The sequence below is a fragment of the Pandoraea sp. PE-S2R-1 genome (assembly GCF_002179865.1).
Taxonomy (GTDB): domain Bacteria; phylum Pseudomonadota; class Gammaproteobacteria; order Burkholderiales; family Burkholderiaceae; genus Pandoraea.
Window position 1 is genome coordinate 1 of the sequence record NZ_NGUR01000015.1, and the last position, 57,671, is coordinate 57,671.

Consider the following 57,671-nt stretch of genomic DNA (forward strand, 5'->3'; position numbering starts at 1 on the left):
AAGCAGACGCACTTTTCATCGAGTGCCCACACTTATCGGTTGTTCAATTTTTAAAGATCAATCGCTTCGAACTTCGCTTCGTCGCATCATTACCGCGCCGTCGCTTCGTTTTCTGCGTCGCTGCATCAGCAGCAGAGAAGTGAGATTGTGTCGCAGCTTCTCGTCGTCGTCAACAGTTTTTTTCGCTTCTTTTCGCTCGTCGCCGTAGCGACTCACAAGCTCCAAAACCACTAACCACCGGGCTTTCCAGCCCGTCGCACCTTCTTGCTTCGCCGCTTTCGCTGCATCGCTGTCGTTGCGAGAGACGAGATATTAGTCACGTTCCGCGAACTGCGCAAGCACTTTGTGAAACTATTTTGAAAAGGCGCCAAATCTCGCCGTCGCGCTATATATAGCGAGTGACGCGCGATCAACGTCTGATCCACCGGGCACCATCAATGAGAAACGCCGCAGGTGCCAAGCAACGGCCCCTGCGGCGTTTTCCTTTCCCTCACCCTTGCGCGTCGACGATCAACGCATCAGGTTCCTGCGCTCCGTGGGCGTGAGCGCCTGCAACTGCGCTTCACTCAGGTTCATCTGCCCGAGGACCTGCACGGGCGACGCCGGATCGTAGCGGAACATCCGGCCGTTATCGGCACGCGGCTTGCCCGCCGCGTCGCCAGACGTCCCGGCATCGATCATGCGCACCGAGAAGATCGACGACTGATTCTGGCGCGACGACGCCCGGTCACGCGCTACGGCATCCTGCGCCGCAGCCGCCGCCTGCGCTGCCGTGGCGCTGGCATTCGTCAGCGCCCCCACGTTCACGGCGGCAATGGTCGGAATGCCGACGGACTTGCCCTGCACCTGAATGTTCTCGGCGTTCATGACCCGCAGCGCCGCGATATTCACGTTACCGGACACCCGAATCCCCGCCTCACCCGCGTCGACCGTGCCAAGCGGTGCGATCAGATCGATGTCGCCCGGCGGAATCTCCGGGATCGGGTTCAGCGTAGCGATGCCGGCACCGGTGTTCGGCGTGGTCGGCGACAACGACACCAACCCGAGTTCGTCATACACACGACGTTGCGGCGTGTAGACCACCGTCGACTTCGACCCACGCCCCGCGTTGATATCCCCCTGCGCCGACCAGGCCAGAATATTGCCGCCGAACGTGGTGAACACACGGCTCTGACCGAGCAGGATGCTGTCACGCGCATAAAGATCGACATTGCCGCGTCCCTGCGTGAGCACCCCCGAGCCTTCACCCGGCACGAAGCCGCCGTCCACCCCCACCAGCGTGCGCCCGCCCGGCGTGAGAATGCTCACCCCGCCGCCGAAGTCGGTATGAATGCCGGCGTCCTGCACTTCGTAGTGAGGCACGAAGTACGCCGGACTGCCCCGCGCCGCCCACTGCTCTTGCGTCAGATACGCCACGCCGGGCTTCGGGCGCGTCGTCGAAATTCGCCCGATGTTTTCAAGGTAATAGAGCGCGCTGCTGTACATCGTGAGGCTGCCGTCGTACTCGATCGCAGCGCCAGACGCATCCTTCGCGGGGAACAGCGTGGCAATCGCTTCGCGCCCCCGCAGATAGCTCCCTGCACGCTGGCCGCTGGCGTCGTTGTACTCACGCCCCGAGGCGCGCAACTCCGCGAAGTACACGTCACGCAGATAAGCGCGCTGCTGCTCGGCCGGGAGCGCATCGAAGAACTGACGCGCATCCATCGACGCCGCATCGAATTGACGGCCAAGGCTATTGCGGCCGCCAAAACGCGTAGCAAGCCAGTTCACCAGATAAAGCTGGCTTTGCTGCCCGAACTCGTTGCGCAGATCACGCTTCGCCACGCCGCCACCGCTGCCAGCCGCCTTACCTGCCGCGTCGAGCTCCGCCTGTTTCTGGACGAGGAACGCATCGGCCCCGGCGGCAGTGCCGTCGTAGCCAAACTCCTGACGCAGCCAACCCGGGAGCGTGAGTTCTCCGCCATACACGACCACCGCCTTACCCGGCTGATCCGCAAACGGCCGCGAGCCGTCTGCCTGATTCGCCGCATCGAGATACCGGGCGGCGAACGCCTTGAAGTTGATACCGTCGAGCCCCTTCGGCCCCACACCGGCGGCCACCGCAATCGCCGCCCCATTGCTCCGGTCGCCCGCCTTGACGTTGGCGAGCGCGCCGAGACTGCGCAATTCGGCCTTGTCGCCCATGAACACGTTGCGTCCCGCGGTGATTTCCAGCACCCCCGGACCCGCCACGTAGAACGTGCTGTAAAGAATATCCCGGCCCGCCGACACCACGGAGACATCGTCTGCCGAGTTCTGCACGATCAGATTGCCGCGCATCGTCGTGCTCGCCACCGTCATCGGCCGCCCCGGGTTGTTCACCGGGTCCCGGAAGTCCGGCGTCGTGGTCCAGCCGGCGAACAGGCTGTCGGTGTCCAGATAGGTGCCCAGCGGCGTTCCCGAGCTGACAATGTCCCGTCCGGCCCGGATGGCCACTGCGCCGTTGCCCTCGTACCAAGTCGGCTGGGTACCCTGTTTGGGCTGAATGCTGCCGCGATAGTCGATCCCGCCGGTGTGCAGGCCCACGATATCGCCCGTGAGTGCGTAGAAGCGTGCCGGGGAAATACCGGTGAAGTCGTAACCGGACACAGTCGCCGGGGTCAGGCTGAACATCGGGAATATCGTTGCCGAGTCCCATCCGGGGGTGGGGATGAGCTCCGGTGCCAGCGCGTCCTGTCTGACATTGGTGAGAAAGACACGGCCAAACCATGCCGTTTGCACACCGCCGGCAAACGCCGGATGCTGCGGCGTAGGCAGGGCCGTCGGATCTGCCGCCGAGCGGCTGATCGGGTAACCCGACCCATACACCGAACGCCCCGCAATCATCTCGAGCGCCCCGCCATCGGTAGCGACCTTGAACAATGAACTGACGGGCTCGGGCGCCAGCAACGCAGGGGTATCGCCGATGGTGACGGCCGAGGCCCTGTCGGTAATCGCTGTCGCCGAAAAGCCGTTGTAAATATTGCCGCTCGCGGCCACGGCACGAAGCGTTGCCGGCAGCACGAAGCGACCGTCGGTTGGGGCATAGTTCGACCCTTTGCGATTGTCGGCCATCGCGGTGAGCGGCGAGAGATTCCCCCCCACACTGAACAAGTCGATGGCAGTCGAGGGCGTCCACAGCGTGAACCAACTGAAACCTTCGCCGCTGTAGTCGACACCGCCCGCCGAGAACGGCGTGCCATTGGTTCGCTGCTGCAAGCGTGTCGCGTCACCATAGCCACCGATCACCAGATCGCCGCGCGTGTCGATGCGCGCCGCCGAGTCGCCGAGCACCAGCGTCGGGCCACCGGTTGCGAGCGCCGTTTGCGCCGTAAATACATCGCGCGCCCGGGCTTCGCGCAAGTCGGGTGCCCCGAAGCGGGTATCGACACCGCCAAGCGCTCCCGCTTCGATGCGCGTCGCCCCGCGCAGATTTGTGAACGTGCCGTTCAACGCCAGATTCCCGTTGCGCCAGTCCGATGCATCGTTCACAGCGGCGCCGATCGATACCACAGCGCGCGCTTCGCGCACCGGGTTCAGCCCGCCGCCGATACGCACGTCGAGATCGCCGCCCCCCGTCAACTGGATCTCAGAGCCGTCTGCCGACACGCGCCCGGTGCTGCCGACCGACACGTTCAGGCCTTCGCTACGCGCCGTCGCACGCGTACCGTCGGCACTTCCCGGCCCGATGCGCGACTCCAGCATGCCGGCATTGCCACCGGCTTCGAGCACGACATTGCCGCCGCCGAGCGTGCCAAGTCCGGTGAAGCCGATCAGGAACGGCGCCGTTTCATACACCGAGTAGCCGGATTGCTTGCCGACGGCGTAAGTCCCGAAATTGATCCACCAGGCAGCGGGCACGCCACCTTGTGCGATCGCGGAACCCGATCCCTGTCGCCACAACCAATTGCCGACGTTGCCGGAATCCGGCACCGCTCGCGGCACGCCGAAGCTTGTGGCGCGCGAATACCCGTCGCGCTGGCCAACGGTATCGCCACGAATATCGCCCTGAGCGCGCACGAACAGATTGCCGCCGTGCTCCGGATACCACGCGCTGTAGAGACTCTGTGTACCGCTGACGTACTTCTCGAAGGATGTGCCGTCTGCGCCAAGCACGGAAGTGTTATTGACCTTGGCGCGGGCGAGGTTATAGGCGCTCGTCACATCGCGCGCCTGCGTACCCGCCGTGTAGACCCCGAACGGCGAGTTCATCGTGAAGTTACCCGCCGCGAGCATGTCGAGATCGCCCGTGCCGGTGCGCACCACGCTGAAGACCGGCTCACGCGCGGGCTGCGTCTTCTTGTCGTACTCGGCGGGGACCCCCGGCGTCACGACATGAAACGCGTCGTAGTACCCGTTCCACATCTCGATGTCTGCGGGCGTCGAGACGCCCCAGTTCGCCCAGTCGTCATCCGTGACGATCTCGCCCTCGACACCGCCCATTTGCCAGGCATCCGGCCCCCAACGCCAGACCCCGAGGGTGCCGGTTCCCGGCCGGAGCACATCGAGTTGGCCCATGCCGTAATGGGTATCCGAGAGAATCAGATGACCGTCGGCGCCCAGCGGCTGCAACGCACGCGGATCGGCCGCCGACGTGTCGGCGCCCGCGACGAGCCGCAACGACCACGACGCCGAGCCCGCCTGAAGCATCGGTGAAAGCGCGTGGATCAGCCCCTGATTGCCGTCGGCATCTGCCGGACGAACGTTGACGAACAGCACGCCCCCCGGCAGCTTGACATCGGTCTCGGAGGGAATGATCGCGCCCTTGCGCAACTGCATATCGACAGCAAGCTTCAGGCTCACCGGCATCACGGCGCCCGCAGGCCAGCGCATGGCCCCTACCGACGCCTCGGTGGGCAGCACCAACCCGGCATCGAGTTGCATACCGGAGCGCAAGGTAAGCGCCGACGTCAGGGCCGTACCGGCCGGATACACCACGTTGCCCGCCGCATCGCGCACGGCGGCCCCGAGCACGGTGCCGGCAGGCAGCGTGAGATCGGCGGCAAGCGTGGCGAGCGCCGGCAGACGCGTGCCAGCGGGCAGCTTCGCCGCCGCCACTTGCACGTCGTAATTGAGCTTGCGTTCCGCCGGGAAGGCGGTGCCAGCGGCGAGCGTTACCAGTCCGCCCACCGGCACCACGGCATCACCGCCCCAACCGGCCTTTCCGCTGGTCAGCACCCACCCCTGACTGTCGACGTTAGGCGTGAGCTTGCTGGTGTCGAACCCGTCGCTCAAGCTGCCGAATACATTCAGATTGCCGCCAGCGCGGATCGTCAGCGCACCGGCTTCGCCGCTGCCATACACACCGGTCTTCTGCGTGTTCGGATTCAGGCTCGCGTAGCGATAGCGCGACAGGTCGATGTCGCCGTCGAGGTGAATATCGCCATTGGGCGTCGCACTGACGATTTCGACACCCGGGCGCAAATGGAAAGCGTCGGTGTAGCGGCGCAATCCGGCCAGACGCGCCAGCAACGCGCCATTGGCCAGCGCGTTCGACATGAACGTCTCGTTCTGCGCATGCAGCGCATCCAGATACGCCTGATTGACGACCTGATACGGACGGCCGTCGACCGTCACGTCCGTGCCTGCCGGTGCTTTCGTGTCGCGGAACATCCCATTGACGGTAATCGAGCGCGCACCGTCGATCACGACGTTGCCGCCCGCGTCGATGGCAATGTCGTTGCCCAGCGCCTCGTTCGCGCCGCCGAGCCGCTTGGCGCTGATCTCGACCGTGCCTGCCGAGAGCGGCGCGCCATGCTTGTCGTTCGTGCCGGCGCGCACATCGAGCCGTGCGCCATCGGCCAGCACCACGCGCCCCTGCGCACCGTTGATCTCGATGACCGCACGGTTGGACGCCTCGATGGGCTGACCATAGCTGTCCAGACGCAGTGTCGTGCTGTGCGCGTCGAGCACGGCGTTGCCGCCAACCGTCACACCATCGCGCGCCGACAGACGAATCGTGCCCACCTGTGCGCCGCTCGCGTCGACACGTCCGAGTACATCGAGCCGCCCGCCGTCGATCGACAGCGTGATCTCACGCGCCTTGAGCTCGTCGCCGACGACGAGATCGCCTTGCTTGATCTGGAAACTGCGGCTGCCGAAGACACCGCCTTCGGTCAAACGCGCGTTCAGCGCCGCGAAGTCGTCGATGCGCTGTGCCCGAATATCCACACCGCCCGCCGAGAACGGCACGAACGTACCACCCGCGTCGTAGCGCCCGCTGGCACTGCCGAGCAGCTTGCCCGCCAGCGACACGAAACCGCCCGCCGGTGACAACGCAGAAACGCTGAGCTTGCCGGCCCGGTTCTCCACCGCCGACAAATCGATGCGTGAACCCGCCGTCTGGCGCACGTTACCGTTCGCGCTCGACACCACCACATCGCCACCCCAGCTGTATTTGCTGGTGTCGAAGAAATCGAGCTTGCGTCCGGCGAGGTCGAGCTGCGCACCGTCACCCAGCGTCACATCGCCCTGAGCGGCCACCGTCAGTCGGCCGCTCGGCAGCACGACATTCGTGTCGATGGTGGCAGCACCGCCCGCCGTCAGTCCGACCTCCGCGCCCAGCGCTGCGACCAGTGCGCCGTTGTCGACCACGGGTTTCGCGCGCGCACTGGCGTTGGATACCGACACATTGCCACCGGCGATGAACCGGTTCACCGATCCCGCCGCGCCGGTGAGCAGCGGCGTATCGATAACGATGTCGCCCCCGCTGTAGTCAAAGTTCTGCTTCTGATCGTTCCACCCATTCTGCGAACGATAGACAGACAGGGTGCCCTTCTGGTTGGCGCTCACGCGCTCGCTGGCGTTTAGCGCCACCGTCGAGAAGCCGACGGCCATCCGGTTCATGTCGTGATTGACGTCGTACTGCGTGGCCGGCCCGAAGCCGAACTCGATCTCGCGCGCATCGATGGACAACCGCCCGCTGCCGGTGCCCGCCCCGCCCGCGACAATGGCACCCGCCGGCGATTTCGATCCGGTCCACACAAGCCGGTCGGTCCGAATGCGGGCGATCGCATCGCTCGTCCCGTATCCGAAGATGGCGGGCGTACCCAACACGAGCGTATCGATGGTCGATTTACCCGTCGCTGCGTCGATGGTCGAGAGTTCGACGGAATCGTAGAAGTTGATCGATTCGCGCGCGATGAGCGAGAGGCTTTCCAGCGCAGGCGCGCCGTAAGTCCTGTCGCCACGCATCAGCCGCGAGAGCACCGCTTGGTTGAGCGTAAGACCGGCGGCCAGACGTCCGTCCGCCGCGAGGGCGTCGAGCGACGCCTGATCGCCGACATTGACCCGGCCGACGGCGAGCGACAACTGACGCGTGCCGTAGCGCACGGCATCGGAGATCGTGAACCGCTTGTCGGTCGCCACCGCAATTGACCCTTCGGAGAGCAGCAGCGATTCGCCCGAACATGCCGCACCCGCCGCGCAAACGCCGAGGTCGATATAACCCGCCCCGAACGAATCGCCAATCGTGGACGCCACCGGTGCGAGCATGGAGAGCCGTCCATTGGAGACCGCGAGCACCCCCGCCGCGCCCGGCGCGTAGGTATACCCCAACGTCGAATCCCACATCGACACGCCGTAGCCGAGTGTATTGATGCCACTGCCCTGCTCGATGGTGATGCCCCTGGTCGGCGAGCTCGTCACGATGAAGACTTCGCTGCCGCGAAGCACCGCGCCGCCGCGCAGCACCACGTTATTCGCGCGGCCGGAGAACCCCGCCGTGGTGGCATTGAGAATCGACCCCGAGTTGTCCTGAGACACAACCGGCAACGCACCGATCCCGACGCGTGCTGCGCCGATGGCGTTCAGATCGTCGGCCTTGAGTGAGATCAACGATTTGTCGCCCTGCCGGGGCGTCGCGCCTGCCCCAATAATCTCGATGTTGTCGGCATTCACCAGCAGGCTCGCGCCGTAGCCGCCCTTGGCCGGTGCGACATTGACCGTACCCTCGAAGCGCAACGCGGGCGTGTCGCCAACCTTGCCCCAATAAATGTCCGGCAAGAACATGAGATCAAGGCGCTTGGCGTCTGCCTCGAGCAGCGAACGCGGCGCACCCACGCGATCACTCGTGGCACGCGCGAAGTCCGCATAGCTCATTTCGTTGTACTGCGAGTAGGTCCGCAGGACATCCGCCGACGTGAGCACGACCTGCGTCGGGGTGGCATTGCGAATGGCGGTATTGTTCACACTCAATTGCGCCGGGAGCGTCAGCGACCCATTACGCATGGCGACCGGCGCCAACCCCGCCTGAGAGACGGCCTGCGTCTGCAACTCCACGCGATACGCGCCGGGCAGCAGCGCGAACGTCGACGGCAGCAGCGTGTAAGTGCCCGCCGGCAGTCCCGGCACGCCAGCGCCGATGGTGATCTGCTGGCCGGCGAGCGGAGCACCGGCCCCGGTCTCGCCCACGACAGGGGCATAAGCCGGTTGCGCGCCGGGCACGATCGCGTACACCGGATTGGACGAGAGCGACGGCAGACGGAAACTTCCCTTCGTGCCGGTCTGCACCACTTGCATGAGCGGCGCGAGACGCGCATCGGTAGAGCCGCCACGCCCGGTCAGGAACGCCGCGCCGCGAATTTCACCGCCGCCCGACAAGTCGATGACAGCGCCCGGGTCCGCAGCGACCGAATGGCTATACACGATCACCGACGGCCCACCGCCCGCCAGCCCGTACACCGCGTCTGCGGCAGCATTGAGATAACTCAATCCGTCGAGCGTGCCGCCATAGGGCATCACCAGTCCGTTGGCACTCACGGACGTGACGCTGCCCGGCAACAAGTGAAGAACGCCGTTGGCTTCCGTGTCGAGCGATGAACCGAAGACGATGCCCCCCATCGGGGCGCGCAACACGCCGCCCTGACGAATCTGCCCTGCCAGAAGGGTCATACGGCCGAACAGCGAGTACGGTTGCGGCACCAGACTGTCGCCAACGCGCTCGACGGTCAGCACACGATCCGGGTCAAGCCTCGTCGTACGCACGCAGCAATCGCTCGGATAGCTGCGCTGCCCCACGACAATCTTTGCGGTGGCATTCTGGCCCGGATAGATCTGCACTGCGGCCAACGTCATGTCGCCGGGCGAATAGACTTCGGTCTTGTCGAGCAGACGAAGGTCGCCGGTACTGCGCAACGCGACGTTACCGAAGGCATTGCGCAAGACACTGACAGGCGTCCCTGCGTTGGTCTCGATGGTCCCTGCCGTGCCGAACTGCATCCGGCCCGCTACGTCGATGAGCGCGCCGTCGATTTCGAACTTTGTCTTCTCGGCCAACAACGGCGCGCCAAGTGTTCCAGACCCCTGCCCCGAGTTCTTCGACCCGCTCACCGGATTGGGAATGATGTAGTTGTCGATTTGTTGGCGCGTCGGGCCGGCGAGTTGCACATAGGGCGCGGCGAGTCGAACCTGTGTGTCCGGTGCGGCGGTCGTCGCCAGACCAAACGAACTCGCCGTCAGGCGAAGGCTCTGACCAAGCGCCAGATTGACGTTGCCGTCGAAACTCATCATCCCGTTCGCGAACAACGCCAGGTTGTCGAACCCGCCTGCCGTCACACGGTCCACACCGATGCGCGCGCTACCCATCGTCAGCCCGCCGCCGAGTGAACCCGGGGCCAACGTGTCCGAGAGCCGGCTGTTGCCCTGCGTTTGCGCCACGGTCAACTCGTGCGCGACACGGACGGAATCATCCACCATGGGGCCGCGCAACGTGACGCGATCGACCATGCCATAGGTGAGCGTCTCCAGCACGACGTTCAGCGTGCCACCCGCGGCACCTGCACCACCGGCTGCCGCCTTCATGTCGCCGTCGAGATAGAGGCCGCGGCCCGATGCCAGCGAGATAACCCCGCCATTACTGACCACATGCGTGCGGCCCTGCCCCGGCACATCGATGTCTGCCGCCGAGCCCGACGCATCGAGCTGCGCCCCCGGGCGCACGATCACGAACGCGTCGGACGCATCGACTTGCGTGGCTCCCGCCACATACTTCGCGCCGATCTGGATGGTGCCGCCTGCGGCGACTTTGCCGGAAATCGCACCCGACGCCCCCTGCGCCACGACTGCCCGCGAGGCGACATCGATCACGGAATTCCCGCCCAGCCAGATCGATGTCGGGGTGAACATCCCCTCGGGGCCGTCATACCCGTCGGTCGCGCTGAACAAGCCGGGCAACAGGCTGACCGTGCCCGAGACTGCCCGGAGGGCGCCAAGCACCGTCATCTGCCCGTTACCCGTCAGCGTAATGCTGCGGCCCGGGTCGACTTCAATCCGCGCGCCTTCGCCGACGCTCAACTGCCCGCGCTTGCGCATCGCACCGGCGGACAGCGCGATGTCGGCCCCGCCACGTTGCGTGAGGGTGCCCTTCGCGGCGTCGCTTTGCCAGACGGGTGCCAGCAAGACCGACAGTACGCCGGACGGGTCGCTGCCACTGAAAGCGCCACCTGCCGCTTGTTTATCGATGTTCAGCACCGGCATGACGACATCGAGGCGCGTGTTGTCGGCCACCGTCACATTGCGCTGGCCGGTCACGTCGTAACGCGAGAAGCCGGTCGAGAAGAGCGACGTGTCCAGCCACGTATCGCGCAAGGCGACCACCGAAGCCGGGCCACCGATCACAACGCTGTTGCCCGTGTTCAAGGTCAGCGTACCGCCACCGCTCACGCCGTAGCCACGCAGTGCACCGTCAAGATGCAGTTCGCCGTTGTTTTTGCCGGCCGCGTCGTACTGACTGGCGAGCAGCGAGACGTTGCCGCCCTTGCCGCCGCGCACCGTGCCACCCGACAGCAGGGCAGCGCCCGACGACACATCGATGGTGCTGCCCTGCTGCACCCGCACGTCGCCGGTCGTCGAAAACACGACGCTGCCGCCGTTGAGATACGGCATACCGTGGATGCCTGCCTCGCCGTCGTCCGCCCGGCCCCACAGCCCGCGCACGTCGAGCGTTACACCATTCGCCACCTTGACGGACTGGCCGCCCGTCACGAGCGCCGGGTCCGTCAGGGGCGAGTCACCCCATGTACCGTTGCCAGACGTCGCCAGCATGCGCATCAGGACGTTGCCCGCCGCAATCGAGCCGCCACGCGCCGTGATGTTTGCGCCGATGTTCACACGCGTAGCATGCAGACCCACATCGCCGCCGTCCGCCACGCGAATGTCGCGCGAGAGCGTGACCTCGTCCGTTGCCAACAGCTTCACGCCGCCGAATTGCTGGCGATTGAGCCAGTCGGCGTCGATCGTGATCTTTCCTGCGCGCTGCGCATCCAGCGGGCTTCCCTGCGCAATCGTTGCCGCGAGCGCCTGAACGTCGCCGACATCGATGGTGCGTGCGATAGCCGACGGGCTGTCGCGCAGCGAGAGCGAAACGTCGTCGTAGTACGGCGTGAGCTTGCCGACAACCAGTTGACCGGCACGCGGCGCAGCAAGCTGCGATTGCAGATACCCGTCGTAAAGCCCTCGGTCTGCCGCCTGTGTCTGGCGCGGGCCCTGAAAGACCGTCGTATCGACATCGCCTTCAAGCACGACCGACGGACCTGAAACAATCAACCGCCCGGCGTCGCGCCCGACCGTGTAACCGTTCTCCAGACGCTGCCCCGGCGCGATGAACAGCGTGGCATAGCTCTCGGTGGTGCCCTTCCCCCAGCGGGCGTGTTCGAGCTCGAAGCCGCGATACACGCCGAGATAACGAAGATCGCCCGGTGCATTGTCAACGCGATACAACTGCCCGTCGGCGCCACGCAGCCAGCTTTGCCGGATCATGCCGGTCTGCACGTCGAGCGTGCCGCCTGCCAGATTGATGAGCGAACCGGCGCGCGTGACCACTTCTGCACCGCCCAGTTGCACCGTGCCGCCCTGTGCCGCCCACTCGCCAATGCCGTGCGAGGCCGTGTTCAGATACCCGCTCACCTCCAGCAGGCCGCCCTGCGTGTACCAGCGGTCGGTGGTGTACCCCTGCGTTCCGGCAGGCACGCGCACCAGATAGCGTCGATCGATGTAGACGGTCAGGTTGTTGAGCATGTGCGTGTCGCGATTGCTCGGCGCATCACGTTGCTCGTTGCCCTGCACGTTGACTTCGAGATTGTTTGCCGACATCGACATCTTCACGCCCACGGCGCCGGAGACATCGAGCTTTGCGCGCTCCATCGCCATCGCGCGGCGCGTGGCGAGCACGTTGATCTGGCCGCCCGTGGCCAGCGTGAGCGAGTCGCTGTCGAACAACACGTCGCCGGACGACACGATCTGCACGAGCGACTGATCGCGGCGATTGAAAAGCCCCAACTCTGCGACCTTGTCGGCCTGCGCCAGCAGCGTGGTGCGCTGCGCATCGAGTGCCGCATCGCTCGACGTGTCGAGCACGATCGCGTTGATGGCGCCGGGGGCAACGCGCACCAGCGCATTCGCATCGCCGTTGGCGCTCAGGTGGATCGTGCCGCGCGTATTGACCGAGGTGCTCGAAACCAGCACGCCACTTTGTTCGACCTGCCGGGCCGCGAGCGTGATGTCGCCAAGCTCGGCCAGAATCAGCCCACTGTTGCTGACGCGGCCCGCGGTCGAACCCGGCAACAGCTTCGGTTCGACCTCATTGCCGCGCGTGCTGGAATTCAGATTGCCGTCGGTGCCAACACCGCGCCGGATCACGAACGAGTCGCCACCGGCCAAGACCGTCTGCCCCGAGGGCGTGACGATGGTGCCGCGATTGTGCGCTTCGCGCCCGAGCAGCAACACGTAGCCGCCGCCCTCGGTAACCGACTGCGGACGCCGCGTATTGATGCGGGCACCCGCGTCCACCGTCACGTTGGCAGTCGCGCCCGTGTGCGACACGCTCGATCCACTTACCTGAAGGTCGTTGGCGAAGGTCGGCACCGTCGCGCCGGATACGGCCGCGCCGTAGATCCCGCGATTGAACTGATCGTTCGTCATGCCAACGGCTGCCGCCACGAGATTGCGCGTATCGACCTGCGCCGTGCCCGTGAACTGAATGCCGTTGCGGTTGACGATCATGACCGTGCCGTCAGCCTTGATCTGCCCCTGAATCTGACTCGGACGCGCCAGCGGATCGTTCACGCGGTTGAGCACGGCCCAGCCCGGCTGCTGCACGAACTCGACCGTCGTGCGGCGGCCAACGTTGAACGTCTCCCAGTTCAGAATCGCCTTCTCGCCCGTTTGCTCGATGGCCACCTTGGTGTTGCCCGCGGCGTCGCGGCTCTTCGCGATGTCTTTCTTCGCGTTGATCCAGCCCGCCGTGAGGCTATTGGTGTCGACCTTCAGGCCACCGTCGGCCAGACCGTCGGGAATCGTCTCCGGTGTCGCGGCGGCCGCCTGACGCGCGGCAGTCTGCGCGGCCTGCATCGCCGCGATGCCTTGTGCGGCAGTGGCAAGATTGGCGATCGAATTTTGCAGCGCCTGATTGGCGCGTTGCTGCTGCTCGCCCGGATTTTGCAGCGACGATACCGGCATGCCGTTCGGCAAGCGGCCCGTCTGTGCAGCGGCGGATTGCGCCGCACCGCGTGCGGCAAACCACCCGTTGCTGAAGGCTTGTTGCGCTTGCGCCGTGCCGATCATGGCGCTGGTGGCGGCGAATACGGCGACTGCCTGTGCCAGCGGCCGAATGCGCGGCAGACGTGCGCTGGCCCGCGTGCGTGTTGATAGGGAAACTACGCGCTTGTGCATGGTCATCTCAATCCCGTCTGGCGTCTCGTGCGGCCGTGGGACGTTGTCTCGCGACAACGCCAGCGACGGCCCTTGCAGGTTTTCGTTCAAGCGATGCGAACGCTTGACGCTCTCGGGATTAAGACCGTTCGGCGCGAGCCAATCGGCAAGGATTTATTTGAATCTTTCGTGACACGATCCGATCGTCACGAAGCACCACGAAGCACAACGTGCACGTTCAACCGAGCAGGACGATGCCGCCCGGCAAGGTGTGTGCGGAGAGTTGCAGCGAACGCTCGATCTGACCCAGCGCCACGTCGAGCGAGCGAATGGCAAAGCGCCCCGTCACCGGCCGTGCAGCCACCTTGTCGTTCACCAGCACGACCTTGCCCGGCCGATAGCGATTGATCTCGTCGATCACCTCACCGAGCGGGACTTCGGCGAAGCGCAGATACCCATCGCGCCACGCCGGCATGTCGTTGTCGCCAACGTTCACGAGCGACTGCAAAGCGCGCTCGTCGTAGACCAGTTGCTGACGCGCGCGCAATTGCACGCGCCCCGCCGTATGCACGACGTCGGCCACGCCCTCGATACACGTCACGCACACCTTCTGCGCCACGTTGCGCACTTCCACACGGGCATGGCGGACAATCGTACGTCCAGCCCCCGCGACGATTTCGAAGGGTGCCGCCGCGCGCGTGGTATCGACCGCCGCTTCACCGCCCAGCAGATCGACGCCGGGCGTTTTGCCCGTGCTCAACGCCATGCTGGTACGCGTATTCATTTCGACGGACACGTTGCCGGCCAGCGCGATGGTGCGCTGCTCACCGGTACCGGTGCGGTAATCCGCGCGCAGGGCCGTCGTGCCCGGCAACAGTCCGAGCGGCCCACCGATCACCGCCACGCCCGCGACGGTCGCGAACGCGCCAGCCGTTCCGGCCAGCCACCAGCGTCGACGGGGATCGAAGCCCCGTGTGGCTTTTCGTTCCGGTGCCGCCGGCTTTGCCGGTGCCGTGCAAGGTGCAGAAGCCGTCTGCTGGGCTGCTTGCGTGAGGTGTTGCCACTGACGGCGCGCGTCCGCAAGTGCCTGCGCATGGCTCGGGTCCCGCCGCGCCCATTCGCGCAGCGCATCGCCATCGGCATGCGTCATCTCACCGGCCGCCATGCGCCGCACCCAAGTCATGGCCTGACGCTCGAGCGCGTCGAGACGCCGCTTCGGCGGCAACTTGGCTTCGGGTCGAGAACTCATGGCGTCACCTCTCGCACGAGACAGAAGGTCTCACTCCATGAGACGGTTTTCCCGCACGCCATCGGCAATCCTTCGTTCATTCCGACCTCGGCATGTGGGCCACGCAGTACTCGTGGGCGCGTTTGAGTTCAAGGCCGACCAGACGCGGCGACACACCGAAGCGGCGCGCCACGTCCTCGTTGGACATCTCGTGCACCCGCACGGCGATGAAGATCGCCCGGCGGCGCGGCGGCAGGGTGGCGAGCAGCCGTTCGAGCAGCGCAATCTCGTCGCGCGCTTCGACCGTCTGCGCGGGGCCCGGCGCAGGGTCCACGAACTCGGTCATGAGAGCATCGATCTCGTCGTCGCTCATGTACCGGCGTTCGCGCTGCACGCGGTCGAACGCCATGTTCATGGCGATGCGCATCAGGTACGCGCCGGGACTCTTCACGTCGTTCTGACGGTCGGCCCGGTCATCGAGATGCACCCACGTATCGTGCAGCGCATCGCTCGCGAGCTCTGCCGACCCGAGACGCCACGTCAGCTTACGTTTTAGGTCCTCATACCGCTGCGTCAGCAAATCGCGCAGGAAAGATCGGGGCGTATCGGCCATCTATCGCTCCGTTGCCGCCTGACACGGCGAATGCACACACGTGGGCTGGGTCGCCTGACAGTCGGCGCTCACCAGAAGCAGAACGAACGGCCTTGACGTGTCGGCAGGCGAGCTCCCGACATCGAGGCCCTGCAAACGACGCAAGATGGCGGCGTCGCGACGGCCGTCACCGGTCGTATCGAGCAGACGCACCTGCGCCACCCGCGCGTTCGGGCCAACCTGAACCGTCATGGCCAATCGATACTCGCCCGGCGAGAGCGACGGCGCCGCGCACAACGCCTGCAACACCTTGCCCTGCAAGCGTGCGTGATAGTCGGTGGCGGCCCGGGCGGCACTACGGTCCATCTCGCCTTGTCCATCGGCATCGGCACGCCCCAGCGGCGCGAGAACAAACGCGTTCTGCGCCGTGGCTTCGGCCATCACGCCGGTGCCTTCGAGCAATTCGTTGAGCGCTTCGCCCGGTGAGTAGATCCCCGAGACGGCGTGCGAGCGACGCCCTTCCACCAGTGCAGACGGGTAGAAGACAGACATGCGGGTCAGCGCATCGAAGCGGGCGAGCGCGTCCTTCAAAGGCAGCTCCGGGAGATCAAACGACTGCGCCTGAAGCGGCGCTGCAACGGCACATTCGAGTGCCATGCTGAACATGCCGCCCAGCAGCCAGCCCGCCAGAACGCTCGCAGCCGCGAAGCGCAAACGTGGAGAGCGAGCAATAGCAATCATGTCGGGCGGTTTGCCTTTGCATGGCAGGCGGTCGGAAATATCGGAAGTGGCGGGACCTCTGCGGCAAGCAAAGCACGCGGCGATGCCCTCAGGCGATCACCGTTTCCCCGTGGATCCACGAATAATTTGTAAGAATTCCTGAGGATTCTGGTGTCCGATTGTGACCGTACTTTGACAGTGCCTCTTATCGTCATGAAATGTTTCTCAACGTGTCCCGATATCGCTGAAAAATCAGGCCTCCTGACGAAGTGACGACCGGCATATCCGGTAGCACCGGCAGCACAGGCAACAAAAAAGCCCGTAACACGGCCACGGGGTACGGGCAGGTTACGGGCCAACCAGTCGTCTAACTGGACGTGATACAGCCGCGCGCGGGAGGTTCCCGAGGCTCAGGCGAGAAACACACAAAAGATGCGTCGCGCGGCGACGCTTTAGTTAAGCGTCATCGGTGCCTGTCCATCGCCGCTCGCGAGCACGTCGCCCGGCGCAGCAGAGATGCCTTCGCCCGACGCTTCATCACCGGCGATCTGGCCGGTCGACTGCTGCGTGAAGTTGCGAAGGTGCAGGAAGAACTGTCCCATCATCTCGACCCAGAGACGCATCGAGAAATTCAGGAAATCCGGGGAAACGCCGCCTGCCACGATGACGTCCATTTCCAGCACGAGGAACTCGCCGTGGGCCGCCACGCGGGCGAAACGGCGCGAGCGATGCCACTCGTTGATGAGACCTTCGGGCAGATCGCCACCCTGCACGCGCAGCGGGCAGCTCAGCGTGAAATCGAGATACTCGTCGGCGCCGGCCTGATTGCCCCAATGCACCTGGTAGCCGATGCCGTGGCTCGCGCTATGCAGGCGCGTGACCAGATCGTCTTGCTGCACGGTCACCGCGCAACCGGCAGCGCGAATGGCTTCGGCGACCTGAGTGGACGTGACAAAAGTGATGATGCCTGCGAGCGGCGACGCGCCCGAAGACGTCGGCGCACCGGCTCGCTCGGCGTCGTGATTGTCGTGTTGCATCGTGTTCTCTTCGTTCATGCCAGTGGTCCTCTAACTATCGTTATGCGAATTCAGGACGAGGGGTGCCATGCACACCCCTCGTCACGCGCGGTATTACTGCGATGCAGCCGGTGCCGACGCCGTGGCTGCTGCGGTCTCGGCGGGCTTGGCGGCAATGGCGGCAGCGGCCTGCTGCTCGTCGAACTTGCCCTCGTAGAGCTTGTCGCCGTACTCCTGCGCGATACGCTCGTACTTCACCCGGGCCTGCCCGGCGAACGGCTGGCGCGCCGCAACCACGGTCGCCACATCCATCGTCTCGTAGGCCGTCAGAATTTCCTGTCCGACGGCATACAGACGATCGTTCTTCTCCTTGCACATCGTGAGCGCGACACGTTGTGCAGCCGACTCGTCGGCGAGATGCTTGCGCTGCGCATCGGCCTGACGGGCGAGCTTGAGCAGCTCGTCGTAGGCGTTGCGATACTGGGCAATCTGCGTGTTGGCCTTATCGGCCACCGACTTCACTTCCGATTGCGACGCGCGGGCGTCCTGCGCGAGGCGCTCGCGCGCCTGACGCTCAGCGGCCAGTTGCTGCTGCGCCTCATCAAGCGCCTTCTTCAGCGCTTCGGGCGACTCTTTGCCGGCGGCACCGGCCGTGGCACCACCGGCCTTGAGCGCGGCGAGTTCGTTCTTCGCCTGCTGGAGCTGCTCGGTCGTGCTGCGCAGTTGCGTGCGCAGACGCTCTTCCATCGTCGGCGCGCCCTGCGGCGTCTGCGCCGAGGCGGCAGCGCACGCGGCAAGCAGCACCGCGGCGGCTACACCTGACGCCAGACGCGACATCGCGCGCGGGGGCTGTTGACTCATGACGACCTCCTTAGAATCGCGCGTTGACTTCGATTTGCAGCGTGTCGATCGACAACGGCGCGCCATAGACTTCCTTCGTCGAGAGCCAGCGGCCAGTCAGCCATGCATTCTTGTCGAAGGCATACGACGCGCCAAGGTAGTAGCCCTTCGCGTTCGTGCCGCCGCCGTGGAACGTCGAATCGTTGTAGGCATCGGGCACGGCATCCGGCTCGATACGCTTGTAACCGAACAACACGTTCCAGTCGCCGCGCGACGCCATGACCGGCTTGCCGAACGTCGCCTGAACCATGTAGGCGTTCGGGCCGCTCTTGAAGTTGGCACGCGTTGCATCGCCCGAACCGAAGTTGTTCACGATGCCGCCATTCGCACGCGCCCACATCTCGCCTTCGTTGTAGGCCAGGTTGCGGATGTAGTTCACGTCGAAGCGCAGCGGGTAGCGGCCGGCCAGCATCGTGTCCCAACGGGCCGAGAGATCGAGCAACTGGAACTTCGAGGCGTAACCGACATACTGCGGCTGCGCCGTGTTGGCCGGATCGAGCGGGTTGAGCGCGATGTTACGCAGCAGCATGAGCGTGTTGCCCTTCTGCATGAACGCCGGGCGCGACCAGTCCGAATCGCAGCTCGTCTGGCCCGCGTAAAGCGCGCAAGGCGACGACAGTTGACCCGTGATGTTGCGGAAGTCGAAGTAGCCGACCGTGCCGCGGAAGCTGTTCTTCGAGTCGAGCTTCCAGTTCGCGCCGAACTGCGTGCCGAGCATCCACTTGGTCTGGCTCGACATCTTGCTCTGGCTGTTCGACGGCGAGTTGTCGCCCGAATACTCTAGCGGGATGAAGCCGAGCGAGCCAAACAGTTCGACGTTCGGATTCTGCGGCAGCACCTTGTTGAACTGCGCGGCAATGCCGTCGATGTTCAGGTCGCTCGAGAACAGCATGTCGGTGGTGACGTACGGCGGGGCGAAACGCCCGCCCGTGACCTTCATCCACGTGAACGGCTGATACGACATCCACATCTGGTCGAGCCAGACGCTCTTCTTGTTCAGACCGCCGCCCAGCGTGGAGTTGGTCGAGACGGGGCTGTCGTCGTTGCTGCTCGCCAGCCGCACACCGGCTTTCACCTGCTCCGAGACGTCGGCGAAGATGCCGAAGCGTGCACGGGCGCGGAACTGGTTGGTGCGATTCTGCGTGGTGTTGAGCAGCGGCGGGAGCGCCAGGTTGGTGTTCGAGTTGACGTCGAAACCATTGCCCTTGTTGATCTGCGCCCAGTCGATCTGCGTGTTGGTGTTGCTGCTCGAATAGAAGCGCGATTCGTTACGCAGGCGGAAGTCGCCTTCGATATGAATGCGCTTGGTCCACTCGGGGGTTTCGTTCGGTGCGGCCCAGCCTTCCGTCTTGGCCTGCGCCATCACTTCGTTCTTCACCTCGTCGCGAATCTGATCGCGCGTGGTCTGCGAGATGTACGGAATGCGCACGTCGCCCGGCTCGGCACCCGGCACCGCGGCCACGGGCACCGGTGCGGCGGCAGCCTTCTGCGCCGCCGCCGATGCCGCATAGGCTTCCGTTTCGGCTTGTGCCAGCAGAGCTTCGCCCGTGGTCTTGTCGATCGCGCCGCTCTTGATGAGGCCACGGATCAACTTGACCATCGCCGTCTCTTTCGGGGCCGGCTGCGCCTGTGCCTGAGCCAGACCTGCGGTCCCCATCAGTGCGAGCGCCAGCGCCACGGCGCCTGCGGTCCCCGCAGCGCGTGGCGCACGTCGGAGTGCGAGCGCGCCGGTCATACGTTCCAGTGCTTTCATTTTGTGTGTGACTTTTGCGTAAAAAGGAAGTCCTTCATTCATCACCTGCGCAACCACCTGAGGCGTGACGAGCGTCGAATTGCGCTTCATGGCCGGCGTCCCCGGATACTCATCGACAGCGGATAGCGCAGCGACGCCGGCGGCTTCTCTTCTGCGCGGAAGTCGCGCAGCATCGCGAGGACCGCGTCGTCGATGGCCGCGTTACCCGTGCCCCGCACCAGTTGAGCGCGCGTGGCGCGTCCGTCGGCGTCGAGCCAGAGATCGATACGGACGTCGTCGAAGGCCAGCGTGCGAGTGCGCGCATCGCGCCCGAACGCCTGTTGCAGTGAGCTGGCAAGCCACGCGCTGTAAGAGCGGCTACCCAGCCCGCCGCCACCGCCCGTCATGCCGCCGCCATTGCCGGCGCCGATACCGAATGCGTCAGTGCCCGCCTGTGCGTCGCCATTGATCGTCACGGCGTCGCCGAGATCCTTGGTCGGGCTCGGCGGCGTGTCGTCCTTCGGCGGCTCGACAGGGTCGGCCGGCTTCGGCTCGACGACTTCGGGCTTGATCTTCTCCGGCTGCGGCTCAGGCGGTTTCTCCTGAGGCGGCGGTGGCGGCGGAGGCGGTGGCAGCATGAGCATCGGCGGGGTGTTCACCTCGCGGCGCATGCTGGCCTTGTCCGTGAGCAAGTGCCAGAAAAGGGCGATCAGACCGAGCACGACCAGGCCGCCGACGATCAGTGGGCCGCGCTGGCGCAGCAGCGCCAGCGCCGGACTGGGCGGTTTGGCGGCGGGCCGCACGGGGCTGGACGCGAAATCGCGAGGTTTCACGCTGCGCTCCTTACTGCGGCTTGCCGGTCACGAGGCCGACCTGGTTGAGATCGATCCGGCGCAGCAGGTCGAGCACTTCGACGACCTTGGCGTACTGAACCTGCGCGTCGCCGCGCACGATCACCGGGAAGTCGGGGGTGACTGCCTTTTCCGTGCGCAAGCGATCCTCGAGCTCGGTGAGCGTCACCGGATAGGCATCGAGAAAGACCTGACCGGCGTTGTCGACCGTGATCGCCTTGGTCTTCGGCTTCTCGAGGGCCACCGATGAGCTGGCCTTCGGGAGATCGACCTTGATGCCGGGAATGCTGGCGTTGCTCGTGAGAATGAAGATCACCAGCACCACCAGCAGCACGTCGACAAACGGCGTGATGTTGATGCCGCCCGAGCGCTTCTTCGCGGCGAATCGCGTTGCGTTAGCCATGATTCGTCCTCGTCAGGCGCGTTGCAGCACGGGCTGACGGCGGCCTTCGCCCTGCTCTTCTGCGAGGCGCGTCGTGAATTCGTCGACGAACACGGCCATGTCGGCCGACAGTGCATCCGAGCGCGACACCAGCCAGTTGTAGCCAAACAGTGCAGGAATGGCCACGCCGAGACCGGCGGCCGTACACAGCAGTGCCGCGGCCATCCCCGGGGCCACCGAGTTGATGTCCACCGCGCCCGCCATGGCGGCCACGACGAACACCAGCATGATCCCGATCACGGTGCCGAACAGACCGACATACGGCGCGCCTTCGATCGACGTCGAGAGCCAGTTCATGCGTTTGCTCATGTCTTCGACTTCGCGCACCATCGCACCGTCCATCGACGCGCGAATGGCGCTGATGGTCGCGTCCGATACGGCGCTCGTGTCGTAGCCGAGTTCGTGACGGCGATGCAGCTCACCCAGCGCGACCTCGTACAGACGCCACAGCGGCGATTGCCCGCGCACGTCATCTGGCACGCGATTCGTGCGCGCGATCTGGTCGAGCGGTGCGCCCGAGGCTTCGCGAAAATGCGTCATGAAGGCGCTGTTAGCACGCGCCTTGGCGGCGTAGCTGCGACCCTTCGTGATCATGATGAGCCACGACACCAGCGCCATCAGACCCAGCACACAAACCACCACCCAAGCGTCGACCGGCATGGCCGAGAGGATGAAGGCGAAGTGGCTCTTGCCTGCTTGCTGCTCGTCCGGGCCGAAGGCGATCAGACGCGATTCCGAACCTTGCGAGACAGCGTCGGTTTGCAGCAGTGCGGCGCTACGTGCGACCTTCGAGAGATGCACTTCGTCCACAGCACCCGAGAAGTGAGCGAGGCCACCGGTGGCGCCATCGACATCACCGCCGATGATCGTCGGCGAGTTCAGTGCGGGCAGTGCGACGGCGAGCGTCGTGGCGGCGTGACCGCCGACGTAAAGCGTGACCGACTTGCCATCTGCCGTGACGGCCAGATGCGACCACTTACCCGCCTGAATCGGTTGGCCCGGCTGGCTGCGCTGCGCGCCCACCTGCACGAACGGCACGCCCTGATCGATACCGACCACGAGATCGTTGCCACCATCGCGGCGAACGTAAATCGCTTCGTTCGCGCCCAGCTTCTCCGGGTGCACCCAGGCCGAGAACGTGAACGGGCTGCCTGCGGCGAGCGCGAGCGACGGCGAGGCCGGCAGCACGATCGGCGAAGCGCCGGCCTGCGCGCCCTTGCCGATGATCGCGCCGTCCAGCGTGACGACCGGGTTCTGGCTGTTGTTGCCGTAAGCGGTCGTGTCGCGTGCGGGCACGTTCGACTCACCGAAGTGGTACACGGCGGTGTAATCCGGATCGAACACGCGCTGACCGTTGCCGGCCGCGGGGGCCTTGCGGTTGCCGTAGTACATCCAGACCTGTTGCTTGGCGCCGGCGCTCACCGCGGGCACATCGACCCACACGAGCGCAATGCCCAGCACCGGATCGAACTGCTCGATCTGGTGATTCAGCACGGTCTTGTCGTCGGCGGCCACGAAACGCAGGTCGGCACCGGTTTCGTTCACGCCTTCAAAGCTGAAGTTGCCGGTATGCAGGCGCAACAGCATCGGCACCCGGCCGGCGTCGCCCGTGATGTTGCCGCCTTGCGGGCCGGCGTCGATGGTGATCGGCTTGCGGTACGCCCAATCCGGTTGCCACCAGGCGTGCGCGAGCACCGGCATCAGCGTGCCGATCAGCGCAAGCAGGAATGGAAGAATGCGTCGCATGGCTGTATTTCTCCGTTTATGCCGCCCGACGCGTTGAATTGGCGCACCGGGCATCAGGTCGTGAATGTTGTGTCGTGAAATTCGGATGTGTCTTGTTCGTGCGGTTCGCTAGTGGCGCGGCCCGCCCGGTTTCATGTGTTCTCTGTGTTGGCTGGGTTCGCTCAATAGGTCGCCGTCACGCTGAAGTTCACGCGCGGCTTGTAGCGCTCCGTGCGCGGTCCGTTGGTCAGCGGATAGGCCGCATCGACGCGTCCCGTCACGTGCGACGTCAGGCGCAGCGACGTGCCCAGACCGACCGACGCCAGCGAATAACGCGAGGTCTGCTCAGCCAAGGTGTCACGCAATCCCAGACGTGCGCCGTCGAAGAACGCATAAGCACGCCAGTTCGAGACGACCGGGGCGAGCAGCGGAATCGGCGGCGTGCGCCATTCGATCGAGCCGACCACACCGTAGTCGCCCGTCGCTTCGGCCGAGAGGTAGCCGCGCACCGAGTTCATGCCCCCGCCCGCGAGCTGTTCGTTCGAAATGAGCGGCGAATCGGTCATCTGCGTGGCAACGCGCGCGGCGAGCTGCCAGCCGCCGCCGAACGTATAAGTGCCGTTGGCATCGGCGCGCAGCACCATGAAGCTCGGCGACGCCTTGTAGCGCTTCGCATCGAACTGGGCGGGGCTGCTGCCGTAGCCGAGGAAGCTCGACATGCCGGAGACGATCGACGTGTTCAGGCCGGCGCTCAGGTCTTCGTCCTGATAGAAACCGCTGTAGCCCAGCGTGATCGGCGCGTACTTGAGCGGCACCACGTCGCCGGCCGTGCCGAAGCGCGTGGTTTCCGTGTTGTCCTTGAAGTCCACGCCCAGACTGAAGGCGTGATACCAGGCGCCGGTATCCGGCACCGTGTACGTCGTCTTCACACCGATCGCGTGTCCCTTGCCGAGCACGGTCGTGCCGCCGGTGGTGGCGACATTGCTGTCCGACTGATAGCCGTTGAGTTCGAGCGACCACGGCGACGAGCCGATCGGCGCCACGTACGAGCCCGACCAGACCTTGCTCTGGCTGAAGTCCTGCGGCGCGCCGAAGAAGCTCATCGACACGCGGTGGCCGAGCTGCCACAGGTTGTCGTAGCCCACCGAGGCGAGCATGCGCAGCGGCTTCGTATCGGCGCTGCGGTCATTGTTGAGGCTCAGGCTTGCGCGCCACGGGTTGGTGTCTTCGACCTTGAGATCGACGTCCATCGTGCCGGGCACCGCGCCCTGCTTGACGAGCGGCACCACCTGTTGCTCGCCAGTGCGGTTCAGCGCCGTGAGTTCCGCCTGCGCGGCATTGAAGTCAGGCACCTTGCCTTCGGCCAGCGACGGCACGCGCTCGCGCACCTCGCGCGGCGAGTGGTATTCCGAGCCGACCACGCGCAGGCGGCCCAGCTTGGTCTCGCTTACCTTCAGATAGACGATGCCGCCGGTGACCTGCTGCTCCGGCAAATCGACATACACCGACTGATAGCCCTTGGCCTGATAGGCGGCGAGCAACGCGTCGCGTGCGGCTTCGATGTCGGCGAGCGTGCGGTTAGGCCCGAGATAGGGCGTGACGGCCTTTTCGATGGTGCGTACATCGAGGACGGTATTGCCGCGCACGACGTACTCATTGATATTGACGGGCTTTTGCGCGTCGGCGGCGTTTTCCTTTGCCTGCGCCGATCCCGTTGCGCCGGCCTGCGGATTTACCGCAGGCGAGTTGTCCGACTGAGCTGCTTTGGCTTCCTGAGCAATCGCAACGCCATGAACGGTTCCCCCCAACGTGACAGCGCATACCGCCGCCCAGCGCAGCCACGGCCGGTTCGTTTTCATCAAACGCATATAGAAGACTCTGCTTTGTTAGGTCGACGCGGCCCTGCCCGATGCAGTGCCCCCGGTGGCCTGGCGCTTACCAGCGCATACCGCCAAACAACGCTGGTAGTGCCCTGCCGCACGCAATCCGTGTCGACATTCCTCACGAATACAGGTACCTAGACGTCCGGGAGCGCGGCCGACTAACGTTTGTCACGAGAAATTCATCTTTCTCGAAAAACGCACGGGCTGACGTATGCTTGTTGGGTCGGAGTCCTGATGGACCACCTAACATTTTTGATGGGGGAGACATGCCATGAAGGCAGAGAACAGTCGGGGTAATCCGCGGTTTCGCACGCACGCTCAGTGGCGGGGAGCCGCGATGGCAGGCGTTGTTGCATTGATGCTCGGTATGGCGGCCCACGCGGGCGCCGCCGACGGCTCGTCGGGTGCCAGCGGCGCATCGGCGGCCCCTTCGGCAGCGCCCTCGCGGGCCGGTTGCGTGGACGTGGAAGTGAACGGGCAGCGCTCGCCGTCGTACGACTGCCTGACGCATCAGTTGCAGCCGGCGTCGAGTCCGCTCGCAGGTGGGCGCGCGCCCGGCCTCGAGTCGGAAGACATTGCCAACAAGCCGAGCAATCAGATCGGCGGCCAGTTCAATTGGAGCGGCACGTCTCAGCGGATGGGAAACGCGTTCGGGAATTCGGCGACGCCGCAGCGTCCCAGCCCGCCGCCGCCCTCGCCGATCATCCCGGGACGGTGATAAGGCAGCCGGGGATCGATTGACCGAGTGAAACGATCCCCGGTTCTGTCTCTTTATCGACGTGGATTTGTCTCTTCCCGCCGCTGGCCCCGTCCTTTCCGAAGTCCCCCAAGGTAAATTCGCGGGCAGGATCGCACGAGAAACCTTGTCACAAACGAACGCGGCTCACTGGATAGACCCGCAATCACCCGCTAGCAGGCGCACGAGTAACACCGGCGTAGGCATCAAGGTCGCAGTCCTGAAATTCATGAACTACCTATGACCTTCATTTCGACGGGACCCCTCGCCCATGCGCTCGCACGTTCATCAGAAAATTTCGGCTCTCGTGGTGGTGGTTGCCGGCATGTACAGTGCCGTTTCCATTGCGAAAGACAACACGCCCGGCCCGCGCCCCGAAGTCACCGACCCGCACTTTAAGCTGGCACCCGGCTATTTGCAGCCGAAAGACTTGCCCGATAGCCAGAAGCTGCTCGGCCCGCCCCCGGCTGCGGGGAGCGCAGCGCTCGCCCGCGACGAAGAAGCACGGGAAGCGACGATTCCACTGCGTGGCAAGCCGCGTTCCGAGCTGGCGCGTCTTGATGCGGATCTGCAATTTCCGCAGCCCGCGAAAAACTTCTCCTGCGCGATGGGGGTCGACATCAGCGAGAAGAAAACCCCGCATCTGTACCACCTGATGCAGCGGGTGCTGACCGACGCGGGGATGTCGACCTACGGCGTCAAGAACACTTACAACCGCACGCGCCCGTTCGTCGCTCACAACGAAGGCACTTGCTTCCCTGAGCAGGAACCGCTGCTGCGCAATGACGGCTCATATCCCTCGGGGCATACGGCCGCAGGCTGGGCGTGGGCGCTCGTCCTGACTGAAATCAATCCCGCGCGGGCCGACGCGCTGCTCCGGCGTGGTCTGGCGTTCGGTCAAAGCCGCGTGATTTGCAACGCCCATTGGCAAAGCGACGTGGACGCGGGTCGCACCATGGGCGCGGCCACCGTCGCCAAGCTTCACACGAACGCGGCTTTTCTCGCCGATCTGAAAGCGGCGCGTAAAGAAGTGCTGGCTCAACAGTCGAAGGGCTCGTCGCCGCCGTTGAATTGCGCTGCGGAAGAAGCGGCCTTGTCGGGTCAATAAGCCGTCTAACGGACTTGTTGATTGACAGACGAGATCTCTTATCGGGGCACCATGAAATTATTTGTCGCAACAACGACGCTGCTGAGCGTGCTATTGGGGATGCACGGCTCAGCTGCCGCAGCGGATGCGGCGGGCGCAACGGATTCGCTTCCTGTTCCGCCGATGCTGTTGAAGAACGATTCGCCGAACGCCGAGCACTGGACGTTCAGTGTCAGCCCGTACATCTGGGCGGCCGGCATCCATGGCAACGTCGGACAGTTCGGTATGGCGGCGACGCATATCAGTTCTGATTTCGGCACCATTCTCAAGAACGTAGACCTGTCGTTCATGGCGGGCGGCGAAGCGCGATACGGCCGCTACGGTTTGCTGGCTGATGTGATGTACGGGCGAGTTTCCACTGGCGGGAAATTCGATGTGACGTCGAAGACTTTCACGAGCTTCTTGGGAGGGAGCTACAACGTTCTCGACACGGGCAGGAGCCGTTTGGATTTGGTCGCCGGCGCGCGTGTCTGGTATGCGAGCACGGAAATCGATATCACCGGTGGATTGCTCAACGGTAAGCGCCGAAGCGATAGCGCAACGTGGGTGGACGCCGTTGCGGGGGTGCGGGGGCACTACTTCTTGACCGACAACTGGTATTTGACCGGCTGGGGCGTTGTCGGTACGGGTCAGGCAGATCTTGATTGGGATGTGACGGCGGCACTGGGCTATCAGTTCAAGGAGAGCTGGTCCGTCATGCTGGGATACCGGGCGCTCGGCGTGAAGTACAACAAGAGCGGCTTCGTCTACAACGTTGTTCAGCAGGGCCCGATCGTGGGCCTGAGGTACCGGTTTTGAGCCAACACCACTTCACATGTCAGCGCGATTGGTGGCCTCGTTCGGTGGCTGCGGGGCGTCGCGCCTAACTATGCTTAGTTAGGCGTTTGTCCGGCGACGGGTTGCCCACTGAACGCTGCGAAATGTGTCGACAGATGACCAGCGCCGTCTGTGGGCAACGCCATGTATTGACCTTGCTCGCGTGCGTCGTCAGGCGTCACGCCGAAGCTCGCAACGAATGCCTTTCTAAATTTCCCTCCGTCCGAAAAGCCGAAGTCGGTGGCTATGCCCGCGGTTGGCCTTGCCGCGCGACTCGGATCAAGAAGCGCTCGATAGGCGGCGTTCAGACGCTTGTTTCGGATCACGTTGACGATACCGCCGTCGTCGGCGAACGCACGATACAGATGCGCTCGCGAAATGCGAAACCGCTGAATCAGAAGCTCCGGCCCGAGATCCGGATGCGTGAGATGGCTTTCGATGAAGGCGAGCAAGCGCTCGCGTAACGCGCGCCCGAGCACCGATTTGGGTTCGGCATGTGCGGGCGGCGCGCTGGCGAGGCCAGCCGCGAGCAACGTCATGAGCGCGTCCTGCACCGCGATGTCTTCGCTGGCCGACAGGCTCGCAGAAATCGCATGCAGGCCCTGTATGTAGTCGACCAGCAAGCGAGTGAGCGGCTGCCCGGCCTCGAGTACGAACCCGTGCAGGTCTCGCGCGCCTAACAATTTTTCGATACTCGCGCGCGGCACCGTTGTGGCCATCCGTACCCCCGCGTCGACTTCACAGGTATAGGTGCGTGCGAGATCGATGACGCAAATGCCACCCGGAGCGGCAACCACATCTTTCCCCGCGAAATCGCCGTGAATCGAGCCGGCCGCCAGCACGTGGATCAGATAGTCGTCGAGGCCGCCTTGGGCAATCGTCCGCTTGTCGCGCACGTAGCGTTGCGCGTTGAATTTTGTCGAGCCGAGCGTCATGCTGCCGACGGTGCGGATCAGCATCGTGCCTTCCAACGGGGGTGCATTCGCTGTCGTTGAGCGCAAGGTCTCCACGAACGGACGCGTGACTTCTCGCCAGTAGTCGTCGCGTAAGGACGGCTCGATCAAGTCGGTCGAAATGCGAATGTCCACGCTTGCCATGATGACTCCCCTTCCCCGTTGGAGGTCATTGCTTGCATCTCAACTGCCCCGAAATCGCTGGGTGTGCCAATTGAAAAACAAGAACCCCATAAGACACTTGATTTTATGGGGTTTTCTTAATTTTTTGGCAAAACAATGAGGATTTAAACCCTCAATAGGCGCTTGAGGGTTATTTGAAGCGACGCAACGAGCTTACTGGCGAAGGGATTTGGGTTAGGTGTCGTTATTGCTTAGCTGCTTGACCGGACGATATTTGAATGAAATTTACCGGCCCGAACACCGCCGCCAGAGGATTGGTGCTCGTCGCCACTGTGGCGGCTGCACCACCGATGACGACATTGACTTCAAACATACCGGCAGTGATCGGAAGCGAAGGAATAAGGGTGTCGATCTGCTTATCGCTAACGATGGTGAAGCTGCGCGCAAAGACCTTTGACGACGAGGACGACACCAAAAAATAGACCGCCGTCGCTGCGTTGAATCCATCCCCGGCAATGGTGAGCTTAACGCCGTCGCTACTCGTTACCTGAGTGGGGCTGACACTTTGAATACTTGCCATGATTGACTCCTAGGGAGACGCGCCCACAACAGGGGGTAATTGAAACTTAGGCGATTCGCAGCGTTTTGGCACCTGTTAAGGGTGACAGGTCGGGGTGACTCAAGGATTCTTGGTCACCCAAGAATCCCCGCCATCAAGACAGATCAGCACGCGACGAAGGCGTCGTCCATCAGAAAGCGCAGCGTGATCACCGCAAACTCTTGTGGCGCTTCGATCATTACCCAGTGGCCGACGTGAGGCACGATGAAGCCCCACGAGTTATCCAATAACTCCAGATAACCATAGGTTCGTGCCAGCACCGCGACTTTGTCCTCCTTTCCGCCAACGACAAGCGTCGGCGTCTTAACCGCCGCAATCTGCTCGCGCTCGTAAGTCAGTTTGGATCGGGTGATTTGCTGAATCGCCTGCCGGGCATCCTCGTTCTGCATGATCTCGTGGCGATATTGCACGAGCACGGGGTCGACCACGTGGCGAGAGCCCACCATGGCGCGCATGATCCGCTGCATGGCTTCCAGCGTGTAGTCGTAGCCTTGCAGGTTCTTGATATACGACGGATCGGGATTCGCGATATTCAGTCCTGCGCTCCCCATCAGTACGAGCCTTTCGACGCGCTCCGGATGCTCCATCGCCAAACCGAGCCCCGTCGCCCCGCCCATCGAGTTGCCAATGACCCGGACACGATCGAGGCCAAGCGCATCGATGAATCCGAGCAGATGGCGATTACGGTTCTGTTGTGTGTATTCATACACTTCGGGTGACGGTTTTGCCGTGCGGCCGAAGCCCGGCATGTCGTACGCGATCACACGAAAGTGCTTGGCGTAAGTGCCCAGACAGCCGCGCCAGTTGCCCCAGCTGTCGGCACCGGCGCCGCCGCCATGAATCAAGATCAGCGGGTCGCCTTGTCCGACATCGAGGTAATGCGTTTCGATGCCGTTCACATCGACCGTATGACTTGCCGCCTGAACGTCCGCAGGCAGAGAGGGATAGCTCATGTTCAAACCTTCTTTAAATTGTTAGGGAAACATCGCGTCGTTGGTGGTTGAGCGTCACGCCCCATCCAGATGCATGAGCACGCCGCCCATGCCGGTCCACCACGCCGTCATTTCCTCGTAATAGACGCGTTCGCCCACGCTATCTCCGGTGGTGCCGGCCATGAATGCCCACGTGGCCATCTCGAGCCCGCCGTTGCCGCCATCCTTCATGATTGCGTCGAAGGACAGTTCCGCTAGTTCGGCACCACGACCGGAAACGACCCGCTCGATCAACGTGCGGTCCCACTCCGCATTCACACGTCCTGAATCGGGTAAGCAGATCCAGTGCGAGAGCCCGCCCGTCGCAAGAATTGCGACACGCTCCCGTGCGGGGCGCGCGGTCTCAACAAATTCCCGCACCGCTTTCCCTAAAGCGAAACTGCGCGCGCACGTCGGCGCCGGTGTCATCACGGTATTGATGTAGATCGGCACCACTGGCACGTTCGAGCCGCGATTGATGATCGCGTTCGGCATCGCCAGCCCGTGATCCGGCTTCACGTTCTCGACCGCAGCGAGATCGAAGTGCTTGGTGGCGGCAAACGCGACGAGTTCAGTGGCAAATTCGCGGTGTCCCGGGAATGACTGTCGAGGCACGCCAAGATCGCCATAGGGGCACCAATCGTCAGAGATACCGACCGCGAGCGGAATCTGGAAATCCAACGAGAAATTGACCAGATGATCGCTGGTGGCAATCAAGATCACATCGGGTCTGGACGCCTGAATCGCCTGTCCAATCCGGTCGATGCCGTCGAAGATGCGCTGCGCTTGCGCCTCCACCCCGTCCGCCACGCCAAACGTGTGAGAGGTGGCCGCCGCACTAACAATCTTTCCCATCGCCAAGACCTTGTTTTTGAAGAAACGGCGCAATCGACGCCGGGGCCAGCTTCAACAGCCCACGGGCGCCCAGATATTTGAACTGCAAGTTCGGATGCACATCGAGATCACGTAGCGCTCTCGCTGGATCGGCCTGCAACTGCTTGCGTTGATCTGCGGGAATCCCGAACGCCTCGTGCACCTCGTCGGGCGCTTCTCGCAGCCGGGCGACCAGTTCGGGACGGTGCACGAGCGCACTAATCAACCGGTGCAGCTCCACAGGGGGGCGACGTCGTACGCTCATGGCCACGCCTTACGTTCCCACGCGCATCGGCGACGTCATCTTGCGCAGGAGCGCCAGTACGCTTTGCGCCGTAATGCGCCCGGTGCGGGGGTTCTCGGTCGGAATGTTTTCGATCGACATGGACAGCAGCGCGGCATCCGACTCCACCGTGATGGTGTGCATGTTTCGCGAAATGTCCGGATCGGCCCAGATTTCGAGCTTCGTCTGGTCGGGCCCGATCCCCGCCAGCGACAGCGCAACTACGACATTCAAATTCGCCGGGAAGCCCTTAGCGGCTTCGCGCGCCGTGCCCGCAAATATCCGGGTCTTCTCGGTGATCCCGTCGATGACGATGCCCTGCTCCGCAAGGTAGGGAGCGCCCAGCAGTCCCTTGACGGGCTTGCGCGTCACCATGCTCACCGACATGATTCGGCCTTCTGCCGCTGCGGTCACCGCGTCCAGTCCCAGCAGCGCCCCGGTCGGAATCACGATCTGCCCGCCGTGCTCACGAGCGATTTCGATGAGTTCATCGTTATTGAGCAGTGCGCCGCAACTGAGTACGACAACCTGTTTTCCCAGCTTGAGCGCGGGCGCGGCGATCTCCGGCAGCAGATGTGCCGGTGCGCACTCGATCACGACGTCGCACATTTGCGCCATCTCGCCAAAGCTGGCGACAACGGGACGGCTCCTCAGCGTGCTGACCCACTCAGCAGCAGCTTTCACATCGCGCGCCGCGACAGCAACCAGCTCAATCCCCGGAATCCCTTCATCGAGCGCTTTCGCGATCGATTTGCCAACCGTCCCCAGTACTGCCACGCCCACTCGTTTCGTTTGACCGCTCGTATGCGCTTGCATATCTACTTTTCCTAATCCTCGAATTCACCGGCGTTATCACGGGCAGCGGCCATGGCTTCTTTTCATTGCCCCGCCGCCCGAACCAGAAGCTTTGCTTTACGACCAGGTCGCAAATGCCATTGCGCATCCGGTGCCGGCGGGGCTGCGATAGCACGGGATGTAGTCGACCAGATCCATCTTCATGCCGTCGACCGCGCCGGCCAGCGCCGACCAGCAACGGAACTCGGAATTCCCCGATTGCAGCTTTTCCAGCGGCAGTTGCGCATGCACGTCAGGGCCACCGGCTGCGAGCCGCTCGAGGAACTGCCGGTCGAACGCTTCGTCGACCACAAAGTGGCTGAGCCCGCCCGTCGACATGACCACGACGCGAAGGTCTTCGCTCCACGATTCGATCTGGCGGCGGATCGATTGTCCGATGCGATAGGCCCGTAGCGGCGACACGTTGTTGGGCGGGTAATAGGTGTTGATGCTGACGGGGATCGACGGGTAGATCTTGTCGGTCATCAGCTTGTAATAGACGTAGCCGAAGGAATGGCTCATCGCCTGCTGATCTTTGAAGTACTTGGACTGCGCGACATCGAAGCCGTCGTCCATCATTCCGCGAATCAGGCGCTCGGCGTATTGCGACGCGACGGGATAGTCCTTGGGTTCCTGCGGATACCAGAGCTGCTGATCGAGATCGGGGTCGTACTTCCACTTCATGATCCCCGCCGGGCGATAGGGAATGGTCTCGCCCCAATACACCGAAAGCGCCGGCATGTTGTCGTCGTGGAACACTTCCTTATGGTCGTCGCCAATGATGACCACGATGTCCGGGTTCACCTCGTTGAGTGTCTCGGCAAGGCGTGCGACTGCCGCCTGATTCTGCTGGTGACGCTGCTCGAGTTTTGCGGGCGTGATCTCGTCCAGGATTGCCGGGTCGGCCTTTTCAAGCAACTCGCCATAGCTCACCCGGGCGCCGGAGTGATCGTGCAGCACAAAGAAGTTCTGATCGTCAGTCGCGGCGCGGGCCAACCATGCGGATGGCTTCATCAAAAGGGTCGGACTATGGGAGGAACCGATGCCCATCACAATTTTTGCCATAGCGTTTTCTCTAGTATCGAATCCATTGAGTACTGTATACAGTGGAATCCGTAAGTGCCTGATAAATAAAGACTCAATGTCACGGAAATCGCAAATTATTGAAATTTCCGACCTTTGAGCCCTGTCAGTTACGAGTCTGGATGGTAGGAGTTCACCGCTGCCGTCAACAAACGATTTTTTCTGCGTCGGACGTGTGCATTTCGGAATGCGTCATTGATAAACGCCCGCGCTGGAGCCCCCCACAAGTCCATCGAACTTGGTACGTGATATGAGCTATCGCCTTCCCCCCTTGTTGGCCCTGCGCGCCTTTGAAGCGTCGACACGGCACCTGTCCTTCACCAAAGCCGGAGAAGAGCTGCATCTGACGCAGGGGGCTATCTCCCGGCAGATTCGGCTTCTCGAGAGTTTTCTCGGGCAAAAGCTGTTTGTCCGGCTGACGCGAAAGATCGAGATGACACCCGCTGGGGTCGAGTACTTTCGATCGATTCGACAGGCGCTCGACATCATCTCGATGGCGACCCATCGTGCCGTGCGAGACCCGCATCGCGTCGTCACGCTCGATGTGCTGCCGACGCTCGCCACGTGTTGGCTGATGCCAAGGCTCGCGCAATTCACCGAAGCGCACAGGGATATCGAAGTCCGGCTGATCTCGTCGATCGACCCGGTAAATCTGCACAGCGAGAAGGTGGATGTGGCCATCCGCGTTGGCAAGGTTCCGGGGCAGCGCTACGACCGGCGCGCGCCTCGCATCGATCTGGATATGACGGAAAACTGGAAGGACGTCTATGTCGAGCCGCTGTTCCCGGACATTCTGGTGCCCGTGGTATCCGCCCATCTCATGGACGCGGTCGGCCCCATCAACGAACCTGCCGACCTGCTTCAGTACCGCCTGATCAATACGGCGAGCCGCCGGCACGCGTGGCCGGACTGGTTGGCCCTGCATGGACTGCGTGTCCCCGATGACGCCAACCCGCTCGATTTCGGGCACTTCATCATCACGCTACAGGCGGTGAAGGACGGCAAGGGCGTGGCACTGGTGCCGAAGGCCGTGCTCGAGAACTACGAGGGACGCGACGAGCTGGTGGTGCCGCCGCTGGGCGAGGTGTCCAGCGCGGGGGCGTATCACTTGTTGATGCGCGAAGGCGCGCAGGAAGACGGCGCCGTGCGAGTGCTGCGCGACTGGCTTGCACAGGAAGCCAGTCGCTTGCGTTGCCAGATGAACGAGATGGGTGAGGTGGATCAGGACACGGTCGTGGCGGCCGAAGTGCCCGCCTGAAAATCGATGCCGTGTTCGAGAATGGCGGCCGTGGATCGAACGCGGTACCACTCGGGGTGGTGTGCTACGTCGAGCACGCCGCCCGCCTCCCACTGCGTCGCCAACTTCAGCAATGCCTTGCGGAATCCGACGATAGCCGCGTCGCCTGAGCCCAAATTCTCGCGCGAGCGATCAACGATAGGCCCCATGCTTTCCTGCACGGCGGTGTCCTGCATACCGATGCCCTCGATGCCCGTCGAGCTGTGCAGACGTTGACGCAGGCGGTCAATGCCGTAATCGGTTTCCGCCGTCACCAAGGGGCGATACGTGCCGTCGTTCATCACATCCGAGTGCACGGCACCGTGGTCCAGCTCCTCCTGACTCAGCGGGCGGTCGCTATTCCACGTCATGGTGAACACCCAGCAATTCTCGTCGTCGATGGGCGTCCACGCGTGCCCCATATACGCGCGCCCTTCCTTGATCGGCGCGATCATCGTGTAGAACGGCGCGAGAAACTGCGTTACACGCCAGTAGTACGACGTATCGCTCGCGTTGCGCCGTGCGCCGATGGCCATGCCGTAGTCGGTCGGGCGGACAAAGAACTTCGGCGCGGTGTCCGATGCCAGATAAGGAATCGCCAAGTTGGGCGACACCTGCCGCTGGCGAAATGGCCGTTCGGGATGCTCCGCATCGAGGTGGCTGTGGAGAATGCCGACGTGGCTGGAGTCGATGCCCCCTTCGACGCCTTGCGCATAATTCGTGCGCTGCAAGCGCTTGGTGATGAAGCGGAAATCGGGCGGCACCAGTCCCCATTCGAGTTCGGGAGGCCGTTCGGGCATGTGTGCGGGGTCACCCATATACGCCCAGATGACACCGCCCCACTCGATGACCGGATAGCTCTTGATCCGCGTATCGGCCTTCATGCGCGTGTTCTCCGGCTCCGCTGGCATGTCGACGATCTGACCGGACACATCGAACTTCCAGCCGTGATACACGCAGCGCAGACCACACTCCTCGTTGCGCCCGAAGAAGAGGTCCACGCGACGATGCGGGCAATAGCGATCGAGCAGGCCGATCTTGCCGTTGGTATCGCGAAACGCGACGAGGTCTTCCCCCAGCAGACGAACACGAATGGGCGGACAATCCGGCCCGGGCAGCTCTTCCGGCATCAGGAACGGCATCCACATGCTTCGGAATGTCTTGCCCATCGGCGTGTCTGGGCCTACTCGACACAGTCGCTCGTTGTCTTCCTTACTGAACATAAGTTTTCCCTCAGAAATTGAACCGATGCTTGCCGCCTGACGCGCAGCAAGGGGCAATGGGCAAGGTCAGTCGATGAGCCCGAACAGCGCGTCGCCTTCCTCAATGACGCGGTAGGTTTTGAGTGGCACGGTGCACGGCTTCTCGAGCGCGTCGCCCGAGCAAATATCGAATGCCCCGCCATGGAGCGGGCAAAAAATGGTGGTGCCTTGCAGATCGCCGCCCGACAGCGCGACCATGCCGTGCGTGCAGAGATCCTCCGTCGCGTAGAACTTCCCTTCGACGTGATACACCGCGAGCCCGTCCTCGACCTCTTTCGGGCAGACCTGAATCACGCTCTCGCTCGGCACGTCCGCCTTGCGACACAAGAAAACCTTCTTTTCCATAAGACTTGTCTTTTCCGTTCAATAGCCGCGAAGAACATCCACCCGACCGGTGGGCGTGCGGCCGTGTTCGATCTCGCCAATCTTGCGCACGAGCTGTTCGACGCTCTCGCCAAGACGCGTTTGCGCCGAGATATGTGGCGTGATGCAGATGCGGGGTTCCGTCCAAAACGGATGGCCTGTCGGGAGCGGCTCGTGCATGAATACGTCGAGCGTTGCGCCGGAGAGTTGTCCCTGTTCGATGGCCTGCAACAGATCCTTTTCGACCAGATGCTCGCCACGCGCCAAGTTCACAACATGCGCGCCTTGAGCCAGTCGCAGGAATGTCTGGGCGTTCAGCACCCCACGGGTCTCCGGCGTATTGGGCAGGAGATTGATCAGGACATGCGCGCCGTCCACGAACGACGCCCATTCGCTCTCGCCGCTGAAGCACTGCACCCCATCCACCCGTTTCGGCGACCGGCTATAGCCTCGGACATCGAAGCCGAACGACGCCAGCCGGCTGGCGACGGCGGCACCGAGGCTGCCCAGACCGAGCACGCCGACGATGAACTCGCCAGCCTCAGGTACGGCCAGCGGCTGCCAGACACCGTCGCGCTGATGCTGTTCATACGCATCGAAACGTCGGAAGCTTCGCAACGTCGCGTACGTGGCGTACTCGACCATCTGCGATGCCATGCCGGCGTCTTCGATCCGATAGATGGGCACATCGCCGGTCACCACCGCCGGGTCTTTCGCGACGGCGCTGAAAATCCAGTCGACGCCCGCCCCGACGTTGAAGATGGCGTTCAGTTCAGGGCGATGACGCAAGACTTCAGGATCAGACTTCCACACCAGCACGTAATCTGCCGGGGCTACATCGGCGACGCTCCACTCACGAACGTCGGCCCCCGGCATGGCGCTTCGCAGCGCATCGATCCATGGCCCTGTGTCCTTGCCCGTCATTGCAAACAGGATTCGCATGCGGCCTCCTATGCGGACTCAGACGCGGACTCGGCGTCGGAAGGCCGCGCTTCCCGCCACTTCGCCAAGTCGACGCTGGCATCCCGGAGCACGGAAACGGGGACCTTGGCAGCCGACCTCACGAGCGCTTTGCCCGCCCGCATTTCGCGAGGCACGCCCACGGCGCTGACGCCGACGACCACGCCCGCCTGCAAGTGGAAGACGACGAACGCCCCGATGTCGGTACTGCCGCGCACGACGTTCTGCTCGCCGATGGGAACCCCGAAGGACTGGAGGCTGAAGTCGTACTGATCTGACCAGTAGCCGCTGATTTCCTCGTAGTCAGGCCCGCTACACACGATGGCACGCCCGACATGCTCCCCGTGGGCGACGGCGTGATGCCAGTTCTCCTGACGCTCCGCCCGCCCTACCCGCGCGTTGAAGTGAAATGCGACTTCCCCAGCGGCGTAGATGTGCGCGTTGGACGTTCGCCCCTGCCCGTCGACGCAGATCCCTGACGCGCACGTCTCGAGGCCAGCGGCTTCGGCAAGGGCGACGTTCGGCACCACGCCGATACCGACCACCACCGCATCCGCGTCGAGCGATTCGCCGTCGGAGAGCGCGAGGCGATAGGCGGACGAGCGTTCGGAAACCTCGCGAATCGATACCCCGGTGCGAATGCGCACGCCTCGTTGTTCATGCTGCTTCACGACGAACTCGCAAACCTCGGCGCAAGTCGCGCGCGCCATCGGACGCTCCCCGGCTTCGAGTACCGTCACGTCGATTCCCATGCCGTTGGCCACGGACGCCACTTCAAGGCCAATGACGCCTGCGCCCACCACCACGAGATTGCGGATCTTCGGCAACGCTTCTCGCAGCGCGATGGCGTCGGAAATACGGCGCAGGTAAAACACGTTCTGCATGCCCGGATGAAGCAGCGCAAGCGTGCGCAGCGACGAACCGGTTGCCAGCACCAGCGTCCCGTATCCAAGCGACGTGCCGTCGGAGAATTCGACCCGACGCGCCTCCCGGTCAATACGCTGCGCCGCGTTACCTAAGCGCAGATCGATGTTGTGCGCGTCGTAGAACGCGTTGTCCCGCAGCGAAATGTGGGCCGCCTCATCCGCCTCCTGAAGCACCTTCTTGGAAAGCGGAGGACGGTCGTAAGGGGCTTCGCGCTCGTCGCCGCAGATGATGATTCGGCCGTCAAAGCCCGCCTTTCGCGCGCTTTCGGCGGCGTAGACGGCTGCGATGCCCGCGCCGATGATCACCATCGGCTCATTCTCATGTGTGTTTTTCATTGCTCACCTCACGCCATTGAGCGTTGACCGCTCACATGTGCTCCGGCTTCTGAATGCCGCGCGCATGGCGATGACACAGCTCGCGCCACTTGATGAGGGGCGAGTCGCCTTCGATCAGCATCTCGTCGAGCCACGCCGAATCGCGCTTGTAGAAGGTTTGCAGTGCGAGTCGCGCCTGAATATCCTGCGCGTTGAAATTCTCGAAGCCGATGGGCTTCCAGCGATTCCAGAACTCGTGATTGAAGTGCGCGCTTTCTTCTTCCGTCGAAACGCGTTTGCCGACGAGCATCACATAAAGGTGCTTCGTTTCCGTCACGGGCACGTAGAACTCGAACTGTGTGATGTCCTGATCCGGGAAGTCGTCGACGCGCAGCCCGCACGGCATCCAGAGCGACGCCGCCGTGGTTCGGGTCGGTTTCTCCGATACACGCTTGGTGCCGGTGACGACCACCTGACCATCGACCTTGCCCTCCCAAATGCTCGTGTGGTTGGCAAACGCGTCGTAGACGCCCTTCGGTGCGCCCTCGTCCTCGTGCACCAGCACGTCGCCCGATTTCGCCAGGTGCCCGATGGGCAACGATCGCTGGGTGTCCGGCACGAGCTCCGAGGCGCGGTGAATGTAGACGTGCAAGCCGTCGAAGCCGTTTTCGCAGCCGACGCGCCAGTTCGACTCGACGTCATAGATCGCGCAGTGCAGTTGCAAATCGTCGTCAAGGAAGGTCGGCGGCACGTCTTCCGCGAGCGGAGGCGCGTCAAACCCTTCGTCGCCCACAAACACGAAGATCAGGCCCTTGGCTTCCTGCACCGGATAGCTCTTGACGCTGCGCCGGCCGATGGCCTTGCTGTCCGGCGAGGCCAGAATGTCGCACAGCTTGCCGTCGTTCCACTTGTAGGTGAAGCCGTGATACCAGCAGGTGATGGTGTCGGGCGTATAGCACTCCACCTTCTCGGAGAACTTCACGCCGCGGTGCAGGCACCGGTCGCGAATCGCCTTCACCTCCCCGTCCACGCGCTTCAGCAGGATCTCCTCGCCGCATACCGTCGCCTGCGATACCTTCCCTTCGAGGACGTCGCCGGACAGCTTCACCGGATACCAGTGGTTCCGGAAACCCAGCTTGGCCGCAAGGTAATTGCGCCAGCGCGGGACTTTGTTCAACAAACTCTCGTCTACGAAATGTGCCTGTTCACTCATTGGGGGCGTCTCCAATTTATTTGTTTGCGTACTGTATGCAATGACGACTGGAATCACGGTTGCGTGCGGACGGCTCAGACGCCGCAACTCGACGTGATTGCCATCCTAGGGCGCCGTTCTACGCGCAACAAACGATTTGAAATTCACTCATGCATGAGCCTTGCGAATGTGTTGAGTGGATGTCACGGAATCCCGCGTTTCCTACCGAAATCTCACTCGTTTCGTCGTAGAATCGCGGCTAACCAACCAAAACTTCAACGTCATGAGCGCCACCCGCAGAGTCGTACAGAGCGATCGGTTACGCGATCAGGTTTACCAGTTGCTCCGGGAGGATCTGCACGGGGGCGCCATTGCGGCCGGGTCGCGGCTCGTTGAGTTGGAATTGGCCGAGCGGTATGGGGTCTCGCGCACGCCGATTCGCGAAGCACTCTTCCAACTGGCGCGTGAAGGCCTCGTGGTGCGCACCGATCGCGGGTACTCGCTGATGACGGATACACCACGCGATTTCCTCCAGCGCATGGAGGTTCGACTCTTGCTCGATCCGCCGCTGGCAGAACACGCGGCAAAGTACGGGTCCGATGAGCAGATCGAAGTGCTCGCTGGTGCTTATGAAAAGATGAAGAAGGCCGAGGCGTCGTCGAAGTATTCGGCGTTTGTTTCGGCCGCACACGAGTTTCGCACCGTCCTCCTTGAAATGAGCCACAACACGGCGCTGACGCGCGTTTGCGCGGTGCTGGAAGACCAGTTCCTGTTGGTTCGCAACGAACATTACAAAGACGAAGGGAATCGCGCTATTTCAGTGCATCGCGATGGGCTGTTGCTCGCCGCCATTCGCTCGCGCGACGTGAAAGGCGCGGGGAAAATCGCGAAAGAGTACGTTGAGATGCTGATAACGACACTTGCGAAGCCCGCCGAACGCGCGGCTCGAAAGCGCAGCGCGAGGACGGCGTTGCCGAAGCGTTCGTAGCGCTCTCTCCCCCTTTGTTTCCCTCAGAGTTGCATGCGGCACGATTCCGCAAGGCTGGCGATATGGGTGCGCGTCTGGGCCTCGGCTGATGCCGCGTCCCGAGTCGTCAGATGTTGAGCCAAGGCGTCCAGATAATCCGCCGTCATCAAGCGGTTTCTTTCGGTTCGCAGCAGCAGTGGGCGGGCGGCAAGAAAATCATCCTCTGCGGCAGTGAAGCAGCGTGCCAGCACTTGGTTCGTGCAAGCGGTGGCGAGGTGTTTTTGGAGTCCGTGAACCGCACTCGCGGAAACGAATGACGAGGGTTCGCAGAGGAGCAAGCGTCTCGCCTCGTCCGCTAGTGCGGAAATATGCGCAATCTCTTTGGCGGATGCCGATTCAACAACGTTGGCGACGACCACAGGGTCGAGAATCGACTTGACGTCCAATCGAGCCAGCAGCGCCGGCATCGGCATTTCGCTGAACCCGTAACCGCGCTCCAATGGCTCCAGCAGCCCCTCGCGCGCCAACTGAAACAACGCCTCACGCACGGGCGTTCTGGAAACGCCAAACCGCGCGGCGAGATGCGTTTCCGTCAACCGTTGACCGGGTTGCAGCTTGCCGCGCTCGACGAGATCTCGGATCGCGTCGTAAATCCTGTCGCGCAATCGCTGCCCGACTTCCTGAGAAACTGCCATAGCCGCCGGAACCCTTCAATCAATGGCGCTCAAACGTGAGCGAAAGTGCCGTTGGCCTCACGGGTGCGTCGCGAGATTGACCGCAGTCACAGAACGTTGCCCCCCGGCAACGTGGACGTCGATCAATCTCGCGAGCGCTCTTTGCATGCCCCAGTTCGTTTGCTTTCTATTCTTGGAATTGAAGCCAATTGGCGACGCGCGTGTTGAACTGATCCGGTGCTTCGAAATAGGCCGAGTGACCTGCGTTGGCAAGCGTCATCAATTCCGCGCCGTCAAAGTGCTTGCACATTTCTGCGACGATCTTCGGTGGGAACAAGACATCTTCCTCGCCGACGAGAAAGCCGATGCGTACGCCCGTCGCAGCGATCTGCTCGGGCGTGTACGACGGCTGGACGCCTACGAGTGTTTTGAAGGTGTAGCGATTGAATCCGGCAATCTGTAGATACAACTGCGTCATGGCTGGCGAGTTGGCGAGGTGCGTGCGTCCAAGCACACGTTCAGCCTGCGACAGGTCGCGCGTCGCGCTCTGCACCTTTGCCATTTCCACCGCGATGGATTCAGGCAAGGTGATGCCGACCAAAGAATCGGCAATCAGTAAGGACGCAACGCGGTCAGGATAGCGACACGCGAAATCGATTGCCGTGCCAGCGCCCATCGACTGCGCGACAAACGAGACGCGCTGCAAATCGAGCGCGTCCAGAACCGCGACGAGATCGTTTGTGAACTCGGCGCGTCCGGCGAGCTCGGCGTCCGTGGACTTTCCGAAGCCTCGGGCATCCACAAGAATGACCTTGAAATCCGCTCGCCAGGCGGCAACCTGATAGAACCAGCTCGCGTGATTTCCGCCCACGCCATGCAGCAGCACTACCGGTGAGCCGCTGCCGTGTACTTCGTAATACAGCCGACTTTCATGATGATCTAGGTATGGCAAATTTCTCTCCCGACTTCCAAATCAATTTCCGACGTTAGTCGCCGAACCGAACCGAGACCTCACCGATCCCCTCGATGTCCGCGTGATAGGTGCTGTAGTGCTTGACGTTCACCATGGGGCCTAGTGCGCCACTGAGCACCAGCTCGCCCGCTTTGATCGGATGCCCTACCTCGATCAGTTTTTTGGCCAGCCAAAGCGCAGCGTTCAGCGGATTCCCCAGACATGCCGCCCCGCTTCCTGTCGACGCCACCTGCCGGTTCTCCTGCATGCGCATTTGGCAATTCAGCAAGTCGATGTCAGGCGTGAATGGCAGCTTCCGGCCGATCACGAAGCGGCCAGACGACGCGTTATCCGCAATCGTCTCCACAATCCCGATTTTCCAGTCCGCGATGCGGCTATCTACAATTTCGAGCGCCGGGGCCACCCATTCAATTCGTTCGAACAGGTCGGACATTTCGAGTGACGGGTCGTCGATGTCCACGCGAAAACCAAATGCAATCTCTGCTTCGATCTTGGGCTGCAAGAGGCTCGACATATTGACGAGGCCGGCATTGACGACCGCCATGTCGTCGAACAGAACGCCATAGTCGGGCTGGTCCACGCCAAGCTGCTTCTGAACAGCCGTCGACGTGAGGCCGATCTTGCGGCCTACGATTCGGCGGCCGTCCGCTTGCATCGCGTGGTCAGTGTTGCGGTGCTGGATGCGATAGGCGGCGTCGATATCGCCGCCCACGCACGAGGCAAATGGGGCAATGGGACCGATGGTGTATGCGTCGCGCAGTCTCGACGCTATCAGTTCTTCTAGTTCGACTTCTTTCATCATTTCCTCGAAACGCGTGCGAAGTATTGAGACTGTCGTGTGCGACGTCGCCTCAATTGGAGCGGAGAGTTTTGTGCACTGTATGCAGTGTGTCAACGCGCTATGCACGCTTTGTTTGAAGCCCTTTCCCCACGTTTTGTAATGCATCCCGGTGCGAGTGCCTTAGCGAGGAGGAGCGCATACGCCGACTAGGCAACGCTTTCAAGTTGCGCCTCTTGCGCGGGTTGATATCGCGGCATCATGGCGCACAACGCGCAGACGATTAGCAGGGCCGCGCACGCCAGATACAGCGGCATGGCGTAACTTCCCGACGCATCGAATCCCATCCCGAACACGACCGGACCGACAGCCGATCCCGCCATGAAAGAAGCAAACACCCAACCGAAAATCTTTCCGAAGTGATCCAACCCGAAATACCGGCTGATCAAGTACCCCAGCAAATCGGATTCAGCGCCAGCACCAAAGCCAAGGAGTGCCGCGCACAGATACACGGATGCCGGGGCGTTTGTGAGCAGGAGGCCTGCGCAGCCGACGCACGACAACGCAAAAATGCCAATGGCGGCGCGAGGCGCGAAGATTCGATCGAACAGATAGCCTGCTGCAACGCGTCCGATGAGCGCAGCAACCGCCAATACGGTCGTCGCGAACGCTGCCGACGAGAGCGCGACACCCCGGTCGAGCAACATGGGGACCAAATGGATTTGCGCACCGTTGATGGCCACGGCCATGAGAAATGCCGCAACGCCGACCAGCCAGAAGGCGCGACTGGCGAACGCTTGTGAGAGCGTGCGTCCCGCTGCCCCGAGTGCCCCGGTGGCGCGCCCGCTGACGCCGCTCTGCGTCGGCGCTTCCCTGAGTAGAAACAGGCCCAGTGGCACGCCAATCACGATCGGCACTGCGCCCAAGAAGTAGTAACCGGCTTCCCAGTCAAACCGCTGGATCATCGCAGCGGCAATGGGAGCGGCAATAGCCCCGCCAAGTGCAACGCCGGCCATGCTGATGCCCAGCGCAAGACCGCGCGATCGGTCGAACCACCCGGAGATCACTCGCAAGTAGACGATGGTGTTCGACCCTGCGCCAAAGACGCCAATCAGGAAAAACGCCAGAAAGAATCCGGTGATTCCCCACGTCTTCACCATCAACGGGACTGCCAAAACCGTCGCGCCATAGGTGAGCAACGACGTGACCAACACGGTTCGAAGATGAAACCGGTCGATCAGCGCGCCGACGACCGGTGTTGCCACGGCCAAACTCAGCGCGCAAATGGACAGCGCGCCAGAAATCTGTGCGCGATCCCAACCTTGTGCGGCCCCGAGCGCCCGAATGAACACGCCCACCGTCATCAGAATGATCGCCGTGCTGCACACGCTTGCGCCGATCGTCGCGTAAGCGACCATGAGCCATGGTTGATTGGTGCGCGTGCATTCTGCCGGCATTGCCGCGACTGAAGTGATATTTCCTTGTTTCATCAAACCCCTCCAAATCATCTTGATTTACTGCACTTGCTCTGAATTCGACGGGAGAAAGCGCGCCCGAACGAATGCGCATTCCTCTCGATTTTTTAATTGCACTACTGGTGGTCAGAAGAAGGTGCGTATCCCCGTGGCCACGGCAAATTGACGGCTGGTCGTCGACGGTGCCAGAGGGAATAAGACGGCCGATTGGGTCGCGCCGGAGGACGTCACGAAGCTCGTCCCCACGTAAATGTCGGTCCGCTTCGACAGGAATTTGTCGACGAAAAGGCTGTAGTTGGAGAGCCGCCCCGAACCCAAGGCGCTGCGTCCATACCCGAGCGTGATCTTGAGGTCCGGCTGAAAATCGTAAATGACGTCGACCGTGCCACTGCGGATCGATTCATATTTGCCAAACCCGGCAAACGCCACGTCGGTATAGCTCAACCCTGCGGTCCACTTCTCGGCGAACTTGTAGGAGGCACTTGCCCCATAGATGTTTTGAGAATCGACGGCAAAGGAGCGATACGGGGTAACGGTCTGGCCGAGAAACGATTTCATGCCAGCCAGCGTGGGCGTGAAGTTCACACCGTTGATTTTGGTGCCGACAGCCGCCGCTTTGAATCGCTCATCTGCATAGGACAGGGCGAAGCTCATCGCGCGGCCTCGGTTGTAGGTGTCGGACGTCCCACCCGGGAGTGCGTAGAGCGCAAATAGGGTGAAGCCGCCAAATGTCGGTGATCGATAGGAGGCTGAGTTGTTCACGTAGCCACCCGCCATATGGTCGGCATTCGCGGGGGTTTGGGAGAACGTTGAATTGAATCCCGGTGAATTGCCCAATAACAGCACCGAAAAATCGTTGTGGTGCCCGAAGGTCAGCGTGCCGTACTCCGCCTTGGACAACCCCACCCATGCGCTGCGGCTGAAGAACGTATCCGATCGGAACTGCTTGCCGTTGGACAGATTGAAATAGCTCGCCAGATCGAAGACGACCTTCAGCCCACCGCCCAAATCCTCCGTCCCCCGGAAGCCAAACACCGTATTCCAGTGATAGCTGTCGAGCATTTGCACGACACTCCCACCACCGGCATTGTTCGAGTACACGACCGCTTCATCAATTGCGCCATAAATCGTCACGTTCGACTGCGCCAGCGCCGTGCTGGATATCAGGAAAAATGCGATCAGGCCGACTGCGATTTTCTTCATCTGGATCTCCCATCCATATAGCTCTGCCCCCCGGACCCGGTTGAATAGCAGGCCCGGCCGGTTATTCGAGTGCGCTTGATCGTCTAGCCGCGTACGGCAAGTGCTGGCGACGTGTGAGCGCCAGCCGCGGCGACGAATCGAGCGGTGTTTTTTGATTACGAACCGGCAGGGAGAAGGTAGGCAGCCATTTTTTTACGCACAATCGAAAAAAACGACGTGTATGCACGATGAGAAATCATTCATGGGCGGGGATGGGGGCGGAGAGCGGATTATGGGGTGGAGCGGTTCGGTTCCGGCTTCGGATTGGGCAGGCTCTCAAATATCCATGCCTCGTCAAAGTTACTTCGTCACTGCAACCGAACACCAGACGGCTCTCGCAGCGACTATTCACCAAGCGACACAATCCGACTGTCCTCCCAGCGTTTGGCCTTCGACATACAATCCGCCCCCATATCGCCCCAGAGACATGGGCAAATCCGCAGGGGGAATTGATGTACGACGAGGAGCAGTCGCATGTCTCCTGCCACTAGATGGGTACTGCTTGAGGCGTTGCTCCCACTCTTTGGCGCGAGTTTGATTTATGGATTTCTTGGAGTAGCAAGATGGCTTGTGACGCCCGAGACCAAACGAGTGAAATGGGCTTGGGGCGAAGCGTTCGACACGATGGGATGGCTATATGGCGGGGTTATTCTTGCCGTTCAAGCGGGCATTCGGGGCTACGAGGCCGCGGTCCACGGACCACATCTTGTTGTTGTTTGGATCTGTTTTGTTGCGGCGATCGCATGCGCCATCCTCTTATCCGCAGCCATGATGGCACGTGGAGAGGATCACGAATGGAAGCCACCAACGGTCATGCTAGTATCCACGAGCTTCTTAATGATCGTGATTGTGGTCACGGCACACACGATCCAAGAAGTGACATTAGCCAACGGAGTCGATGATGTCTGCCACGCCGACGCGGAAAAGACTTGCAGCTAGCGCATCGAGGGCGCGTTCTATCAAGAAGATGCGCCTTGCGCACGGCCGCCCTCTTCCCACAAGTCAGCATCGCCCGCAAGCCGCTAGTGGGATGATTAAGTTCGCATCCACGCTCAGTGGTGGAACTGCTGTTGGCCTCGCTGTGGCGCTGCTTACTCCGAGCGTCATTGTTACGATAGGCGCAATGATTGCAGGGCTCATCGGTAGTGGGCTGCTGGTTAAACGGTACGGATAGCGTCGTCTGTGCCCACTTGTGAACGGAGCCATTCGGCTCCGTTTTCGTTTCTGGCGGCTCATCGCGACGATCTTCGCCATCGAACAAGAAGAGTCCCTATTGAGACATCGGAATGTTCTGAATTTCAACGAGTGCCCTAGAATGCGACTCTGAACGCGTGGTGCCCACATCTTCGGATAGCTAAGCTGGTTCCCGTCGCGCCCCAAACGCGACCGGGTTTAGCGACCTGAACGATGTTTTCGGGCACACGGTCGCGATGTTTGCGGCTTTCGTGTGCGCAATGCCGCGCCTTCGTGTCCACGGGCGGGTCTGGATTGGGACACCTTCGGGTGTGCCGCCTAATCCGAATCATCAGCGGTTCGCTAACCTAGTCCAGTGCCCGCCCACCCCTGCGCAATGCAGCGGGTGGCGGGGTCCAAGAATTGACTAGATCGAGGTTCCCCGCATGACTTCCCACGCTTCCGCAATTTCCCTATCCCACACGTCGGCTGACAAGCTCAGCACACTCTCCGAACGCATCTTCGCTCTCGCGGTATGCACCACGCACAGCGGAAAGGAGATTCCCAACAGATTCTTGGTTGCGATGTTCGGGGAGCTTGGCGAATTGGCTACGGAGCTCGTTGGTGAGTGCCGTAAGTTGAGGTCCAACGCAACGGCTTCGTAGTTCTGAGGCTGGATATCGGCATGTCGCGGGCATCCCTCGCCGCAGGCCATCGCGGATCAATACGCCGCGCCAAGATAGGTGGGATTTTTACAGCAGGAATGCAAAGGGCTCCCGCACGGGGAGCCCTTTGTTTATCTGTGGCGGAGAGAGGGGGATTCGAACCCCCGATAGGCTATTAACCTATACACGCTTTCCAGGCGTGCGACTTAAACCGCTCATCCATCTCTCCTGAAGAGTCGCGCATTATAGCAGGTCGCCGGGAATATCCCACCCCCTTTCGCCGCTACCCCTTCAAAATTTATTCCTTACGGGCGCCGCAGGTGGTCCACCAGATGCTCGTCCCGTTCGCTCGGGCGCCCGCCCAGCAAGCTGAACAGGATCGCCACGGCGAACCCGACCGGCACGCCGAAAGCCCCTGCGGCTATCGGATCCACGCCCCACCAGCGGGCGCCCGCGAAGCCCGTCAGCCTTGTGAAGAACGGATACGTCGTCATGATGTAGTACACGCACACCAGCAACCCACTCACCATCCCGGCCGTCGCGCCCAGCCGCGTCGTTCGCTTCCAGAACACCCCCAGCACCAACGCCGGGAACAGGCACGACGCCGCCAGCGAAAACGCCGCGCCCACCAGAAACAAAATATTGCCCAGCTTCAACGACGTCACGTAAGACGCGAACATCGCCACGCACAACAGCAGAATCTTCGACGTCGTCACCCGCTTCTGGCTCGACGCATTGCGATCCACCATGTGGAAGTACACGTCGTGCGACAGCGCGTTCGCAATCGTCAGCAACAACCCGTCCGCCGTCGACAACACCGCTGCCAACGCGCCCGCCGCCACCAATCCCGAGATCACATACGGCAGCCCCGCGATCTCAGGCCCGGCTAGCACCAGCATGTCCGGTTGCATCCAGATTTCGCCCCACTGCACCACGCCATCCCGATAAACATCCGAAATGTCCAACTGCACGGGCGTCGCGTGCCGCCACTGCATCACCCATCCCGGTAGATTCTCGTATCGCGCCCCGACCAGATGCAGCAGCACGTCGTACTTCAGCATCACTGCCAACGCCGGGGCACTCACATACAACAGCGCCACGAAGAACAACGTCCAGCCCACCGAGCTACGCGCCCCCTGCACCGTCGCTGTCGTGCCGTACCGCGTGAGAATGTGCGGCAAGCTCGCCGTGCCAATCATCAGGCACACCATCAACAACAGGAAATTCAATCGCTGCGAACTGCGCGTCGTCTCGTCACGCGCCGGGAATGGCTCCGTCATCGCATGCGGTGGCTCACTTCGCTCCGCATACTGATTGCGCAACTCCAGCCACTGGTTCTGCGCATCCCCAACGTCGCGCGGAAACGCATCCAGCTTCGCTTCCAGCACCTTCACGTCGCGCAACGGCCCGTTGTGGCGCTTTGTATCGAGCAACTGACGCTCCAGCTCCGCGCGCTCGGTGTAGAAGCTGTCCGGCAGACCGTCCAGCCGGCGCTGCATCTGCTCACCCTGCTCCCGGTAATAATCGCGCACCTCTCGCTCGGGAATCGACTGCTGAATCTCACGCTCCAGCGCCTCCACCTTTGCCAACGCCTGACCGTAGCTGAACTGCGGAAACCAACCATGTCCCGTCTGGTGTCCGATCATCGCTGTCGGCACCAGAAACGCCGTGATCATGATGATGTACTGCGCTACCTGCGTCCATGTCACCGCGCGCATCCCGCCGAGGAACGAGCACACCAAAATGCCCGCCAGCCCGAAGAAGATGCCGATGGTGAATTCCACCCCGATGAAGCGCGACGCGATCAACCCCACGCCCTGAATCTGCGCCACCAGATAGACGAACGAACACAGAATCGTCGAGAACACCCCCAACGCCCGCACGACATTGCTGTCGTAACGTGTGCCGAGAAAGTCCGGCACGGTGTATCGCCCCATCTTGCGAAGGTACGGCGCCAGCAGAAACGCCACCAGACAGTAGCCGCCCGTCCATCCCATGACATAGGCCAAGCCGTCGTAACCCGACACGTACAACGAGCCCGCCAACCCCATGAACGACGCCGCACTCATCCAGTCGGCCGCGCACGCCATGCCGTTGAACACCGGTGGCACGCGGCGTCCTGCAACGTAGTACTCCGTAGCATCTGACGTTCTGGAAATCAGTCCGATCACCGCGTAGACGGCAATGGTCACGAACAGAAACGCGTAACCGATCCATACGCCCGGCCCGTTGACCCGCTCTAGCAAACCGATCATCAGCACGAACGCGAAGAAACCCGCCGTGTAATACAGGTAGTAGCGCAGCAGCCTGCGCGTGTAACTCATCGGGAAGTCGGCGCCGACGCGGCGCGAGAAGAAGCGGAAGCAGCGCCCTGCACGCCACCGGACATGCCGGAAACCGCTGCGTCACCAAGTCCAAGGCTGTCAGTGTGTGCACGGCGCAAAGTTTGCAGGTCAGCGCGATATCGTGCGTCGTTACGACGCTGGACCAACGCATAGACGACGATCAGTCCGATATCGATCAGGATCGAACCTTGCGCGCCCATGTAGAACGGCAACGGCCAGCCGGCAAAGCGCACCGACATCCATTCGCGCGCCCAGAACTGAGGAACGAACGTCACCACGAAGCCGATCGCCATCAGCGCCGCCACCAGCCACAACGTGCGGTGCCAGTGACGCGCAGCTATCGCAGCAGCTTCTCGATGCCAATGCGAATCGCGTGGCAAACCGTCCGTCAATGCGGACGTTGCTGACAGATCACCGGCATCGGTTTTCGGGGGATTCACCATCGACGCACTCCGGCGTTCCGCAGCACCGACGTACCGCCAGCACGCAGCGGAAGACTTATCATCGCCATGTTCCGAGGTGCAGCAATATCCGCGCACCGTGTGCGCTCGCGTGGCCCATCAAGTCCTGACGGAACCCCACAGACATTGCTTCGAGGAAGTTGTCTCGGCTTTCGCAGTCTGAGGAATCTGTGCCCGGACCAATCTCCAGAGCACAGATCCCGCACGACGTGACGCGCTATCTTCAACGATGGCGCCCCACGCCGCACCACCGCGTCTCATCGACGCGGCAGCCAACTCACTGCGCTTGCTTCAACTGATCGAGAATCGCCGGGTTTTCAAGCGTGGAGGTGTCCTGCGTGATCTCCTCGCCCTTCGCGATCACGCGCAACAGACGGCGCATGATCTTGCCCGAACGCGTCTTCGGCAGGTTGTCGCCGAAGCGGATGTCCTTAGGCTTGGCGATCGGTCCGATCTCCTTGCCCACCCAGTTGCGCAGTTCGAGCGCCAGTTGCTTGGCCTCGTCCCCCGTCGGGCGCGAACGCTTGAGCACCACGAACGCGACAATCGCCTCGCCTGTCGTGTCGTCCGGACGGCCCACCACCGCAGCCTCCGCCACGATCGGATTCGCCACCAGCGCCGACTCGATCTCCATCGTGCCCATGCGGTGACCCGAGACGTTCAGCACGTCGTCGATACGCCCCATGATCGTGAAGTACCCGGTCTTCGCATCGCGAATCGAACCGTCACCCGCCAGATAGATCTTCCCACCCAACTCCGGCGGGAAGTAGCTCGACTTGTAACGCTCCGGGTCGCCCCAGATCGTACGAATCATCGACGGCCACGCGCGCTTGATCACGAGCATGCCGCCCTGACCGTTCGGCACGTCCTGCCCGGTTTCATCGACAATCGCCACGTCGATCCCCGGCAACCCCAGCGTGCACGAACCCGGCACGAGCGGCGTCGCGCCCGGCAGCGGCGTGATCACATGACCGCCAGTCTCCGTCTGCCACCACGTATCGACGATCGGGCAACGGCCGCCGCCAATGTTCTCGTAGTACCACATCCACGCTTCCGGATTGATCGGCTCACCGACCGACCCGAGAATGCGCAGCGACGACAGATCGTATTTCTTCGGATGCACGTCCGGTGTCTGCTCGGCCGCTTTGATCAGCGAACGAATGGCCGTCGGCGCGGTGTAGAACACGGACACCTTGTGGCGACCGATCATCTCCCAGAAACGCCCGGCATTCGGATACGTCGGCACGCCTTCGAACACGACCTGCGTCGCACCGACCGCGAGCGGGCCGTAAGCGATGTACGTGTGGCCGGTAATCCAGCCGATATCCGCCGTGCACCAGAAAACGTCGTCCGGCTTGATGTCGAACGTCCACTGCATCGTGAGCGACGCCCACAGCAGATAGCCGCCGGTGCTGTGTTGCACCCCCTTCGGCTTGCCCGTCGAGCCCGACGTGTAAAGGATGAACAGCGGATGCTCCGCGCCCACCCACTCCGGCTCGCACTGATCCGATTGCGTCGCGACCAAGTCTTGCAGCACATGATCACGGCCCGCCTGCATCGCCACGTTGCCGCCGGTACGGCGGTAGACGATCACCGACTTCACGTGATCGCAGCCGCCCATCGCCAGCGCCTCGTCGACGATGGCCTTGAGCGGCAGCGCCTTGCCGCCACGCATCTGCTCGTCGGCGGTGATGATCGCCACGGCGCCGGCGTCGATCGCGCGCTCGTTCAGCGATTTGGCCGAAAAGCCGCCGAACACGACGGAGTGCGTCGCGCCGATCCGTGCGCAGGCCTGCATGGCCACGACGCCTTCGATCGACATCGGCATGTAAATCACGACGCGGTCGCCCTTCTTCACGCCCTGAGCCTTGAGCGCGTTCGCAAAGCGGCTCACGCGCGCCAGCAGGTCGCGGTAGGTGACCGGGGTCACCGTGCCGTCGTCGGCTTCAAAGAGAATGGCGTCCTTGTCGCCCAGACCGGCTTCGATCTGGCGGTCGAGGCAGTTGTACGACGCATTGAGCTGACCATCTTCGAACCACGTGTAGAACGGAGCGTTGGTCTCGTCGAGGACTTTGGTGAACGGCTTGTGCCAGGCCAGATTCTCGCGCGCCTGACGCGCCCAGAATCCCTCGTAATCCTTCTCGGCCTCGGCGCACAGCGCCTCATAGGCGGGCATGCCGGAGATGTTCGCTTTGGCGACGAGCGCCTGCGGCGGCGCGAAAATGCGCTGCTCCTGCATTACCGATTCAATTGCTGCCATGAGTTGTCCCCTCTTATGGATATGCAAAAACGATTGCAATCAAGCCAAAACAAATCGCTAACGCCACATTAAGACGAGCGACTTACTAACGCCTTACACTGGTGCACCCGCGTGACGTCTCTCGCGTGCGGGACTCACGCAAGCGCGTCACTGCGGTGCAGCAGACCGTGGCGTATTCGCTACAATCCTACCCGCATCATCCCTATCCCGCCAACCCCGGACTCGCCCGGAGCGCCCGTGAATTCGACCTCTTCGTCCCAATCCACGCCTTCAGCCCACGCGTCGTCATCGTCGACCGACCGGCTGTTTGCCCGCTTTCCGAGTTTCGCCCTGGCCCTGGCCATGACCTTCGTCGGCACCAATGTCGGCATCGGTAAAACCATGGTCGCCGTCATGCCCGTGGCCGCCTTCGCCCTCTGGCGCTTCGTGATCGCCGTCATCGCCCTCGCCCCGCGTTATCGCCCGGCGAGAATGCGGCTCGTCACCCGGTCGCAATGGCGCAACCTTTTTGTGCAGACGTTCTTCGGGACGTTTCTCTTCACCCTGCTGATGCTCTACGGCGTACGTCAGACCACGGCCACCGCCGCCGGGGTGATTACCGCCACGCTGCCCGCCTGCGTCGCCCTGTTGTCATGGGCCGTGCTGCGCGAGCACCCGTCGCGGCGCACGCTGGTGAGCATCGGGCTGGCGATCCTCGGGGTGGCATTGCTGAATCTTTCTCGTGGCGACGCGCACGGGGCGGGCAGTGGCAGCGGCGCTACTGGCAACGCATGGCTTGGGAATTTGCTGGTGCTTGGCGCCGTGGTGTGCGAGGGGATTTACGTGATCGTCTCGAAGCGCCTCGCTTCGGAACTCTCGGCGATCGATATCTGCGCGTACACCCATCTGCTCGGCGGGGCGATGATGCTGCCGCTCGGCATCGTGGGGTTGATGGCCGTGGATTACTCGGTACTCACGCCCGGCCATTGGGCCCTCATCGTCTGGTACGGGCTCGCCGCGAGCGTGTTCTCGTTCTTCCTCTGGATGCGCGGCATTCGCCACGTGAGCGCCCAGCTGGCGGGCGTTTTCACTGCCATGGTGCCGGTCGCCGCCACGGCCTACGGGGTCGTGTTTCTCGGCGAACAGCTGACGTTCACCCAAGGCGCAGCGCTGGCGCTGACGGTCTCGGGCGTCGTGCTTGCCGCCATGCCCGGCGCGGGCGCCAGCAAGAAACTAACCGCTGCCCCCACGGATAAGGGCGGCTCGCCCGGCAAGACGTTGTAAAATGCCGCCGGTGTCGGATTTCGCCTCGCGAATCCGGCCCGATGCTTTGATTTGATGTTGATTTGATAATAATGGCCTGCGGCTTCGGGCGCAGGCGAATGTCCCCCACTTCGTCAAGATTGCCATGTCGACTCCCGGCCGCTCCTCCGACGCGCCGATGCGCCCGCTGCCCCGCATCATTTTCTTCAGCCGCTGGCTGCAACTGCCGCTCTATCTCGGTCTGATCGCAGCGCAAGGCGTCTACGTCTACAAGTTTCTCGCCGAACTCTGGCACCTCGTCACCCACGCCGCCAGCTTCGACGAAACGCAGATCATGCTCGTCGTGCTCGGCCTGATCGACGTGGTGATGATCTCGAACCTGCTCATCATGGTGATCATCGGCGGCTATGAGACCTTCGTCTCCCGCCTCGGCGTGGAAGGCCACCCCGACGAGCCCGAATGGCTCGATCACGTGAACGCCGGCGTGCTCAAGGTGAAGCTCTCGATGGCGCTCATCAGCATCTCGTCGATCCACCTGCTCAAGACGTTTATCGATGCGTCCCAGCAAACGCCGCACACGATCATGTGGCAAGTCGTCATCCACATCTCGTTCCTGCTTTCCGCCGTCGTGATGGCCGTGGTCAACAAGATGACCAACGACAGCCACGCCCCGGCGTACGCTACCCCCCAAGCTGTACCGGCTGTACCGAATAACAACACCCATTAAATCCTCACCAAGTCCCCACTAAGTCGAGAGCCGTTTCATGTCTACCGTCATTAAAGAAGACGACGTCATTCAGAGCGTCGCCGGTGCCCTTCAGTACATCAGCTACTTCCATCCGGACGATTACATCCAAGCGCTGGGCCGTGCCTATGAGGCCGAAGAAAGCCCCGCCGCCAAGGATGCCATCGCGCAAATTCTGACCAACAGCCGCATGTGCGCCGAAGGCCGCCGCCCGCTGTGTCAGGACACCGGTATCGTGACCGTCTTCGTGAAGGTCGGCATGAACGTGCAGTGGGATGCCAAGCGCAGCCTCACGGACATGATCAATGAAGGCGTGCGTCAGGCTTACATGCACCCCGAGAACGTGCTGCGCGCCTCGATCGTTGCCCCGCCCGAAGGCGGCCGCAAGAACACGAAGGACAATACGCCCGCCGTCATCCACTACGAAATCGTGGAAGGCGACAAGGTCGACATCACGGTCGCAGCCAAGGGCGGCGGCTCGGAGAACAAGTCGAAGTTCGTGATGCTCAACCCGTCCGACTCGATCGTCGACTGGGTCGTGAAGACCGTGCCGACGATGGGCGCCGGCTGGTGCCCGCCGGGCATGCTCGGCATCGGTATCGGCGGCACGGCCGAGAAGGCCATGGTCCTCGCGAAGGAATCGCTCATGGACCCGATCGACATCCATGACCTGATCAAGCGCGGCCCGCAGAACTGGAACGAAGAGCTGCGTATCGAGCTGTTCGAGAAGGTCAACGCCCTCGGTATCGGCGCGCAAGGCCTCGGCGGCCTCGCCACGGTGCTCGACGTGAAGATTCTCGACTACCCGACGCACGCCGCGTCGAAGCCGGTCGCCATGATCCCGAACTGCGCCGCCACGCGTCACGCGCACTTCACGCTCGATGGCTCGGGCCCCTCGTTCCTCGCCGCCCCGTCGCTCGACGCCTGGCCGAACGTGCACTGGGAACCGAACACCGAGACGAGCAAGCGCGTCGACCTCGACACGCTCACGCCGGAAGAAGTCGCCAGCTGGAAGCCGGGTCAGACGCTGCTGCTCTCGGGCAAGATGCTCACGGGCCGCGACGCCGCCCACAAGCGCATCGCCGACATGATCGCCAAGGGCGAGCCGCTGCCGGTCGACTTCAATGGCCGCGCGATTTACTACGTCGGCCCGGTCGATCCGGTGCGTGACGAAGTCGTCGGCCCGGCCGGTCCGACCACGTCCACGCGCATGGACAAGTTCACCGACATGATGCTGTCGAAGACGGGCCTCGCGGTCATGATCGGCAAGTCGGAACGTGGCCCGGCCGCCATCGAAGCGATCAAGAAGCACAAGGCTGCGTACCTGATGGCCGTGGGCGGTGCCGCTTATCTGGTGTCGAAGGCAATTCGCGCCGCACGCGTGCTGGCCTTCGAAGACCTGGGCATGGAAGCCATCTACGAATTCGACGTGAAGGACATGCCTGTCACCGTCGCGGTGGATTCCACCGGCGTGTCGGTGCACCAGACCGGCCCGAAGGAATGGCAAGCCAAGATCGGCAAGATTCCGGTCGCAGCGGCGTAATGCTGTCGTAATGGCGTTGTAGTCAAAGGCCCGGCAATGCCCGGGCCTTTTTCTTGTTGAAAACAGGCCGAATGCAACGCGAATGGATCGCGTTACCATTCGTGTCTCGGTTCACGAAAAGCCTTGCAGGGCTTGGCTTTCCGAGCTTTTCAGGCTATCGTTCAACCGCTTGCAAATTGCACAACTGCATATAGGGATCCGAAATGAAAGGCGACAAGAAAGTCCTCGAACTCCTCAACGCTCAGCTCACCAACGAACTGACCGCGATCAACCAGTACTTTCTGCACGCCCGCATGTACAAGCACTGGGGTCTCGACAAGCTCGGCAAGCACGAGTACGACGAGTCGATCGGTGAGATGAAGCATGCCGACAAGCTCATCGAGCGCATTTTCATGCTCGACGGCCTGCCGAACCTGCAAGACCTGCACAAGCTGCTCATCGGCGAGAACACGGAAGAAATTCTGGCTTGCGATCTGAAGCTGGAATACCTCTCGCAGAAGACCTGCAAGGAAGGCGTGGCGCACTGCGAAACCGTGAAGGACTTCGTCTCGCGCGAAATCTTCAACGAAATCCTGCACGACACGGAAGAGCACATCGACTGGCTGGAAACGCAGATCGAACTGATCGCCAAGGTCGGCCTACAAAACTACCAACAGTCGGGTATGGCTTCGTTCGAAGACTGAGCAAGTTAGAGAATTACGCACGACACCCGTTGGCAAGCATCGACACAGCGTCGGTGAATACCGCCCAACGGGCTTTGCGCTAGAATTCCGGGGCCGGCCATTTGCCGGCCCTTTTCTGTTTACCATGCCCTTCAACGCGCCGATTGGCGTCTTCGATTCCGGTCTCGGCGGTCTCTCGGTCCTTCAGGCCGTGCGCGCCCTGCTCCCCCACGAGTCGCTGCTCTACGTGGCCGACTCCGCCTTCGCCCCCTACGGCGAACGTCCCGACGCCTTCATCGCCGAACGCAGTCTCGCCGTCGGCCGCTGGCTGCGCGAGCGCGGCGCCAAAGCGTTTGTGGTCGCGTGCAACACGGCCACCGCGCATGGCGTCACCGCGCTACGGGCCGACGCGCCGTGGCCGGTCGTGGGCGTCGAGCCGGGTATCAAGCCGGCTGCCGCCGTGTCGCGCACTGGTGTGATTGGGGTTCTGGCCACAGCCGCCACCCTGCGCAGCGCTCGTTTTGCCGACTTGCTGGCCCGTCACACGGCGCAGGGGCAGCGCTTCCTCTGCCAGCCGGGACACGGTCTGGTGGAGTGCATCGAAGCAGGCGATGTGGACTCGCCCGCCGTCATGGCGTTGCTGGAGCGCTACGTCGCGCCAATGGTGGCGCAAGGCGCCGACACGCTGGTGTTGGGCTGCACCCACTACCCGTTCCTGATTCCGGCCATCCGCCAGCGCTTCGGCACGGCGCTCACGCTGATCGACACCGGCGCGGCTATCGCGCGGCAGTTGCAACGCCGTCTGGAAACCGACGGTCTTTGCGCACCGCGCGACCCCGGCACCAGCGGGAGCATGCAATTGTTCACGACGGCCAATGTTCAGGCGCTTCAGACGATGGCGGACCGCTTGCTCGTCAACCCGCCAGTCGCCCAGATCGTCGAAATCGGACAAATCGACGGGACCGCGTGGCCCCGGATCG

Annotated in this window: 42 protein-coding genes and 1 tRNA gene (1 of these 43 running past the window's edge); 11 read left to right on the top strand and 32 right to left on the bottom strand. The window is 62.7% G+C overall.

Features of this window, described 5'->3' with window-relative positions:
* Positions 1 to 510 precede the first annotated feature (510 nt).
* The 11 genes from CDV44_RS17450 to CDV44_RS17500 form a co-directional block, all read right to left on the bottom strand.
* Positions 511 to 13,692: a filamentous haemagglutinin family protein gene (locus CDV44_RS17450; protein WP_087689164.1), complete on the bottom strand. Its 13,182-nt coding sequence runs from the start codon at positions 13,690 to 13,692 to the stop codon at positions 511 to 513.
* Positions 13,693 to 13,903: 211 nt separating this feature from the next.
* Positions 13,904 to 14,914, bottom strand: a complete 1,011-nt coding sequence (locus CDV44_RS17455; protein ID WP_087689165.1) for a FecR domain-containing protein — start codon at positions 14,912 to 14,914, stop codon at positions 13,904 to 13,906.
* 76 nt (positions 14,915 to 14,990) lie between these two features.
* Positions 14,991 to 15,506, bottom strand: coding sequence for an RNA polymerase sigma factor (locus CDV44_RS17460; RefSeq protein ID WP_087689166.1), 516 nt, complete (start codon positions 15,504 to 15,506; stop codon positions 14,991 to 14,993).
* The gene (locus CDV44_RS17465) at positions 15,507 to 16,226 is read right to left on the bottom strand and encodes an STN domain-containing protein (RefSeq protein WP_087689167.1); all 720 of its coding nucleotides are present in this window, start codon (positions 16,224 to 16,226) and stop codon (positions 15,507 to 15,509) included.
* A 431-nt stretch (positions 16,227 to 16,657) separates the two neighbouring features.
* Positions 16,658 to 17,260 (bottom strand): YbjN domain-containing protein, encoded by a 603-nt coding sequence (locus CDV44_RS17470; RefSeq protein ID WP_087689168.1) that lies wholly within the window; start codon positions 17,258 to 17,260, stop codon positions 16,658 to 16,660.
* Between the two features lie 75 nt (positions 17,261 to 17,335).
* Positions 17,336 to 18,082: a hypothetical protein gene (locus tag CDV44_RS17475; RefSeq protein WP_058377543.1), complete on the bottom strand. Its 747-nt coding sequence runs from the start codon at positions 18,080 to 18,082 to the stop codon at positions 17,336 to 17,338.
* Positions 18,083 to 18,092: 10 nt separating this feature from the next.
* Positions 18,093 to 19,874: a putative porin gene (locus CDV44_RS17480; protein WP_087690685.1), complete on the bottom strand. Its 1,782-nt coding sequence runs from the start codon at positions 19,872 to 19,874 to the stop codon at positions 18,093 to 18,095.
* Positions 19,875 to 19,960: 86 nt separating this feature from the next.
* Positions 19,961 to 20,686: an energy transducer TonB gene (locus tag CDV44_RS17485; RefSeq protein ID WP_249277608.1), complete on the bottom strand. Its 726-nt coding sequence runs from the start codon at positions 20,684 to 20,686 to the stop codon at positions 19,961 to 19,963.
* Positions 20,687 to 20,696: 10 nt separating this feature from the next.
* On the bottom strand, positions 20,697 to 21,107 hold the full coding sequence (locus CDV44_RS17490) for a biopolymer transporter ExbD (protein ID WP_010808895.1): 411 nt from the start codon (positions 21,105 to 21,107) through the stop codon (positions 20,697 to 20,699).
* A 12-nt stretch (positions 21,108 to 21,119) separates the two neighbouring features.
* Complete coding sequence (locus CDV44_RS17495; protein ID WP_087689169.1) at positions 21,120 to 22,892, bottom strand: DUF2341 domain-containing protein; 1,773 nt, start codon at positions 22,890 to 22,892, stop codon at positions 21,120 to 21,122.
* Positions 22,893 to 23,053: 161 nt separating this feature from the next.
* Complete coding sequence (locus CDV44_RS17500; RefSeq protein WP_249277609.1) at positions 23,054 to 24,739, bottom strand: ShlB/FhaC/HecB family hemolysin secretion/activation protein; 1,686 nt, start codon at positions 24,737 to 24,739, stop codon at positions 23,054 to 23,056.
* A 352-nt stretch (positions 24,740 to 25,091) separates the two neighbouring features.
* Here CDV44_RS17500 and CDV44_RS17505 point away from each other — a divergent pair, with 352 nt between their 5' ends.
* From CDV44_RS17505 to CDV44_RS17515, 3 genes are all read left to right on the top strand, one after another.
* A complete protein-coding gene (locus tag CDV44_RS17505; RefSeq protein ID WP_087689170.1) occupies positions 25,092 to 25,472 on the top strand; it encodes a hypothetical protein in 381 nt (126 codons plus the stop codon).
* A 289-nt stretch (positions 25,473 to 25,761) separates the two neighbouring features.
* The gene (locus CDV44_RS17510; RefSeq protein WP_087689171.1) at positions 25,762 to 26,598 is read left to right on the top strand and encodes a phosphatase PAP2 family protein; all 837 of its coding nucleotides are present in this window, start codon (positions 25,762 to 25,764) and stop codon (positions 26,596 to 26,598) included.
* A gap of 21 nt (positions 26,599 to 26,619) precedes the next feature.
* A complete protein-coding gene (locus CDV44_RS17515; RefSeq protein ID WP_212677129.1) occupies positions 26,620 to 27,435 on the top strand; it encodes a hypothetical protein in 816 nt (271 codons plus the stop codon).
* 74 nt (positions 27,436 to 27,509) lie between these two features.
* On the opposite strand, the gene CDV44_RS17520 is transcribed toward CDV44_RS17515, so the two are convergent.
* From CDV44_RS17520 to CDV44_RS17550, 7 genes are all read right to left on the bottom strand, one after another.
* Positions 27,510 to 28,550, bottom strand: coding sequence for a helix-turn-helix domain-containing protein (locus CDV44_RS17520; RefSeq protein WP_087689172.1), 1,041 nt, complete (start codon positions 28,548 to 28,550; stop codon positions 27,510 to 27,512).
* A 223-nt stretch (positions 28,551 to 28,773) separates the two neighbouring features.
* A complete protein-coding gene (locus tag CDV44_RS17525) occupies positions 28,774 to 29,109 on the bottom strand; it encodes an IPT/TIG domain-containing protein (protein ID WP_087689173.1) in 336 nt (111 codons plus the stop codon).
* A gap of 143 nt (positions 29,110 to 29,252) precedes the next feature.
* Positions 29,253 to 30,101: an alpha/beta fold hydrolase gene (locus CDV44_RS17530; protein WP_249277610.1), complete on the bottom strand. Its 849-nt coding sequence runs from the start codon at positions 30,099 to 30,101 to the stop codon at positions 29,253 to 29,255.
* 54 nt (positions 30,102 to 30,155) lie between these two features.
* Positions 30,156 to 30,974 (bottom strand): protocatechuate 3,4-dioxygenase, encoded by an 819-nt coding sequence (locus tag CDV44_RS17535; RefSeq protein ID WP_087689175.1) that lies wholly within the window; start codon positions 30,972 to 30,974, stop codon positions 30,156 to 30,158.
* Positions 30,958 to 31,257: a hypothetical protein gene (locus tag CDV44_RS17540; protein ID WP_141118759.1), complete on the bottom strand. Its 300-nt coding sequence runs from the start codon at positions 31,255 to 31,257 to the stop codon at positions 30,958 to 30,960. The genes CDV44_RS17535 and CDV44_RS17540 overlap by 17 nt, the downstream gene beginning before the upstream one ends.
* A gap of 9 nt (positions 31,258 to 31,266) precedes the next feature.
* Positions 31,267 to 32,091, bottom strand: a complete 825-nt coding sequence (locus CDV44_RS17545) for an aspartate dehydrogenase (protein ID WP_087689177.1) — start codon at positions 32,089 to 32,091, stop codon at positions 31,267 to 31,269.
* A 96-nt stretch (positions 32,092 to 32,187) separates the two neighbouring features.
* Positions 32,188 to 33,123 carry a hypothetical protein gene (locus tag CDV44_RS17550; RefSeq protein WP_058377532.1) on the bottom strand — a complete coding sequence of 312 codons (936 nt, stop codon included), beginning with the start codon at positions 33,121 to 33,123 and terminating at the stop codon, positions 32,188 to 32,190.
* Between the two features lie 319 nt (positions 33,124 to 33,442).
* Between CDV44_RS17550 and CDV44_RS17555 the strand changes: the two genes are divergently transcribed.
* Positions 33,443 to 34,450: a LysR substrate-binding domain-containing protein gene (locus CDV44_RS17555; protein WP_087689178.1), complete on the top strand. Its 1,008-nt coding sequence runs from the start codon at positions 33,443 to 33,445 to the stop codon at positions 34,448 to 34,450.
* On the opposite strand, the gene CDV44_RS17560 is transcribed toward CDV44_RS17555, so the two are convergent.
* The 5 genes from CDV44_RS17560 to CDV44_RS17580 all read right to left on the bottom strand — a co-directional run bounded on the left by CDV44_RS17560 (position 34,414) and on the right by CDV44_RS17580 (position 39,471).
* On the bottom strand, positions 34,414 to 35,691 hold the full coding sequence (locus CDV44_RS17560) for a Rieske 2Fe-2S domain-containing protein (protein ID WP_064675039.1): 1,278 nt from the start codon (positions 35,689 to 35,691) through the stop codon (positions 34,414 to 34,416). The genes CDV44_RS17555 and CDV44_RS17560 overlap by 37 nt on opposite strands.
* Positions 35,692 to 35,757: 66 nt before the next feature.
* Entirely contained in the window at positions 35,758 to 36,075 is a 318-nt protein-coding gene (locus CDV44_RS17565) for a non-heme iron oxygenase ferredoxin subunit (protein ID WP_087689179.1), read from the bottom strand.
* An 18-nt stretch (positions 36,076 to 36,093) separates the two neighbouring features.
* A complete protein-coding gene (locus tag CDV44_RS17570; RefSeq protein WP_087689180.1) occupies positions 36,094 to 37,035 on the bottom strand; it encodes a glyoxylate/hydroxypyruvate reductase A in 942 nt (313 codons plus the stop codon).
* Between the two features lie 8 nt (positions 37,036 to 37,043).
* Positions 37,044 to 38,315, bottom strand: a complete 1,272-nt coding sequence (locus CDV44_RS17575; protein WP_087689181.1) for an NAD(P)/FAD-dependent oxidoreductase — start codon at positions 38,313 to 38,315, stop codon at positions 37,044 to 37,046.
* Between the two features lie 31 nt (positions 38,316 to 38,346).
* Positions 38,347 to 39,471, bottom strand: coding sequence for a Rieske 2Fe-2S domain-containing protein (locus CDV44_RS17580; RefSeq protein ID WP_249277611.1), 1,125 nt, complete (start codon positions 39,469 to 39,471; stop codon positions 38,347 to 38,349).
* 211 nt (positions 39,472 to 39,682) lie between these two features.
* Between CDV44_RS17580 and CDV44_RS17585 the strand changes: the two genes are divergently transcribed.
* Positions 39,683 to 40,474 carry a GntR family transcriptional regulator gene (locus CDV44_RS17585; protein WP_141118760.1) on the top strand — a complete coding sequence of 264 codons (792 nt, stop codon included), beginning with the start codon at positions 39,683 to 39,685 and terminating at the stop codon, positions 40,472 to 40,474.
* A gap of 23 nt (positions 40,475 to 40,497) precedes the next feature.
* On the opposite strand, the gene CDV44_RS17590 is transcribed toward CDV44_RS17585, so the two are convergent.
* The 5 genes from CDV44_RS17590 to CDV44_RS17610 form a co-directional block, all read right to left on the bottom strand.
* Positions 40,498 to 41,148 (bottom strand): GntR family transcriptional regulator, encoded by a 651-nt coding sequence (locus CDV44_RS17590; protein ID WP_087689184.1) that lies wholly within the window; start codon positions 41,146 to 41,148, stop codon positions 40,498 to 40,500.
* A gap of 166 nt (positions 41,149 to 41,314) precedes the next feature.
* Complete coding sequence (locus CDV44_RS17595) at positions 41,315 to 42,079, bottom strand: alpha/beta fold hydrolase (RefSeq protein WP_087689185.1); 765 nt, start codon at positions 42,077 to 42,079, stop codon at positions 41,315 to 41,317.
* A gap of 34 nt (positions 42,080 to 42,113) precedes the next feature.
* On the bottom strand, positions 42,114 to 42,902 hold the full coding sequence (locus CDV44_RS17600) for a 2-keto-4-pentenoate hydratase (RefSeq protein WP_087689186.1): 789 nt from the start codon (positions 42,900 to 42,902) through the stop codon (positions 42,114 to 42,116).
* A gap of 185 nt (positions 42,903 to 43,087) precedes the next feature.
* Entirely contained in the window at positions 43,088 to 44,368 is a 1,281-nt protein-coding gene (locus tag CDV44_RS17605) for an MFS transporter (RefSeq protein WP_170936032.1), read from the bottom strand.
* Positions 44,369 to 44,479: 111 nt separating this feature from the next.
* Positions 44,480 to 45,556 carry a porin gene (locus CDV44_RS17610; protein ID WP_087689188.1) on the bottom strand — a complete coding sequence of 359 codons (1,077 nt, stop codon included), beginning with the start codon at positions 45,554 to 45,556 and terminating at the stop codon, positions 44,480 to 44,482.
* A gap of 513 nt (positions 45,557 to 46,069) precedes the next feature.
* Here CDV44_RS17610 and CDV44_RS17615 point away from each other — a divergent pair.
* On the top strand, positions 46,070 to 46,534 hold the full coding sequence (locus CDV44_RS17615; protein WP_087689189.1) for a hypothetical protein: 465 nt from the start codon (positions 46,070 to 46,072) through the stop codon (positions 46,532 to 46,534).
* Positions 46,535 to 47,571: 1,037 nt separating this feature from the next.
* Here the strand turns inward: CDV44_RS17615 and CDV44_RS17625 are convergent.
* The 4 genes from CDV44_RS17625 to acs all read right to left on the bottom strand — a co-directional run bounded on the left by CDV44_RS17625 (position 47,572) and on the right by acs (position 52,499).
* Positions 47,572 to 47,662: transfer RNA gene (locus CDV44_RS17625), tRNA-Ser, on the bottom strand.
* A 76-nt stretch (positions 47,663 to 47,738) separates the two neighbouring features.
* Entirely contained in the window at positions 47,739 to 49,757 is a 2,019-nt protein-coding gene (locus tag CDV44_RS17630; protein WP_087689191.1) for a sodium:solute symporter family protein, read from the bottom strand.
* The gene (locus CDV44_RS17635; protein ID WP_087689194.1) at positions 49,754 to 50,221 is read right to left on the bottom strand and encodes a DUF4212 domain-containing protein; all 468 of its coding nucleotides are present in this window, start codon (positions 50,219 to 50,221) and stop codon (positions 49,754 to 49,756) included. The genes CDV44_RS17630 and CDV44_RS17635 overlap by 4 nt, the downstream gene beginning before the upstream one ends.
* A gap of 295 nt (positions 50,222 to 50,516) precedes the next feature.
* Positions 50,517 to 52,499 (bottom strand): acetate--CoA ligase, encoded by a 1,983-nt coding sequence (acs, locus tag CDV44_RS17640; protein ID WP_087689196.1) that lies wholly within the window; start codon positions 52,497 to 52,499, stop codon positions 50,517 to 50,519.
* A 303-nt stretch (positions 52,500 to 52,802) separates the two neighbouring features.
* Here acs and CDV44_RS17645 point away from each other — a divergent pair, with 303 nt between their 5' ends.
* From CDV44_RS17645 to murI, 5 genes are all read left to right on the top strand, one after another.
* The gene (locus CDV44_RS17645; protein ID WP_256388471.1) at positions 52,803 to 53,762 is read left to right on the top strand and encodes a DMT family transporter; all 960 of its coding nucleotides are present in this window, start codon (positions 52,803 to 52,805) and stop codon (positions 53,760 to 53,762) included.
* Positions 53,763 to 53,886: 124 nt separating this feature from the next.
* On the top strand, positions 53,887 to 54,468 hold the full coding sequence (locus CDV44_RS17650; protein WP_087689200.1) for a TIGR00645 family protein: 582 nt from the start codon (positions 53,887 to 53,889) through the stop codon (positions 54,466 to 54,468).
* 37 nt (positions 54,469 to 54,505) lie between these two features.
* Positions 54,506 to 56,029 carry a fumarate hydratase gene (locus CDV44_RS17655; protein ID WP_058377510.1) on the top strand — a complete coding sequence of 508 codons (1,524 nt, stop codon included), beginning with the start codon at positions 54,506 to 54,508 and terminating at the stop codon, positions 56,027 to 56,029.
* A 203-nt stretch (positions 56,030 to 56,232) separates the two neighbouring features.
* Positions 56,233 to 56,712: a bacterioferritin gene (gene bfr, locus CDV44_RS17660; protein ID WP_058377509.1), complete on the top strand. Its 480-nt coding sequence runs from the start codon at positions 56,233 to 56,235 to the stop codon at positions 56,710 to 56,712.
* 124 nt (positions 56,713 to 56,836) lie between these two features.
* A protein-coding gene (gene murI, locus CDV44_RS17665; protein ID WP_087689211.1) for a glutamate racemase crosses the window boundary here: on the top strand, positions 56,837 to 57,671 show its 5' portion. It continues 38 nt past the right edge of the window; the window shows 835 of its 873 coding nt (coding positions 1–835); its start codon is at positions 56,837 to 56,839; the stop codon falls past the right edge of the window.

Bases quoted from the DNA above. Each gene is read 5' to 3' on its own strand.
- CDV44_RS17540 (WP_141118759.1), bottom strand. From the start codon at position 31,257: ATGAGCGTACGACGTCGCCCCCCTGTGGAGCTGCACCGGTTGATTAGT.
- CDV44_RS17650 (WP_087689200.1), top strand. From the start codon at position 53,887: ATGTCGACTCCCGGCCGCTCCTCCGACGCGCCGATGCGCCCGCTGCCC.
- CDV44_RS17555 (WP_087689178.1), top strand. From the start codon at position 33,443: ATGAGCTATCGCCTTCCCCCCTTGTTGGCCCTGCGCGCCTTTGAAGCG.
- CDV44_RS17490 (WP_010808895.1), bottom strand. From the start codon at position 21,107: ATGGCTAACGCAACGCGATTCGCCGCGAAGAAGCGCTCGGGCGGCATC.
- CDV44_RS17550 (WP_058377532.1), bottom strand. From the start codon at position 33,123: ATGAAGCCATCCGCATGGTTGGCCCGCGCCGCGACTGACGATCAGAAC.
- CDV44_RS17495 (WP_087689169.1), bottom strand. From the start codon at position 22,892: ATGCGACGCATTCTTCCATTCCTGCTTGCGCTGATCGGCACGCTGATG.
- CDV44_RS17600 (WP_087689186.1), bottom strand. From the start codon at position 42,902: ATGATGAAAGAAGTCGAACTAGAAGAACTGATAGCGTCGAGACTGCGC.
- bfr (WP_058377509.1), top strand. From the start codon at position 56,233: ATGAAAGGCGACAAGAAAGTCCTCGAACTCCTCAACGCTCAGCTCACC.
- CDV44_RS17450 (WP_087689164.1), bottom strand. From the start codon at position 13,692: ATGACCATGCACAAGCGCGTAGTTTCCCTATCAACACGCACGCGGGCC.
- acs (WP_087689196.1), bottom strand. From the start codon at position 52,499: ATGGCAGCAATTGAATCGGTAATGCAGGAGCAGCGCATTTTCGCGCCG.
- CDV44_RS17460 (WP_087689166.1), bottom strand. From the start codon at position 15,506: ATGGCCGATACGCCCCGATCTTTCCTGCGCGATTTGCTGACGCAGCGG.
- CDV44_RS17510 (WP_087689171.1), top strand. From the start codon at position 25,762: ATGCGCTCGCACGTTCATCAGAAAATTTCGGCTCTCGTGGTGGTGGTT.
- CDV44_RS17455 (WP_087689165.1), bottom strand. From the start codon at position 14,914: ATGAGTTCTCGACCCGAAGCCAAGTTGCCGCCGAAGCGGCGTCTCGAC.
- CDV44_RS17475 (WP_058377543.1), bottom strand. From the start codon at position 18,082: ATGAGTCAACAGCCCCCGCGCGCGATGTCGCGTCTGGCGTCAGGTGTA.
- CDV44_RS17590 (WP_087689184.1), bottom strand. From the start codon at position 41,148: ATGGCAGTTTCTCAGGAAGTCGGGCAGCGATTGCGCGACAGGATTTAC.
- CDV44_RS17505 (WP_087689170.1), top strand. From the start codon at position 25,092: ATGGCAGGCGTTGTTGCATTGATGCTCGGTATGGCGGCCCACGCGGGC.
- CDV44_RS17545 (WP_087689177.1), bottom strand. From the start codon at position 32,091: ATGCAAGCGCATACGAGCGGTCAAACGAAACGAGTGGGCGTGGCAGTA.
- CDV44_RS17630 (WP_087689191.1), bottom strand. From the start codon at position 49,757: ATGAGTTACACGCGCAGGCTGCTGCGCTACTACCTGTATTACACGGCG.
- CDV44_RS17565 (WP_087689179.1), bottom strand. From the start codon at position 36,075: ATGGAAAAGAAGGTTTTCTTGTGTCGCAAGGCGGACGTGCCGAGCGAG.
- CDV44_RS17575 (WP_087689181.1), bottom strand. From the start codon at position 38,315: ATGAAAAACACACATGAGAATGAGCCGATGGTGATCATCGGCGCGGGC.
- CDV44_RS17535 (WP_087689175.1), bottom strand. From the start codon at position 30,974: ATGGGAAAGATTGTTAGTGCGGCGGCCACCTCTCACACGTTTGGCGTG.
- CDV44_RS17615 (WP_087689189.1), top strand. From the start codon at position 46,070: ATGTCTCCTGCCACTAGATGGGTACTGCTTGAGGCGTTGCTCCCACTC.
- CDV44_RS17525 (WP_087689173.1), bottom strand. From the start codon at position 29,109: ATGGCAAGTATTCAAAGTGTCAGCCCCACTCAGGTAACGAGTAGCGAC.
- CDV44_RS17635 (WP_087689194.1), bottom strand. From the start codon at position 50,221: ATGGTGAATCCCCCGAAAACCGATGCCGGTGATCTGTCAGCAACGTCC.
- CDV44_RS17465 (WP_087689167.1), bottom strand. From the start codon at position 16,226: ATGATTGCTATTGCTCGCTCTCCACGTTTGCGCTTCGCGGCTGCGAGC.
- CDV44_RS17605 (WP_170936032.1), bottom strand. From the start codon at position 44,368: ATGAAACAAGGAAATATCACTTCAGTCGCGGCAATGCCGGCAGAATGC.
- CDV44_RS17530 (WP_249277610.1), bottom strand. From the start codon at position 30,101: ATGAGCTATCCCTCTCTGCCTGCGGACGTTCAGGCGGCAAGTCATACG.
- CDV44_RS17560 (WP_064675039.1), bottom strand. From the start codon at position 35,691: ATGTTCAGTAAGGAAGACAACGAGCGACTGTGTCGAGTAGGCCCAGAC.
- CDV44_RS17480 (WP_087690685.1), bottom strand. From the start codon at position 19,874: ATGAAAGCACTGGAACGTATGACCGGCGCGCTCGCACTCCGACGTGCG.
- CDV44_RS17570 (WP_087689180.1), bottom strand. From the start codon at position 37,035: ATGCGAATCCTGTTTGCAATGACGGGCAAGGACACAGGGCCATGGATC.
- CDV44_RS17500 (WP_249277609.1), bottom strand. From the start codon at position 24,739: ATGCGTTTGATGAAAACGAACCGGCCGTGGCTGCGCTGGGCGGCGGTA.
- CDV44_RS17470 (WP_087689168.1), bottom strand. From the start codon at position 17,260: ATGAACGAAGAGAACACGATGCAACACGACAATCACGACGCCGAGCGA.
- CDV44_RS17610 (WP_087689188.1), bottom strand. From the start codon at position 45,556: ATGAAGAAAATCGCAGTCGGCCTGATCGCATTTTTCCTGATATCCAGC.
- CDV44_RS17655 (WP_058377510.1), top strand. From the start codon at position 54,506: ATGTCTACCGTCATTAAAGAAGACGACGTCATTCAGAGCGTCGCCGGT.
- CDV44_RS17520 (WP_087689172.1), bottom strand. From the start codon at position 28,550: ATGGCAAGCGTGGACATTCGCATTTCGACCGACTTGATCGAGCCGTCC.